At 61.9% G+C, this 54,508-nt stretch carries 63 protein-coding genes, 1 tRNA gene and 1 pseudogene (2 of these 65 only partly in view); 27 read left to right on the forward strand and 38 right to left on the reverse strand.

Going from position 1 to position 54,508, the window contains the following annotated elements:
- On the reverse strand, positions 1-149 hold the start of the coding sequence (locus JI748_RS03360; RefSeq protein WP_201635073.1) for a cation diffusion facilitator family transporter. 544 nt of this gene lie to the left of the window's left edge; 149 of the gene's 693 nt are visible here — the first part of the coding sequence; the start codon lies at positions 147-149; the stop codon falls past the left edge of the window.
- Between the two features lie 175 nt (positions 150-324).
- On the opposite strand from JI748_RS03360, the gene JI748_RS03365 reads away from it, so the two are divergent.
- Positions 325-759 (forward strand): copper chaperone PCu(A)C, encoded by a 435-nt coding sequence (locus tag JI748_RS03365; protein ID WP_201635075.1) that lies wholly within the window; start codon positions 325-327, stop codon positions 757-759.
- Positions 760-1,194: 435 nt separating this feature from the next.
- Here the strand turns inward: JI748_RS03365 and JI748_RS17370 are convergent, their stop codons facing one another.
- From JI748_RS17370 to JI748_RS03380, 3 genes are read right to left on the reverse strand one after another with little or no spacing between them, the layout of a single operon-like run.
- Positions 1,195-1,812 carry an NAD(P)-binding domain-containing protein gene (locus JI748_RS17370; protein WP_233280602.1) on the reverse strand — a complete coding sequence of 206 codons (618 nt, stop codon included), beginning with the start codon at positions 1,810-1,812 and terminating at the stop codon, positions 1,195-1,197.
- Positions 1,809-2,468, reverse strand: a complete 660-nt coding sequence (locus JI748_RS03375) for a DsbA family protein (RefSeq protein WP_201635077.1) — start codon at positions 2,466-2,468, stop codon at positions 1,809-1,811. Before JI748_RS03375 ends, JI748_RS17370 begins: the two co-directional genes overlap by 4 nt.
- The gene (locus JI748_RS03380; protein ID WP_233280603.1) at positions 2,465-2,887 is read right to left on the reverse strand and encodes a disulfide bond formation protein B; all 423 of its coding nucleotides are present in this window, start codon (positions 2,885-2,887) and stop codon (positions 2,465-2,467) included. The genes JI748_RS03375 and JI748_RS03380 overlap by 4 nt, the downstream gene beginning before the upstream one ends.
- 126 nt (positions 2,888-3,013) lie before the next feature.
- Here JI748_RS03380 and JI748_RS03385 point away from each other — a divergent pair, with 126 nt between their 5' ends.
- Positions 3,014-3,340, forward strand: a complete 327-nt coding sequence (locus JI748_RS03385) for a hypothetical protein (protein ID WP_201635078.1) — start codon at positions 3,014-3,016, stop codon at positions 3,338-3,340.
- A gap of 95 nt (positions 3,341-3,435) precedes the next feature.
- Positions 3,436-3,624: pseudogene (locus tag JI748_RS17585) on the forward strand (heavy-metal-associated domain-containing protein); the annotation flags it as partial.
- Between the two features lie 107 nt (positions 3,625-3,731).
- Here the strand turns inward: JI748_RS17585 and JI748_RS03390 are convergent.
- The 4 genes from JI748_RS03390 to motA (JI748_RS03405) all read right to left on the reverse strand — a co-directional run bounded on the left by JI748_RS03390 (position 3,732) and on the right by motA (JI748_RS03405) (position 8,297).
- Complete coding sequence (locus JI748_RS03390; RefSeq protein ID WP_201635080.1) at positions 3,732-5,429, reverse strand: peptidoglycan D,D-transpeptidase FtsI family protein; 1,698 nt, start codon at positions 5,427-5,429, stop codon at positions 3,732-3,734.
- 72 nt (positions 5,430-5,501) lie between these two features.
- Positions 5,502-5,786 carry a hypothetical protein gene (locus JI748_RS03395; protein ID WP_201635082.1) on the reverse strand — a complete coding sequence of 95 codons (285 nt, stop codon included), beginning with the start codon at positions 5,784-5,786 and terminating at the stop codon, positions 5,502-5,504.
- Between the two features lie 154 nt (positions 5,787-5,940).
- Positions 5,941-7,272, reverse strand: coding sequence for an Nramp family divalent metal transporter (locus JI748_RS03400; RefSeq protein WP_201635084.1), 1,332 nt, complete (start codon positions 7,270-7,272; stop codon positions 5,941-5,943).
- A 161-nt stretch (positions 7,273-7,433) separates the two neighbouring features.
- Complete coding sequence (motA, locus tag JI748_RS03405) at positions 7,434-8,297, reverse strand: flagellar motor stator protein MotA (protein WP_201635086.1); 864 nt, start codon at positions 8,295-8,297, stop codon at positions 7,434-7,436.
- A 138-nt stretch (positions 8,298-8,435) separates the two neighbouring features.
- Between motA (JI748_RS03405) and JI748_RS03410 the strand changes: the two genes are divergently transcribed.
- The 7 genes from JI748_RS03410 (at position 8,436) to JI748_RS03440 (ending at position 12,213) form a co-directional block, all read left to right on the forward strand.
- Positions 8,436-8,720 (forward strand): hypothetical protein, encoded by a 285-nt coding sequence (locus JI748_RS03410; RefSeq protein ID WP_201635088.1) that lies wholly within the window; start codon positions 8,436-8,438, stop codon positions 8,718-8,720.
- Positions 8,721-8,975: 255 nt separating this feature from the next.
- Positions 8,976-9,296, forward strand: a complete 321-nt coding sequence (locus tag JI748_RS03415) for a hypothetical protein (protein ID WP_201635090.1) — start codon at positions 8,976-8,978, stop codon at positions 9,294-9,296.
- Between the two features lie 57 nt (positions 9,297-9,353).
- Entirely contained in the window at positions 9,354-9,989 is a 636-nt protein-coding gene (locus JI748_RS03420; protein ID WP_201635092.1) for a c-type cytochrome, read from the forward strand.
- A gap of 3 nt (positions 9,990-9,992) precedes the next feature.
- Positions 9,993-10,880 (forward strand): c-type cytochrome, encoded by an 888-nt coding sequence (locus tag JI748_RS03425; RefSeq protein ID WP_201635094.1) that lies wholly within the window; start codon positions 9,993-9,995, stop codon positions 10,878-10,880.
- A gap of 56 nt (positions 10,881-10,936) precedes the next feature.
- The gene (locus JI748_RS03430) at positions 10,937-11,311 is read left to right on the forward strand and encodes a hypothetical protein (protein ID WP_201635096.1); all 375 of its coding nucleotides are present in this window, start codon (positions 10,937-10,939) and stop codon (positions 11,309-11,311) included.
- Between the two features lie 29 nt (positions 11,312-11,340).
- Positions 11,341-11,802, forward strand: coding sequence for a DUF305 domain-containing protein (locus tag JI748_RS03435; protein WP_233280604.1), 462 nt, complete (start codon positions 11,341-11,343; stop codon positions 11,800-11,802).
- An 84-nt stretch (positions 11,803-11,886) separates the two neighbouring features.
- On the forward strand, positions 11,887-12,213 hold the full coding sequence (locus JI748_RS03440; protein WP_201635098.1) for a hypothetical protein: 327 nt from the start codon (positions 11,887-11,889) through the stop codon (positions 12,211-12,213).
- Positions 12,214-12,266: 53 nt separating this feature from the next.
- Here JI748_RS03440 and JI748_RS03445 read toward each other — a convergent pair whose 3' ends face one another.
- From JI748_RS03445 to motA (JI748_RS03485), 9 genes are all read right to left on the reverse strand, one after another.
- Positions 12,267-13,685: a multicopper oxidase family protein gene (locus JI748_RS03445; RefSeq protein WP_325166891.1), complete on the reverse strand. Its 1,419-nt coding sequence runs from the start codon at positions 13,683-13,685 to the stop codon at positions 12,267-12,269.
- Positions 13,686-13,773: 88 nt separating this feature from the next.
- Positions 13,774-14,154 (reverse strand): c-type cytochrome, encoded by a 381-nt coding sequence (locus tag JI748_RS03450; RefSeq protein WP_201635100.1) that lies wholly within the window; start codon positions 14,152-14,154, stop codon positions 13,774-13,776.
- A 5-nt stretch (positions 14,155-14,159) separates the two neighbouring features.
- Entirely contained in the window at positions 14,160-14,999 is an 840-nt protein-coding gene (locus JI748_RS03455) for a WD40/YVTN/BNR-like repeat-containing protein (RefSeq protein WP_201635102.1), read from the reverse strand.
- A 46-nt stretch (positions 15,000-15,045) separates the two neighbouring features.
- A complete protein-coding gene (locus tag JI748_RS03460) occupies positions 15,046-15,246 on the reverse strand; it encodes a heavy-metal-associated domain-containing protein (protein ID WP_201635104.1) in 201 nt (66 codons plus the stop codon).
- A 151-nt stretch (positions 15,247-15,397) separates the two neighbouring features.
- Positions 15,398-15,862: a Panacea domain-containing protein gene (locus JI748_RS03465; RefSeq protein WP_201635106.1), complete on the reverse strand. Its 465-nt coding sequence runs from the start codon at positions 15,860-15,862 to the stop codon at positions 15,398-15,400.
- Positions 15,862-16,692 (reverse strand): hypothetical protein, encoded by an 831-nt coding sequence (locus JI748_RS03470; protein WP_201635108.1) that lies wholly within the window; start codon positions 16,690-16,692, stop codon positions 15,862-15,864. Before JI748_RS03470 ends, JI748_RS03465 begins: the two co-directional genes overlap by 1 nt.
- A 117-nt stretch (positions 16,693-16,809) precedes the next feature.
- Positions 16,810-17,271: a Cu(I)-responsive transcriptional regulator gene (gene cueR / locus JI748_RS03475; RefSeq protein ID WP_201635110.1), complete on the reverse strand. Its 462-nt coding sequence runs from the start codon at positions 17,269-17,271 to the stop codon at positions 16,810-16,812.
- On the reverse strand, positions 17,268-19,826 hold the full coding sequence (locus JI748_RS03480) for a heavy metal translocating P-type ATPase (protein ID WP_201635112.1): 2,559 nt from the start codon (positions 19,824-19,826) through the stop codon (positions 17,268-17,270). Before JI748_RS03480 ends, cueR begins: the two co-directional genes overlap by 4 nt.
- A 143-nt stretch (positions 19,827-19,969) precedes the next feature.
- Complete coding sequence (gene motA / locus JI748_RS03485) at positions 19,970-20,833, reverse strand: flagellar motor stator protein MotA (protein WP_201635114.1); 864 nt, start codon at positions 20,831-20,833, stop codon at positions 19,970-19,972.
- Between the two features lie 135 nt (positions 20,834-20,968).
- On the opposite strand from motA (JI748_RS03485), the gene JI748_RS03490 reads away from it, so the two are divergent.
- Positions 20,969-21,253, forward strand: coding sequence for a hypothetical protein (locus JI748_RS03490; protein ID WP_201635116.1), 285 nt, complete (start codon positions 20,969-20,971; stop codon positions 21,251-21,253).
- A 30-nt stretch (positions 21,254-21,283) separates the two neighbouring features.
- Here JI748_RS03490 and JI748_RS17590 read toward each other — a convergent pair whose 3' ends face one another.
- Complete coding sequence (locus JI748_RS17590; protein ID WP_407644944.1) at positions 21,284-21,715, reverse strand: class I SAM-dependent methyltransferase; 432 nt, start codon at positions 21,713-21,715, stop codon at positions 21,284-21,286.
- A gap of 294 nt (positions 21,716-22,009) precedes the next feature.
- On the opposite strand from JI748_RS17590, the gene JI748_RS03500 reads away from it, so the two are divergent.
- The 3 genes from JI748_RS03500 (at position 22,010) to JI748_RS03510 (ending at position 24,257) form a co-directional block, all read left to right on the forward strand.
- Positions 22,010-22,519: a DUF305 domain-containing protein gene (locus JI748_RS03500; protein ID WP_201635120.1), complete on the forward strand. Its 510-nt coding sequence runs from the start codon at positions 22,010-22,012 to the stop codon at positions 22,517-22,519.
- Between the two features lie 108 nt (positions 22,520-22,627).
- Positions 22,628-22,951, forward strand: coding sequence for a hypothetical protein (locus tag JI748_RS03505; RefSeq protein ID WP_201635121.1), 324 nt, complete (start codon positions 22,628-22,630; stop codon positions 22,949-22,951).
- A gap of 58 nt (positions 22,952-23,009) precedes the next feature.
- Complete coding sequence (locus JI748_RS03510; protein WP_201635124.1) at positions 23,010-24,257, forward strand: L,D-transpeptidase family protein; 1,248 nt, start codon at positions 23,010-23,012, stop codon at positions 24,255-24,257.
- Between the two features lie 81 nt (positions 24,258-24,338).
- Here the strand turns inward: JI748_RS03510 and JI748_RS03515 are convergent, their stop codons facing one another.
- From JI748_RS03515 to JI748_RS03560, 10 genes are all read right to left on the reverse strand, one after another.
- Positions 24,339-24,539, reverse strand: coding sequence for a hypothetical protein (locus JI748_RS03515; RefSeq protein ID WP_201635126.1), 201 nt, complete (start codon positions 24,537-24,539; stop codon positions 24,339-24,341).
- A 128-nt stretch (positions 24,540-24,667) separates the two neighbouring features.
- Positions 24,668-25,486, reverse strand: coding sequence for a glutaredoxin family protein (locus tag JI748_RS03520; protein ID WP_233280605.1), 819 nt, complete (start codon positions 25,484-25,486; stop codon positions 24,668-24,670).
- A gap of 349 nt (positions 25,487-25,835) precedes the next feature.
- On the reverse strand, positions 25,836-27,068 hold the full coding sequence (locus JI748_RS03525; protein ID WP_201635128.1) for an MFS transporter: 1,233 nt from the start codon (positions 27,066-27,068) through the stop codon (positions 25,836-25,838).
- A 6-nt stretch (positions 27,069-27,074) separates the two neighbouring features.
- A complete protein-coding gene (gene arsH, locus JI748_RS03530; RefSeq protein WP_201635130.1) occupies positions 27,075-27,800 on the reverse strand; it encodes an arsenical resistance protein ArsH in 726 nt (241 codons plus the stop codon).
- Positions 27,775-28,197 carry an arsenate reductase (glutaredoxin) gene (gene arsC / locus JI748_RS03535; protein ID WP_201635132.1) on the reverse strand — a complete coding sequence of 141 codons (423 nt, stop codon included), beginning with the start codon at positions 28,195-28,197 and terminating at the stop codon, positions 27,775-27,777. Before arsC ends, arsH begins: the two co-directional genes overlap by 26 nt.
- The gene (arsB, locus tag JI748_RS03540) at positions 28,194-29,255 is read right to left on the reverse strand and encodes an ACR3 family arsenite efflux transporter (protein WP_201635134.1); all 1,062 of its coding nucleotides are present in this window, start codon (positions 29,253-29,255) and stop codon (positions 28,194-28,196) included. Before arsB ends, arsC begins: the two co-directional genes overlap by 4 nt.
- A 7-nt stretch (positions 29,256-29,262) precedes the next feature.
- A complete protein-coding gene (gene arsN2 / locus JI748_RS03545) occupies positions 29,263-29,688 on the reverse strand; it encodes an arsenic resistance N-acetyltransferase ArsN2 (protein ID WP_201635136.1) in 426 nt (141 codons plus the stop codon).
- Positions 29,685-30,212: an arsenate reductase ArsC gene (locus tag JI748_RS03550; RefSeq protein ID WP_201635138.1), complete on the reverse strand. Its 528-nt coding sequence runs from the start codon at positions 30,210-30,212 to the stop codon at positions 29,685-29,687. The genes arsN2 and JI748_RS03550 overlap by 4 nt, the downstream gene beginning before the upstream one ends.
- Positions 30,205-30,561 (reverse strand): ArsR/SmtB family transcription factor, encoded by a 357-nt coding sequence (locus JI748_RS03555; protein WP_191772199.1) that lies wholly within the window; start codon positions 30,559-30,561, stop codon positions 30,205-30,207. The genes JI748_RS03550 and JI748_RS03555 overlap by 8 nt, the downstream gene beginning before the upstream one ends.
- A gap of 929 nt (positions 30,562-31,490) precedes the next feature.
- Positions 31,491-31,916 carry a hypothetical protein gene (locus JI748_RS03560; protein WP_201635140.1) on the reverse strand — a complete coding sequence of 142 codons (426 nt, stop codon included), beginning with the start codon at positions 31,914-31,916 and terminating at the stop codon, positions 31,491-31,493.
- Between the two features lie 171 nt (positions 31,917-32,087).
- On the opposite strand from JI748_RS03560, the gene JI748_RS03565 reads away from it, so the two are divergent.
- The 4 genes from JI748_RS03565 (at position 32,088) to JI748_RS03580 (ending at position 36,797) form a co-directional block, all read left to right on the forward strand.
- Positions 32,088-32,660 (forward strand): hypothetical protein, encoded by a 573-nt coding sequence (locus JI748_RS03565; RefSeq protein WP_191772196.1) that lies wholly within the window; start codon positions 32,088-32,090, stop codon positions 32,658-32,660.
- Positions 32,657-33,151, forward strand: a complete 495-nt coding sequence (locus JI748_RS03570; RefSeq protein WP_191772195.1) for a hypothetical protein — start codon at positions 32,657-32,659, stop codon at positions 33,149-33,151. Before JI748_RS03565 ends, JI748_RS03570 begins: the two co-directional genes overlap by 4 nt.
- Before the next feature lie 188 nt (positions 33,152-33,339).
- Positions 33,340-35,307: an AAA family ATPase gene (locus tag JI748_RS03575; protein ID WP_191772194.1), complete on the forward strand. Its 1,968-nt coding sequence runs from the start codon at positions 33,340-33,342 to the stop codon at positions 35,305-35,307.
- 116 nt (positions 35,308-35,423) lie between these two features.
- Positions 35,424-36,797 carry a phospholipase effector Tle1 domain-containing protein gene (locus JI748_RS03580; protein WP_191772193.1) on the forward strand — a complete coding sequence of 458 codons (1,374 nt, stop codon included), beginning with the start codon at positions 35,424-35,426 and terminating at the stop codon, positions 36,795-36,797.
- Between the two features lie 301 nt (positions 36,798-37,098).
- Here the strand turns inward: JI748_RS03580 and JI748_RS03585 are convergent.
- From JI748_RS03585 to JI748_RS17340, 3 genes are all read right to left on the reverse strand, one after another.
- Positions 37,099-37,174: transfer RNA gene (locus JI748_RS03585), tRNA-Ile, on the reverse strand.
- Positions 37,175-37,251: 77 nt separating this feature from the next.
- Positions 37,252-37,707: an SH3 domain-containing protein gene (locus tag JI748_RS03590; protein WP_201635142.1), complete on the reverse strand. Its 456-nt coding sequence runs from the start codon at positions 37,705-37,707 to the stop codon at positions 37,252-37,254.
- A gap of 110 nt (positions 37,708-37,817) precedes the next feature.
- Positions 37,818-37,955, reverse strand: a complete 138-nt coding sequence (locus JI748_RS17340; protein WP_210338814.1) for a hypothetical protein — start codon at positions 37,953-37,955, stop codon at positions 37,818-37,820.
- A gap of 22 nt (positions 37,956-37,977) precedes the next feature.
- On the opposite strand from JI748_RS17340, the gene JI748_RS03595 reads away from it, so the two are divergent.
- From JI748_RS03595 to JI748_RS03615, 5 genes are all read left to right on the forward strand, one after another.
- The gene (locus JI748_RS03595) at positions 37,978-39,006 is read left to right on the forward strand and encodes a sulfate ABC transporter substrate-binding protein (RefSeq protein ID WP_201635144.1); all 1,029 of its coding nucleotides are present in this window, start codon (positions 37,978-37,980) and stop codon (positions 39,004-39,006) included.
- A 71-nt stretch (positions 39,007-39,077) separates the two neighbouring features.
- Positions 39,078-39,293, forward strand: coding sequence for a hypothetical protein (locus tag JI748_RS03600; protein ID WP_201635146.1), 216 nt, complete (start codon positions 39,078-39,080; stop codon positions 39,291-39,293).
- A gap of 165 nt (positions 39,294-39,458) precedes the next feature.
- Positions 39,459-40,304 (forward strand): sulfate ABC transporter permease subunit CysT, encoded by an 846-nt coding sequence (gene cysT, locus JI748_RS03605; RefSeq protein WP_201635148.1) that lies wholly within the window; start codon positions 39,459-39,461, stop codon positions 40,302-40,304.
- Positions 40,294-41,154 (forward strand): sulfate ABC transporter permease subunit CysW, encoded by an 861-nt coding sequence (cysW, locus tag JI748_RS03610; RefSeq protein ID WP_201637016.1) that lies wholly within the window; start codon positions 40,294-40,296, stop codon positions 41,152-41,154. Before cysT ends, cysW begins: the two co-directional genes overlap by 11 nt.
- A gap of 11 nt (positions 41,155-41,165) precedes the next feature.
- Positions 41,166-42,200 carry a sulfate/molybdate ABC transporter ATP-binding protein gene (locus JI748_RS03615; RefSeq protein WP_201635150.1) on the forward strand — a complete coding sequence of 345 codons (1,035 nt, stop codon included), beginning with the start codon at positions 41,166-41,168 and terminating at the stop codon, positions 42,198-42,200.
- Here JI748_RS03615 and JI748_RS03620 read toward each other — a convergent pair.
- The 6 genes from JI748_RS03620 to JI748_RS03645 form a co-directional block, all read right to left on the reverse strand.
- The gene (locus JI748_RS03620) at positions 42,197-42,943 is read right to left on the reverse strand and encodes a glycerophosphoryl diester phosphodiesterase (RefSeq protein WP_201635152.1); all 747 of its coding nucleotides are present in this window, start codon (positions 42,941-42,943) and stop codon (positions 42,197-42,199) included. The genes JI748_RS03615 and JI748_RS03620 overlap by 4 nt on opposite strands.
- 11 nt (positions 42,944-42,954) lie before the next feature.
- Complete coding sequence (locus tag JI748_RS03625; RefSeq protein ID WP_201635154.1) at positions 42,955-43,989, reverse strand: sn-glycerol-3-phosphate import ATP-binding protein UgpC; 1,035 nt, start codon at positions 43,987-43,989, stop codon at positions 42,955-42,957.
- 2 nt (positions 43,990-43,991) lie between these two features.
- Positions 43,992-44,840, reverse strand: coding sequence for a sn-glycerol-3-phosphate ABC transporter permease UgpE (ugpE, locus tag JI748_RS03630; protein ID WP_201635156.1), 849 nt, complete (start codon positions 44,838-44,840; stop codon positions 43,992-43,994).
- 11 nt (positions 44,841-44,851) lie between these two features.
- Positions 44,852-45,736 carry a sn-glycerol-3-phosphate ABC transporter permease UgpA gene (gene ugpA / locus JI748_RS03635; protein WP_201635158.1) on the reverse strand — a complete coding sequence of 295 codons (885 nt, stop codon included), beginning with the start codon at positions 45,734-45,736 and terminating at the stop codon, positions 44,852-44,854.
- Positions 45,737-45,881: 145 nt separating this feature from the next.
- Positions 45,882-47,207, reverse strand: coding sequence for a sn-glycerol-3-phosphate ABC transporter substrate-binding protein UgpB (ugpB, locus tag JI748_RS03640; RefSeq protein WP_201635160.1), 1,326 nt, complete (start codon positions 47,205-47,207; stop codon positions 45,882-45,884).
- Positions 47,208-47,409: 202 nt separating this feature from the next.
- Positions 47,410-48,021 carry a LysE family translocator gene (locus JI748_RS03645; RefSeq protein WP_201635162.1) on the reverse strand — a complete coding sequence of 204 codons (612 nt, stop codon included), beginning with the start codon at positions 48,019-48,021 and terminating at the stop codon, positions 47,410-47,412.
- Between the two features lie 172 nt (positions 48,022-48,193).
- Here JI748_RS03645 and JI748_RS03650 point away from each other — a divergent pair, with 172 nt between their 5' ends.
- On the forward strand, positions 48,194-49,774 hold the full coding sequence (locus JI748_RS03650; protein ID WP_201635164.1) for an ABC-F family ATP-binding cassette domain-containing protein: 1,581 nt from the start codon (positions 48,194-48,196) through the stop codon (positions 49,772-49,774).
- On the opposite strand, the gene JI748_RS03655 is transcribed toward JI748_RS03650, so the two are convergent.
- Positions 49,771-50,712, reverse strand: coding sequence for a nucleoside hydrolase (locus tag JI748_RS03655; protein WP_201635166.1), 942 nt, complete (start codon positions 50,710-50,712; stop codon positions 49,771-49,773). The genes JI748_RS03650 and JI748_RS03655 overlap by 4 nt on opposite strands.
- Positions 50,713-50,843: 131 nt before the next feature.
- Between JI748_RS03655 and JI748_RS03660 the strand changes: the two genes are divergently transcribed.
- From JI748_RS03660 to JI748_RS03670, 3 genes are all read left to right on the forward strand, one after another.
- Positions 50,844-52,109, forward strand: a complete 1,266-nt coding sequence (locus JI748_RS03660) for an AI-2E family transporter (RefSeq protein WP_201635168.1) — start codon at positions 50,844-50,846, stop codon at positions 52,107-52,109.
- A gap of 82 nt (positions 52,110-52,191) precedes the next feature.
- On the forward strand, positions 52,192-54,036 hold the full coding sequence (locus tag JI748_RS03665; RefSeq protein ID WP_201635170.1) for a monovalent cation:proton antiporter-2 (CPA2) family protein: 1,845 nt from the start codon (positions 52,192-52,194) through the stop codon (positions 54,034-54,036).
- 84 nt (positions 54,037-54,120) lie between these two features.
- Positions 54,121-54,508 carry the start of a glycogen/starch/alpha-glucan phosphorylase gene (locus JI748_RS03670; protein WP_201635172.1) on the forward strand. It continues 2,084 nt past the right edge of the window, so only the first 388 of its 2,472 coding nucleotides appear in the window; the start codon lies at positions 54,121-54,123; its stop codon lies off the right edge, out of view.

Below are 54,508 nucleotides of genomic sequence, written 5' to 3' on the forward strand. Positions count from 1 at the left end.
TGGGCGATGCGCCAGGCAATATAGGATACCAGAACCGAGCCGGCGTCCGACAGGTTGTGCGCTGCGTCCGCGATCAGGGCGAGCGAGCCGGAGATGGTCCCGCCCATCACCTCTGCGACAGCAATGCCGAGGTTGAGCGCCAAGGCCACGAGCAGCCTCCTTCCTTGCCCTTTGTCCCGGTCCGTCGTTGCTCCGTGCGAATGTGGCATTCAAACCTCACTGACTGATACAGCGTAGATGCTCTAGCCGCTGGAGGAGCAAGCGACTTGTCGCACCATGTCCTTCGCCGTTGCCGTCCTGCTGCAACGGTGCCAGTGTGTGGTCATGAAGAAAGAAATCTTGGCACTGCTGCTGAACGGATGGGTGGTGACCTCGACCGGGTCAGAACTGCCGGTTGCAGTCGTAGATGGTCTGGTGATCGAGGAGGCCTGGGTGCGCGCGCAGCCCGGTGGTGCCGAGATCTACCTCGTCATCAACAACCGCAACATCACCGCCATAGGCCCCGTGCAGATCGACGTTCCCGGGGCAGCTACGACCCGGGTTACGAGGCCGGACGGTAAGGAGTTCGAGCCGACCCTGCCGCCACATGCCGAGCTCTACATGCAGCCGGATGGCGTTCGCGTCGAAGCCTTGGGTCTTTCGGTCGCCGAGAGCGTGCCGGTAAGAGTCTCGTTGGGCGAAGCCGAGATCGTCGTCAACGCAACCGTTCTCGGTATCGAGGATCCGCTGCCGGACCACCACGACTACGTTCACTCCTGACTTAGCTGTCGCACGATAGTATCGACGACCACCTTCGAGTCGCTGCTCGCGCCCAGGATCAATGCGATGCCCTGTTCCGCTGCCACGGCCTGCCGAGATAGTGTAGTCCTTCCGTTCCGGCAGGGACTTCGATCCGATCGTCCGCATGCCGGTATCCGACTGCCCAGATGACTGTCCTGACATCGGCTCGGCTTCCGTTCGAGAAGAGTGCTGTCTTCCCGGCGGCTTCGACGAGTCTGGGGCGGATACTCACGCCATGACTGCGAAGAGAGGCAAGGCTTCTGCCGCGATCCGGAAAGGGATCTGTTCGACGCATCAGGCGTCCCACCGGAGACGACGCTGACGCAGAAAGCAGACCCAAACGGTCCAACAGGGTCCATGTGCCGATGCCGAACAGGCGCTCCGGAAAAAGCCGCCGGGTTTTGCCAGTAGCTATCAGCACTTCATGAGTTGCCCCAGTTCCATCGCGATGTCCCGCCCGGAGGCGCCGTCTCCCACAACCAGCACTGGTCCCTTGCCGACGCTCAGGGGCGAGCGATAGCTGGCCGCCGTCAGTTGCTTGACCCCTTGGGTGAAGCCTGACGAGATCGACGGGACAGCAGCCTGCTGGAATGCGCCAGTGCTTACGAGGACGGCCCGACTGTTAATTACGGTGCCGTCGTCCATATGGGCAGCGGACTCGACGGATTCAGACTTTCCAAGGCGAACCACCCGAGAGCCGCTCCGGATCGGCAGCCGGTTGACCGTGGCATAGCGATCTAGGTAGTCGGCAAACTCGAGGCGTCCCGCGTATCCTTCCGGATCGCCTCCGGGATCAAGCCCAGGAAGAGCACTCAATCGTCTTGGCGTGAACAGGGTCAAGCAGTGATACCGGCGTCTCCAGCTGTTGCCGATGCGTTCCGAAGCGTCGACAACCAGATGGGATACACCGGCCTTCGCGAGGCGGTACGATGTGGCCAGGCGGCCTGCCCGCCACCTATGACCAGTACGTCGGGGTTGCTCACCATCCCATGATGAATATGAGACCGAGGATTCGGTGACAAGGACGGTCATCGAGCGCCTGAAGCGGCCACCTCGCTGGCGACGAGTTCCGCCAAGGCTTGTGGGTCCGGCTGCGCAATCGGCTTCCCATTCACGAAGAACGTCGGCGTCTGCTGCACGTTCAGAGCTTGGACATCCGCCATGTCGGCATTGATGACGCCTGTCATGCCTGGCCGCATGGTGTCCTGCCTCGCCTGCTCGACGTCAAGTCCTGCTTCACCCGCGATGCTCCAGGCAAGCTCGAGATCCGGTGCGCCGTGGGCGGCCCATTCCGGCTGGCGGGCCAACATTGCCTCGAGGACAGGAATGAACTTGTCCTGCAGCCGTGCCGCCTCGAGGATCTTGACTGCGGTGTCGGAGCCATCGTGGAACGGAGCGTAGCGGAGCACCAGCTTCACTTGGCCGGGGTGACGGTCCATGACCTGCTTGACTATAGGATAAAACGCCCGACAGGCCTCGCAGCTCGGATCGAAGAACTCGCTGATCGTCACCGGCGCGTCCTCGGGACCGATGGCCGGTGAATGCGGGCGGACATACGGGACCCCTTGGAACGTTGCTACCACGGGCGATGTGGGTTGAGCCGGTGCCGGACGGTAGAACCAGGCAGCAGTCCCGAAGACGGCGATTGCGATGAGCGCGACCGCAACAACGGCCAGGCGTTTGTTCATGGACTTTTCCTCACGAAGGGCAAGAGCAGGAGCGAGATGCCGGCAAAGGCGACGGCGGACAGGTACGGGATCGGAAATCCCATGATCAACATGCCGGCTCCGGAACAGGATGGACCACTGACTGAGCAGGGCACGATGGGCGAGGGGATGAGACCCGACAATTGAAGGGAATGGTATCCTGCGATGATCAGACCGATCGTCGACAGGGGCAGCGCATATCGCCAGGCGCCGCGATCGCCCCGAAAGGCAGCGACTCCGAGTATCAGCACCAGGGGGAACATGGCGATGCGCTGGTACCAGCACAGGGTGCATGGCATCTGACCCATCACCTCGCCGATGAACAACGCCCCCATCGTCGCGCTCAGCGCCAGGAGCCATGCTGCGAGCATACGCGTCCAATATTGAGATCGGTCCGACATGAGTTCTCCTTCGACGGAAAGGCGTACGATCTACAGTGGCTAGAGGAGCAAGGGAATTTTCGTCGCAACCCTCTTGCTTCCCTAGCCACTGTAGAGTGCAGCCTCCATCCTCAAGGAGGAACAACGGTGAAAATAGGAGATATCCCCCGCACCCCTACGGTGCTGCTTGCCACGACGTTCACGGCCTTGCTCCTAGGAGTACGCTATTGGTCTCTCGAACTCGCGACGATGCTGGTCTTCACCACCGGGTCTGTCACCGGCCTGGTGTTTTTCGTGCTTCGTCCGGCCACGATCGAGTTCGTTGAGAACAAGTGGCCGTATATTGTCTGCCTTGTTCTGTTTGTCGTTCATCGGGTCGAGGAATACCTATCTGGCTTCTTCGATGCGCTCGCCCGGCTCACTGGGGTCGACAAACCCCGGATCGAGCCCGAGGGAGCCCGGACGGCTCTGTAAAACCCCTGGATGTCCTTCTGGGCAGGCAATGGCAAGCCAAGCTCCATGAGAATGGACCGATATGGCTGGCAAGGTCACCTTCGAGGCATAGGGCCATGGGTACCGGCGAGAAGCTGACGGTGCCTATCGCCGGGTTGGGCTGCGACGGCTGCGTCGCGGCCGTGGAGAATGTGGTGAACCGCCTACCCGGCGTGGCCTGTGCCGGGGTGTCGTTGTCGGGGGCCAGCCTTACCTTGAGGATCGGAGAAGGTTTCGACCACGAGCAGCTGGTTCGCTGCCTGGATGCTCTCGGGTATTCGGTATCCTCCGCGCCAGCCATCCGTCGATGGACTATTCTACATGCCCGTGCAGCTGCAACAGCTGGTGAATTCATTTTCCATCTACTGGCGATTCAGCCCCCTAGATCTGCGAGGATGGCGTCATCGTTGCTCTTGCTGTCCGCGGGTGCAATGCCAAGCATTGGCGCTGCCCGGGCGATGATGCGACCGGAAACCTCGCCGGCGTTCCAGCCGGCGGTGTTACCCGACTGCGGAGTTTCCGGCTCCGCCTCGTCGATCAGGATCAACATCACGTATCGAGGCGCTTCCATCGGAAAGGCCGCCACGAAGACATTGAGGTTTTTGCCCTGTCCGTAGCGTCCGTCGACGACTTTCTCGGCGGTGCCCGTCTTGCCTCCGACCCGGTAGCCGACAGCGATCTTGTTCATTCGCGACCCGGAGCCGACGATGGCGTTGAAGCGGAGAAGCTCCCTCATCTGGGCGCTGGTTTCTGGTTTTATCACTTGCGTTGCAAGCGCCAGCGCTTCCTCTTCGGTCCTGGGGTAGAACGTTGGCTGCAGCAGTCTGCCGCCGTTCACGAATGCGCCCAGCGCCCGAGCCATGTGCAACGGCGAAATGCCGAAGCCATGACCGAAGGACGCAGTGGCCGCGACAACTTCCGAGAATTGGTCTGGCACATTCGGCGGTGCCTTCTCGGGCAATTCGGTGACCAGTGGCGCATCGAACCCGATGCGGGTGAAGAAATCGCGGTACCGATCCTCTCCCATCGCTTGCATCAGCCGAATCGTGCCCACGTTGGACGAGTAGCGGAAAATTTCGGGCACGCTCAGGATGCGGTTCTGGCCCTTGAAGTCGTTGATGGCTTGGCGCCCGAACCGGACCGGGAAACGAGCGTCGAAGGAGTCTTCGAGCGTGACCGCGCCGCTGTCGAGCGAGGCGGCGAACGAGACGGTCTTCACGACCGATCCCAATTCGAAGTTGCCCGCCGTCATTCGATTGAAGCTGCCTTCCTCAAGAGCCGATGCCGGAGAGTTGGGATCGAAATCGGGAAGTGATACCATCGCCATGATCTCCCCCGTGACCGCGTCCATCATGACCCCGCCGGCGGCGATCGATTTGTAGCGGCTGATCGCGTCGACCAGTTCAGTACGCATGGCATGCTGCACCCTCATGTCGATCGAGAGCCGGATGGGGCTTAACTCTTGGCCGCGGGCAAGGCCGAATGCCTGAAGCGCCGCGACCCCTGCATCGTCGATCCCTCGCTCGATCCCTGCTATGCCTTGGCTATCGATGTTGACCGCGCCCAAAACATGGGCCGCATCCGATCCGCCGGGGTAGAAACGCTTGCTCTCCGTCAGGAAGTCGATGCCCGGTAGCCCCAGGCGCATGATGCTGTCGCGGACGGACGGGGTAAGCTCCCGCTTGATCCATACGAACCCACGGTCGCCGGTGAGGCGGGATCTGAGCCAGGTGGCATCGATCTCGGGCAGCACGCCTCGTATCTTGATTACCGCTTCTTCGACGTCCACGATCCGCCGCGGTTCCGCGTAGAGGGATGGGACGCGTATATCCACTGCCATGGCGATGCCGTTGCGGTCCAGGATCGGCGGCCTCGAAGCTTCTATTTCGCTCACCGTCCTTCCTTCTATCGTCATCTCAGTGCGGTGCGTCCCCAGTTGGACCAGTCGCGCACCGATCACGACGAAGCCTACGAAGACCAAGAGCATGGTGATCGCGAGCCGTCGTCGCGTGACGGATTCGCGCAGGGTGTTCGTCCCCCGAATGACGAGGGCATCGTCGGCAGTATACAAGGTATTCATCCGAGCTGAGGGGCGCGTCAGCGCCGCCGTTGAGACAAGGCCGCCATGCGCTGCGTTGCCGACTCAGATGTATGAAGGAGGTCTATCGGGAGAGTAGTCGCGACGGTCGCCCCGGTCCGGCACCGCATGGGATGGCCAGCGGATGACGATGCCGATCGAGGCGGAATGCGTCGTTGACCGACCGGCCTCATCCACCGTCAACTTGTGCGGGCAATGGGCATGGGAGTGCTCTACGGCTTCGTTCAGGTCCACCCCAAGGTCGGTCCCAATCGTGGCATGCTCGGTGACGCAGCGGTCGTGGCTCGACGGGGATGCACCGATGGGAACGGCGAAAGCGGCAGGTGCCATCGCGAGCAACGCGAACGCCACGCACAGCCTGACCATCCATGTGGTGCACCACCGACCCATGGCTCTATCTCGCAATCGAAACGTTAACTCCTGGTTACCGAAAGGCGTCCCTGGACGCGCGACCAAGCCTCGTGACTATCCTCCTCCCGTTTCATTAGAGGATGAAGTCGAGGAGAAGCTTCACGTTGAGGCCGGCGATGACGAGGGCGATCAGAACCGCCAAGGCCACGAGCCACTTCGGTGCGACGAGTTCTCCCATCTTCCTCTTGTCCGCGGTGAACATGACCAGCGGGAAGACCGCGAAGGATAGCTGCAGGCTGAGGACCACCTGCGTCAGAATAAGGAGCTGAGCGGTACCCGATTGTCCGAACCAGATGGTGACGCCAGCGGCGGGCACGATCGCGATGATACGCGTGATGAGCCGCCGCAGCCATGGTGCCAACCTGATATGCAGGAACCCCTCCATCACGATCTGCCCGGCCAAGGTTGCCGTCACCGTGGAGTTGATGCCACAACAGAGCAGGGCGATACCGAACAGTGTCGGTGCTATGGCCAGCCCCAGCATGGGCGCGAGCAGGTTATGGGCCTCGCCCAACTCCGCCACCTCCGTGTTGCCGGCGACGTTGAAGGTCGCGGCGGCAAGGATAAGGATAGAGGCATTGACCAGGAGGGCGAACATCAGAGCCACGGTGGAGTCGATGGTCGCGAACTTCAGTGCCTCCCGTTTCTCCGGCAAGGTATCGCCGTAGTCGCGCGTCTGGACGATGCCGGAGTGAAGATAGAGGTTGTGCGGCATCACCGTGGCCCCCAGGATTCCAAGGGCCAGATAGAGCATCTCGGGATTGGTCACTATCTCGGTGGTCGGGGCGAAGCCGCGGATGACGTTACCCCAATCCGGGTCCGCCAGGGCGATCTGGACGATGAAGCAGCCCGCGATCACGGCAAGCAGAGCGATAATCAATGCCTCCACCCAGCGAAACCCCAGTTTCTGCAGATAGAGGATCAGGAACACGTCTAGTGCGGTGATGACGACGCCGATCTCGAGCGGGATGCCGAAGATCAAATTCAGACCGATCGCCGTGCCGATCACCTCGGCGATGTCGGTAGCGATGATGGCGATCTCGGCGAGAAACCAGAGAACGTAGCCCACCGGCTTTGGGAAGGCGTCGCGACAGGCCTGGGCGAGGTCGCGTCCGGACGCGATAGCAAGGCGGGCGCACAGGGATTGCAGCACGATGGCCATGATGTTGGATACCAGCGCCACGATCAGCAGGGTGTAGCCGAACCGCGAACCGCCAGCGATGGACGTTGCCCAGTTGCCCGGGTCCATGTAGCCAACGGCAACGAGGTATCCAGGCCCGAGAAACGCCGCCGCCCTGCGCCAGGTCGAAGCGCTTTGCTTGACCGCGATCGATCTGTGCACGTCCGCTAGCGATGCATTGCCACGTGACGCGCGCCACCCGCCGAACCCCCAACCAGCGTCCATTTAAGTCCTAACGCTTCTGCAAGCCATTTGCATATGCTTGTTGCGAATGGTTCGCAAGAGATATCGGATGTGTGCGGCAGATCCGGGTCTATGACCTACCGTCACTGCCACAAACAACGAAGCCCGCCGAAGCGGGCTTGATGATTGCGGTGGTTGTCGGGTCAGGCGGTGGCTGGCAGGTTCTGCGTCGCCGAGTCCACTTCTTCAAAGGAAGGGCGGACATCGGTCATCAGCGCCTTGCGGGCGAACTCGATCGCCATCACCGGCGGCTGTCCCGAGATATGGGCGAGGAGGCCGGTCTTGAGCGACAGGAAATACTTGGACTCGGCCTCGTAGGTGCCTCGAAGCGACTGAGCCATGGGCCCGAACAGGCCATAGGCGATGAACACGCCGAAAAAGGTGCCGACGAGAGCGCCGCCGATCATGTGGCCCAGCACTTCGGGCGGTTCGTTGATCGCGCCCATGGTCTTGATCACGCCGAGAACGGCGGCGACGATGCCGAGGGCCGGGGTGCCGTCCGCCAGGGATTGAAGCGCACCTACCATTCGCTCCTGCTCCTGATGATGCGTCTCGAGCTCCTCGTCCATCAGGGCTTCCATCTCGTGGACGTTGTTGGTGCCCATGGTCACCATGCGCATGTAGTCGCAGACGAACTCGACGGCATGGTGGTTCTTGGCGAACGTCGGGAAGGCGTTGAAGAGGCTGGAATTCTTCGGATCCTCGACATGGGGCTCAATGCCGAGGATGCCTTTCTGCTGGATCAGCTTGTACATCGCGAACTGCATGCCAAGCAGTTCAAGGTACGCCTTCTTGTTGTAGGCCGGACCCTTGAAGATCTTGCCCAGCATCGAGAAGCTGCCCTTGAGGACGGCGCCTTGGTTGCCGATGATGAAGGCACCGATCGCGGCGCCGAGAATGATCACGTACTCCCACGGCTGCACCAGCACCTCGAGATGTCCACCCATGGCGGCATAGCCGCCGAACACGCAAAGGAGGATGACGACAAGTCCGGCAAGGAGACGCATGGATCACTAGTGAGGTTGGCCTGAAGCCTGTGGGGACCGGGAATGCAGGCGTACTTCGCAGTCTCCGCGAGTAACCTTAATCTACCGTAAAGGGCCGTTGCCGCATGGTGTCCCGATAGTCAGCGTCGCAGGCCCTCCATGAATATCACCTTCGATCCGTTTCATATGCACGCAGGGCTTGCGGTGTTCTTCGTAACCCTTGCCGTGATGCGTAAGACAGGCTCGACGCTGATCCCCTTGCTCTCCGTAATAGTCGTGGAGGTCATACTGCTTTGGCCTGGGCTCACCGGTCCGGAGTCGGAGGGCAGGATAGCACTGAATGCGTTTCTGTCGGCGATCATCTGGCCTTTTGTCATTTCCGTGCTGGGGCAGATTGGCTTCCTCGAGGCGTTGATGACACCACGCGAAAGCCCGCGTCGATAGCGAAGCCCTCGCCTCGTTTTCGCTAAGGGGTTCGCTGCTAGGTTATGAAGGCCGCTTTGGTGAACGCGGAGTGCGTTTCAGTAGCAAGGGCCAACCAGAAGGCGTTCACCTAGGTTCGGAACAAGCTCACTCGTCCTTCGCGGAAGACCTACTTCCGTGGAATATCAAGCTGCAGATGCAGTCGGAATTGCGAGAATGCCACGGGAAGGTCATATTGCTCGTGTCGAAGCGAAGAGTGTCACGAGAGATTCGCGCTTGAAGCTGCTCTGCTCCATCGTCAACACCACGGCCCTGATCATCGTCCTCCTTATGGGCGCGATCTCGGTGCATGCCGACGAAGGCGCACGTTCAGGCCATACTCATTTCGAGGTGGCGGATATGAGCTCACATGGCGCATCCGAAGATGACCACCCCGGTTCGGGTGAGACCGCCATCCATTGCGGTGCTCCCATCCTTGCCGCTGAGCCGGTGAGCGTTCATTGCGCCTTGCGGGCCGACAATGTGGTCTACTTCGGCGACGACCCGGTCACCGAGCTTTCGCTGTCGGTGGACGCGTCGCGGCCCCCACGTACCTGAGCCGCTTTTTCGGACGGCAGCCGCGCCAGCGGCGATCAGGCAACGTGGAAATCCAGAATGAAAACGAAACTATCCCTCCTAGGGCCGCTGGCCTTCGGACTCCTGCTGACGGGCGCCATCGCGGCGTTGGGGCACGGCGGCGCCACCGGCATCGTCGGCGAGAGAATGATGGGCATGATGATGCTCGGCGAGCAGATCAAGCTGATGGGGCCAGTCGTCGAGCAGCCGTCAGCCGGCGATGTTCAAACGCTGAAGACGGCATCCGAGATGATATCCATGCATGCCGGGCGGGCGATGACCGACCTGTTCCCGGAAGGCAGCCTCGACGCGCCGAGCGAAGCCCGCCCCGAGATATGGGAGCGATGGCAGGAATTCTCGGCCTATGCGACCGAGCTCGGCACGCTCGGTGAGGAATTGGGTGCCTCCGCGGCGGCGCTGGGAATGCCCGCTCTACCCGACCCCGTTCCAAACCAGACGTTGGCTGCGGTTCCCGAGCCGGTTCTATCGGAATGGGAGCGGATGGACTTCGAGTGGTTGATGGGCATCGCGCCTCAGCAGGAGGCCATCATCGACGCCGTCGCCACCGGTTCGATCGCGACCCCGGAGCCGGAGCCGGCGGCCCGACCGGTGAGCCAGGTCTACGCCGACATCGCCGCCACCTGCGCGGCATGCCACGCCGCGTTCCGGCGGTGACCCATGAATCGTCTTGCCCTTCTTCTGGTCGCGGCCCTGGTGGCCGCCACCGGTACGGTCCTGGCGCTCGAGAATTGGCCCATGCCGGCTGCACCAGCCCTTGCGGACATGGTCGGCGACCCGAAGCGCGGTGCCTATCTTGCCCGGCTCAGCGGCTGCATCACGTGCCACACGACCCCTGGTGCAGCGCCGCTCTCGGGAGGACAGGGGCTCGTCTCCAAGTTCGGGACGTTCTTTGCCCCAAACATTACCGTCGATCGCGCAAATGGCATTGGCGAATGGACCTTCGCGCAGTTCGTGCGGGCGGTTCGGCAGGGTATATCGCCCGATGGGGAGCCCTACTATCCTGCGTTTCCCTACGAATTCTACGCCACCCTGACGGACCAGGACATGGCGGACCTGTGGGCCGCGGTGCAGCAGACGCCTCCCTCGGACAAGCCGTCCCGAGAGCATGAAGTCGGTTTCCCGTTCAACATCCGCGCCGGGGTAAAGCCCTGGCGCACGTTCTTCGAACGACCGGTGCAATATGCCGTGGATCCCGAAAGAACGAGCGAGTGGAACAGAGGCCGGTACCTGGTCTGGGGGCCCGCGCATTGCGCAGCCTGCCATGCACCCAGAAACATGATCGGTGGGCTGCCTGACAATATGGAACTGGGAGGTGATCCCCAGATGCAGGACGGAGGAAGATCACCATCGCTCACGGCAAAGGACCTGACAGCACGTGGCTACACCAAGGGTCGCCTATTGGAAGCCCTGCGGACCGGCATCACGCCGGATGGCGACGTGTTCGGCGGATCGATGGCGGAAGTCGTGCATGGAAGCACCAAATTCCTGCTGGACCAGCATCTGGAGGACATCTCGACCTATCTTCTCGATCTGGGTAGGCAATAGGTGCTTGGAACATGTTGATCGCAGGAACCGTTCGCATTCGGGGGAGTTGGTCCTCGATGCTCCGACATGAATACGTTTCGGCTTCCAAGGCAGGTATGCGCGCGATGATGGCGATAATGTTCGCCGTCGTCCTGAGCATGACCCTGCACCATGGCACCATGGCCGTCGCAGCCGAACAGCCCACCGGTCATGCCTACTCCATGGCGGGACACCACGGCGCCGAGGAATGCGTCGGGGTATGCGGCGACGCCCACGAGCTCCTTGTCTGCTGCGGCATGGGTCTTTGCCTGTCGGGGCTTCCCGCCGCTCCCCACACCACGGTTCCGATCGAGCTGCAGGCGAATTACGCCTCCGAACCTCGAACCATCGAACCCCGCCGGTCGACCGACCGCATAGACCGACCGCCGAAGTCCCTTGATCGAGCTGCCTGAAAACCCTCAACTCGTTTAGGAACAAACAAATGAACATCAAGACCACTCTCCTCGCCGGCGTCGTTCTGGTCGCCACCTCCGCCTCCGCCTTCGCCCAGGATGCGATGGCCGGCCACAACATGGCAGCGATGGGCGGAGACGCCGCGATGGGCGCCGAGCTGCCCGACATCTGCAAGTCTGCCGAAGGGATGGCGGGCGACATGTCCATGGAAATGAACCATGACATGGACCAGGCCCACATGGACCTCATGGCCGGCATGGACGCCACTAACAAGCAGATGATGGACGCCATGATGGTCGAGGACATCGACGTGGCGTTCGTCTGCGGCATGATCCCGCATCATACCGCGGCCATCAACATGGCCAAGGCCGAGCTCGAGCACGGCGACAATGCCTGGGCCAAGGAGATGGCAACCAAGATCATCGAGGCTCAGGAGCAGGAGATCGCCGAAATGGTCGCCTGGCTCGAAGGCGAAGGCGCCAACGAGTAGTCGGAACCCGGAAGTGCGCCTATGGCGCACTTCCATCCCTAAGGTCGGTAACGCCTGCATAAGACGCCGGTGCTAGAAGCAGGCATGCTCAACACTCTGAAGACCGCGCTGACGCAGCTCCTGCACCTTAGCCGCGACGCGCTTCATATCCATCTCGGCCTGGGGATATACCTCGTCGCCATGCTACTGCTGCGTCGCGGCCCCACAAGTTGGTTGCCGTGGCTCGTGCTGTTGGCATTCGAGCTGTTCAACGAGTTGCTCGATACCTGGCACCATGGACAGATCCAGGTCGATGTGCTCGGAAGCACCAAGGACATCCTGAACACCATGCTGTGGCCGACCTTGCTGCTGATCGCGGCGCGTCTCTGGTGGGTCAAGCGCGGAAGGCCGTCTACCGACACCGGCCTGTAAGCGAGCCTTTCGCGAGCTTACGGTGATTTCTCCCTCTCGGTCGCAGCGATCGCTCAGATGTAGACCAGTTCTGACATCATGCCGGCTGCCATATGGTAGAGGTTGTGGCAGTGGTAGAGCCACCGTCCCGGATTGTCGGCATCGAAGGCCACGGTGACCGTGCCCATGGATGGCACCAGTACGGTATCCCGAACCGCGCCTGCCAGAGGACGCCCGTCGATCCCGACCACCTGGAAGTGGTGGCCATGCAGGTGCATTGGATGGGCCATCATGGTGTGGTTCATCAATTTCAGCTCCACCCTTTCTCCGGCCTTCACCTCGAGCGGCTTTCGTCGGGTCCAGTCGCGATCGTCGATCGTCCACGAATACGGCGCCATGGATCCGGTCAGCATCACGGAAAGGGTACGGTCTGCCACACGTGCCGAAATAGGCTCGCGGGAACGGAGCGCATGTTCGAGTGAGAGATCGACGGCGGCCTCGAGGTCGTCGACCTCACCGGCCAGTCGCGCTGTCGACGTGCCTGGCGCGGCAAGTATCATACCCGTGCGAGCTCTACCGCCTTCGCGGCGCGCAAGCACCGGGACGGTGGCGCCGGCAGGCACTTGCAAGACAATGTCGAGGCGCTGCGCCTGCGCGATCGGGAAACGCGAACCGCTGACCGGTAGGACCTCGTTGCCGTCGACCGCGACGACTTTGCCGGTATGCGGGCTCAGATCGATCCAGAATGCCGTGGACGCAGCACCGTTGATGATGCGCAGGCGCACTTTGCCATTCCTTTCGGTCTTTACGATCTGCGGATCGTCGAGCGTTCGGTCGTTGGCGAGAAAGGCGTCGTACTCGACATCGTTGAGGTCCATGGTGCCCGTAGCCATCATCGCATCCATGTCCATGGAGCCGCCATGGTCCATGCCCGACATCGCGCCATGATCCATTTCGCGGGCTCGAAGGCCCGCGAGAATTTCTTCGGCGTTTTTGAAGGAGAAATCGTTCAGCATCACGACGACATCCTGGACGTCGTCCCGCAGCTCCGACGCTGATTTGACGATGAGCGGCGCAGTCAGGAGCGCCTGCTCCTGGAGCTCATGGTGCGAGTGCATCCAGTGGGTCCCGGGACGGGCGGCGAAGTCGAAGGCGCGCCCTTCACCTGGCGCCAATGGTGTTACGTAACCGGTCTCGGCGATGCCGTCCGCTTCCGGGGCAGGCACCTGTCCGTGCCAATGAACCGTGGTCGCCTCGGCTAGGTCGTTGACCAGGTCCACGTGGAAGCGGTCGCCTTCGACCAGGATGCCGGAATTACCTGCCGTGTCGGTCACACCGAATACTTGGGCGCCGCGACCGGCGACCTCGATGCTCCGGCGACCTACCGTCAGTCTGGTCGCCGGAACCGCCGCGAAGGGCTTGCTGCCACCAAGGAGAGCAAGGGCAGCGCCTGCTGCCGTCGTTGCAAGGAATGAGCGGCGGTTCATGGTCATGGTGGTCTCCTTGGAAGAATGACCATCGTGCGCCTTGCCACGGTGGCAGGGTCAAGCCCTCGCTTGCTTCCGTATAGACCGACGAAGGCTAGGGGGAAGCGGCGGAGCGAGCGGCCTGGCTGGTGCGCTCACGCTCGGGCCAAGTGCTTTTGATGTAGTCGAGGATGGCGATGATCTCGGGCTCGCTCAACGTCGCCCCGAAGGCAGGCATATCCGTCTCGTAACCGGGAGCGATCGCCGACAGTCCATCCCTGACGATTCGCAACAACTGCTCGTCGGAATGATGCCAGGTGTGGCCGGTGGCGTCATGCGGCGGCGCCGGAAGCCTGCCGTTCGGCAGCCGCACCATCCAATCCGGTTGGCCCTGCAGCTCTACGCCGTGGCAAGAGGAGCAGTTGTCCACGTAGAGCGCCTGACCATCCATCTGCTGCGACAAAGTAGGGGTGGCCAGGAAAGCCGCAAGAGCCATCCATCTCACTTCAGGAAGTCTGACCACGATCGGCCACCATCGACGCTGGAGAGCAAGCGACTCTCGGCAGTCACGGCGACCAGCAGCTCTGGTTCTGCCGGATCGAACGCCACGTGCAGCAGCACTTGGTCGGGCAGGGCGGCGACGGGCTCGAGCATCGAGTCCCGGAGAGCGAAGAGGCCTTCGCCCGCGACGAACGCGTAAAGTCGACCTTCGGGGGAGACCTCGACCATGGTCACCGGACCGCTCTTCGCGGCGATCGGAGACCACGTGACCCCGGCATCGAGGCTCTCGTGGAGGCCGAGCATCGTCCCCGCATAGAGATGGCCGGGGTCGCCGTCGGCCGCAGCCAGATCGATCAGGTCGTCGGGGCCCGGGCCGGATAACCTCCAGGTCCGTCCGCCGTCGCTGCTCACCTGGATGCCTCCGTAGGAGCCGTAGATCACCTCGGCGTCCGCAGGGCTGACAGTCATGGCATGGAAGTCGACGGGTTCGTCGTTGGCGCCATGCGAGAGGTGCGACCACGTAGCTCCTGCCCCATCGGCACCGATGATGCCGATGTTCCCGCCGACAATCGGATGGCCGCTGGCGAATAGCCTCCCGTCGCGGGAAGCGGTGAAACCCATGAAGTCGTCTGCCTGCGCGGAAATCATGCGAGCCATGCCGGTGGGATCGACAGCGAAAAGGCCGTCGTGGGTGGCGAGCAGCACGTCTTGGCTTCCGGGGGGCAGCACCACACCATGGATATGTTTGAGCTCGCGGCCAGGAACGGGCGGGACATGCTGGGACGCCGCCACCGCAGCCGTCATCGCCAGGGCAGAGATCGTCGCGGTTGCAGCTCTCAATTAGATCTCCTGTGCAAACGGGCGGGCGTAAGCCCGCCCAGCCGAGTCAAGCCTGAAGCTGACCGGTGTAGCCTGCCTCGTCTATGGCGGCGGCGAAATCGACCGCTGGCTTGTCGCTGCTAATCTGCACCAGGCGCGTACCGAGATCGATCTTGACCTGCGCAGAGGCGTCGACGCCCTTCACGGCTTTTTCGACCGTTGCCGCGCAGTGTCCGCAGGTCATGTCATTCACTTGAAAATCGGGCATCACGGAAACTCCTTCGTTGTTCCTTCCCCAAATGTGGGGTCTCCAACGGTAGGAAGGTCAAGGGCAACAAGCGATTCTGCTCAAAACGTGTGGCCTCAACCTTCAGCGACGCATGGAGAGCTGCGTCGACGATCGACAAGGGTCTCTGCGGTCAGCCCAGAGATCTATAAGTCTCGGCAGCGCCGATCAGATCCAGATCCTTGCCCTTGGTGCCCGAGATCACCGGAAAAGTTGAATAGACGAGCTTGATGAATCCGTCGAAGCCCAGCTTCCTCGTTTCCGCGATCACGTGGTCTAGGATTTCCCGTTCGCTGCTCGACAGAGTCACCGAGAGGTCCTCGTCGACAAGCTCTATCCTTTCGCGGCGGTTGCCGAACATGGTGTGTTCCTTCCGGACCTCGAACGCTGGGTCCTCGAGAGCCATGTTGTGGATGTCGTCGACATACGGACCGTAGTGGTTGAACCTCCACCTGATGTCGGTGATCGGCGCGCCGTGATCCAGGGCTGCCTTCCAATCTGCAAGATAGACCATCTTCGTCAGCCTGGCCTTGGAAAGCTCGTCCTTGTGCGGATAGTTCTTGGCATAGTATGCCATGACGCTTCGAAGGTCGGCCATCAGAACCCCCTCGTCTTCGCGAACCTGAGTTCGGGTTCGCGGATACGCATGCTCTCGAGGAACCGCGAGGTCTCCTGACCCCAGGCCCCGGTGCAGCGCTCCCTCAGATCCAAGTCATCGAATCGGTGCGGCGTCTCGCTCTCGAAGACGATAATGGCATTCCTCTCCGAAGTCGCGGGATGTTTCAGGACGTGGGCCGCTATGGAACGCGATTGCATCCGCAAGGCGTTGGTCACTCCGATCGGCAGCCGCCACGTCTTATTGTTCTGCTCCCGATATCCTGCCAAGTCGGCCTTCGGGTCGGGCAGGTCCGCCACGCTCGCGAACCCTTCGGCAGAATTCCAGGCGGCCCCGATCACGCCTTGGTTCGCCGGATATACGGTCCGTCCGGGTGCCGCATATTCGGGGCGTTCGGCGTACCGCCCCACCATGGTGAACTGGCCTTCCTCGAACCGGTAGACGCTGATGCGGTCGGCGCCGCCGAACTCCAGCTGATCTGCGATCATTCGCAGCTTGGTCGTCCAGAGCTCGAAATAGTCCTTGCCGAAAGCCGCGACGACACCCTCAAGCCGAGACACCTCATCCTGCAGCCTCTCGCTTCGGGTTTCGAGATCGGGCGCTCCCTTGAGTCCCATCCAAGTGACCCAGCCGATAAAGATCGTCGCTGCAACTGCAAGGAAACGGAGCCAGGGGTCCTGCTTGCCGTCCGCAACCACGCGGATCAAGTCGACCGCGAAAAGCAAGCCGATGGCGGACATGAAAAGTAGGATCGGCAGTCGCCGCCTGTCGAGGAACGCGCCGAAGCGCTGGAATATTCCGCCCGTTTCCAATCAGAGTCCCTCGACTTATCTCGTCTATCTAAACGAGATTTTCTGGAAATCCGAAATTCTTCGACGTTGTTGGGATCGACTGCCAACAGGATTCAGTCGATCCCGGCTGTATGGTGGTCAGGCATGGGTCCGGTCGGGCGGGATGTCGGTCACGCCGAACCTCGGCTTGCGCTTCGTGGGCGGCGCGGGGGCTGCCTCGGCGAAGCCCTCTATGATCGGGCAGTCCGGTCTGCCATCTCCATGGCAGTTGTCCGCGAGGTGGCGCAGCGTCTCGCTCATTGCCTGAAGGGCCTGCGCCTTCTCGTCGAGGACGCGGATGTGCTCCAGCGCTATGGCCTTGACGTCGGCGCTGGCGCGGGAGCGGTCTCGCCATAATGCAAGTAGGTCGCCCATCTGCTCCGCGGAGAACCCCAGGTCGCGCGCCCGGCTGATGAAGCGCAGCGCATGGACCTCGTTGTCGGAATAGACCCGGTAACCCGAACCGGTCCGAAGGGGTGCCGAGATCAGGCCGATCGATTCGTAGTAGCGGATCATCTTGGTCGAGACGCCGCTGGCCTTGGAGGCTTCGCCGATGTTCATGATACGGGTTCCACTGGGTTGAAGGTGATGGTTTCCGCCGCGGGGTGGGACGCGGCAGCGGATGATTGCAAGGGCGGAGCGAACCCCCTGAGGCGCAGGGCATTCCCGAGCACGAAGACGCTGCTCAACGCCATGGCGCCCGCGGCGAGGACCGGAGAGAGCAAGGTCCCGTTGACTGGATAGAGCAGGCCGGCGGCTACAGGGATCAGGATCACGTTGTATCCGAATGCCCAGAACAGGTTCTGCTTGATGTTGCCTATCGTCGCCTGGGAAAGGGCGATCGCGTTGGGAACACCACGCATGTCGCCGGACATCAGCACCACGTCGGCGCTCTCGATGGCGATGTCCGTGCCTGTCCCGACCGCCAGGCCCACGTCGGCTTCCGCCAGGGCAGGTGCGTCGTTGATGCCGTCGCCAACGAAGGCCACGGTGCGACCGCCAGACTTGAGCCTTCGGATGGCCGCGACCTTGCCGTCGGGCAGCACCTCGGCCACGACCTCGTCGATGCCGAGACCGGAGGCCACGGCGTGGGCGGTCCGGGCATTGTCGCCGGTGATCATCGCGACCTTGAGGCCCAAGTCATGCAGTGCCCGGATGGCTTGGCGCGACGTTCCCTTAACAGGATCCGAAACCGCGATGACGGCAGCCAGTTGCCCACTGATCGCCGCGTAAAGCGGGGTCTTGCCCTCATAGCCCAACCGGGACGCTGTCGTGTTGAAGGCGGCAACATCGATGCCAGCCTTGGTCATGGCACGGTCTGCGCCGATGAGGACCGATCGTCCATCCACATTTCCGATGACGCCGAAACCGGGTTCCGCAGAGAAGCCGTCGACGGGACCACGCACAAGCCCCTCCGCTTCGGCAGCGGCAACGATGGCATCGGCGATAGGGTGCTCTGACTTCGCCTCGACGCTGGCGACGAGACGCAGCACTTCCAGCCGCTCGAACCCGGTGGAGACTTCGATGTCGGTGAGTTCGGGCCGGCCCTCGGTCAGCGTGCCCGTTTTGTCGAGTGCCACCAACTGAGCCGAACGCAAGGTCTGGAGCGCTTCCCCCTTGCGGAAGAGGATGCCCAGTTCGGCGGCACGACCGGTACCGACCATGATTGAGGTCGGCGTCGCGAGCCCCATGGCGCAAGGGCAGGCGATGATCAGGACGGCGACCGCATTGACCAAGGCGAAGGTGAGGGCCGGCGACGGGCCGAAAACGAACCATGCGGCGAAGGTGAGGAGCGCCGCACCGATCACAGCCGGTACGAACCACGCCGTCACCTTGTCCACCATGGCCTGGATCGGCAGCTTCGAGCCCTGTGCGGCTTCCACCAGCCGTATGATCTGGGCAAGAACCGTATCGGCCCCGACCTTGGTGGCCGTAAAGCTGAACGCCCCTGTCTTGTTGATAGTGCCGCCGACAACCTCCGAGCCCGCCGACTTGCGGACAGGCACCGGTTCGCCGGTGATCATCGATTCATCGACATAGGAGTCGCCGTCGATTACCGTGCCATCCACCGGCACGCGGTCGCCCGGGCGGATCTCGAGGAGATCGCCGGCAACGACTGTCTCCAGAGGCACCTCCGAGGCGACGCCGTTCCTGACCAAACGAGCTGTCTTGGGCTGAAGAGTGACGAGTCGCTTGATCGCCTGACTGGTGCGCCCCTTCGCCCTCGCCTCCAGGAAGCGCCCGAGCAGGATCAGGGTCACGATCACCGCGGCGGCCTCGAAATAGACGTTGCGGGTACCTTCAGGCAGCCAGCCGGGAAGGAACGTGGCCACCACCGAGTAAAGCCAGGCGGCGCTGGTGCCCAGGACGACGAGCGAGTTCATGTCCGGCGCGAGACGGAAAAGGTTGGGAATGCCCTTGCGGAAGAACCGCAGGCCGGGACCGAACAGCGCGGCGGTGGCCAGAGCGAACTGAAAATAGAGGCTGTTGGCGTGCCCGACATCCATCATGATCCAATCATGAATGGCCGGGATGAAGTGCGACCCCATCTCCATGGCGAAGAGAGGTATGGTCAGCACCGCGGAAACCGCGAGCGAGTTCCGGAGGCCAACGAGTTCAAGGGCCCGACGGTCCTCCTGCTCCGCGCCGGGTGAAACCGTTGCGCGCTTCACGACATCGTAGCCGCGAGCGCGTACCGCCTTCTCGAGCTGATTGCGGCTGACGGTGCCCGCTGGATGCGTCACGACGGCCTTTTCGGTGGCGAGATTGACAGACGCCGATGTCACCCCGGGCACGGCGGCCAAGGCCTTCTCCACCCTGGACACGCACGAGGCGCAGGTCATGCCCTCGATCTGCAGCTCGGTCGTCTCCGAACGAACAGCGTAGCCTGCCTTCTCGATGGCCGAGACCACACCCTCCAGATCCGGCGGGCCCGCGAAGTCGACCGTGGCCTTTTCCGTGGCGAGGTTGATTCTGGCCAAGGCAACGCCCGGCACCGCACGGACGGCCTTCTGCACGCGGGAGACGCACGAGGCGCAGGTCATCCCTTCCACCTGGAAGTCGAGCTTGGCGGCGGCGGTACCGACCGGGGTCTGAAGATCGGATGCGAGCGACATTTCAACAGTCCTTCTGATCGACTGTCGACATAGGTAACCCTTCCAACGATTGGAAGGTCAAGAGGCCTTAGGATTAGATACGGCAGGCAGAAGAAGTGAAGGCCCGCCTGAGCGAGCCTTGCTTGAATGATATCGAACCTGGCTCATGCGGTGGCGGGGAGGTTCTGCGTGGCGGAGTCGACTTCCTCGAACGACGGGCGGACATCGGTCATCAGTGCCTTGCGGGCGAACTCGATTGCCATCACAGGCGGCTGCCCCGAGATATGTGCCAGGAGACCGGTCTTGAGCGACAGGAAATACTTGGATTCCGCCTCGTATGTGCCCCGGAGCGATTGGGCCATGGGGCCGAAGAGGCCGTAGGCGATGAACACGCCGAAGAAGGTACCGACCAGGGCGCCGCCGATCATGTGGCCCAGGATCTCCGGCGGCTCGTTGATCGCGCCCATGGTCTTGATCACGCCGAGAACGGCGGCGACGATTCCCAGGGCAGGGGTGCCGTCCGCCAGGGACTGCAGGGCGCCCACCATGCGCTCCTGCTCCTGATGGTGGGTCTCGAGCTCCTCGTCCATCAGGGCTTCCATCTCGTGGACGTTGTTGGTGCCCATGGTCACCATGCGCATGTAGTCGCACACGAACTCCACGGCGTGGTGGTTCTTGGCGAAGGTCGGGAAGGCGTTAAAGAGGCTCGAATTCTTCGGGTCCTCGACGTGAGGTTCTATGCCGAGGATACCCTTCTGCTGGATCAGCTTGTACATCGCGAACTGCATGCCGAGCAGTTCGAGATAGGCCTTCTTGTTGTAGGCAGGACCCTTGAAGATCTTGCCCAGCATCGAGAGACTGCCCTTGAGGACCGCGCCCTGGTTGCCGATGATGAAGGCGCCGATCGCCGCCCCGAGGATGATCACGTATTCCCAGGGCTGCACCAGCACCTCGAGGTGCCCGCCCATAGCGGCGTAGCCGCCGAACACGCAGACGAGGATGACGACAAGACCGGCCAGGAGACGCATGGATTACTCGTGAGGTTGGCCCGAAGCCCTGTGTAACCGGGATGCAGGCGTCCTCCGTACTCTCCGTCAGTAAGCTTAATCTAGCGTAAAGGGCATCCGTCGCATGGTGCGTGGGCATCAACGACGGGGGCCGCCATGAACGTCACCTTCGATCCTTTCCACATGCATGCGGGTCTGGCGGTGTTCTTCGTCACCCTTGCTGTGCTGCGCAAGACCGGATCGACCTTGATCCCCCTGCTTGCGGTCATCGTCATGGAGGTGGTTCTGCTCTGGCCCGGATTGACCGGTCCGGAGGCGGAGGGGCGGGTGGCACTGAACGGCTTCCTGTCGGCCATCATCTGGCCCTTCGTGATCACCGTGCTGGGCCAGCTCGGACTCCTGGAGGCACTGGTCACGCCGCGAGAGCGTCCCCGTCGATAGCGCCGGCGCGTATTCGACCTCGATACCTATTCAAGAACGCTGGGAGCGACGCCAACGCAGGCAACCCGCCCAGCGCTCCAGCACGACGTTCAGCGGCGTTTCCGATATCGCCCAGAGAATGTGCCGCCCCAGGATCACGTCCACGCCTACGTTCGGTAATGTTGGCCTTGCCGCGTCGCCTACGAGGAAGTCGACTTGGAGCTCGGCGTCCCGCGCCTTTTCGATGGCTCGCTGGATCATGGCGGGCGAGAAGTCTATTCCCGTAACCTGATGTCCTGCTTCCGCGAGCAGTAGGCTCAGGCTTCCCGTTCCGCACCCCACGTCCAGCACACTGCGCCTCTCGGGCAGCAGCCGATCGAGCAGTCTTCGCCAGCCGTCGCGAACCAGTGGATCTTTCAGCCCGTGGTCGACCGCCTGGTCAAAATTCGCTGCTTCGTTGTCCCAGAACGCCTTGGCCTCGATCTCCGCCTCCTATGGCTGCGCCTGCCTGCCACTATTGGCCAGCAGATGAACGTAGGATCGTAATGATATTTGTCCGGGAAAATCGCGCCAGATCGGGCGCACGGTTTTGTCGAAACGCCCTGCCCGGGCTGCTCGTCGTGGCACACTGCCGGTTGGCCATGACCTATTGACCTTGCCACCGTGGAAACCTTTACGGTGGCAAGGTAAACCGTCGCCGGCGTCCGCAGGCGGTGATGGTCCGACATCACCCGGCAGAGCCGACAAAACCCTGACCAAGGCATCGAGGAGACGACCATGACAGACCATGCTCAACATTCGGGACCAGGTCATGCCACCCATGGGGCAGGCGGTCACAAGGGGCACGGGCGTCCGTACCTCATGTTCTGGATCAACATGATCCTCGGCTTGATCGTCATGTACGTCGTCATGTTCTCGATGATCGACGGGTGGCCAGATTTCCGGAACAACGTAAACATGTTCTACATGGCCGTGACCATGTGGGCGCCGATGGGCATATTCATGCTGGCGACGATGCCGGGCATGTTCCCGAACCGCAGGATGAACATCGTTCTCTATGTCGCCCTCGCTCTGCTCACTGTGCTGTCCTTCTGGGGAACGAGGAGCCAGGCCTTCATAGACGACCGCCAGTTCGTCGACAGCATGATCCCGCATCATTCCGGAGCCATCCTCATGTGTCGCGAAGCCGACCTCGAGGATCAGGAACTCGTCTCCTTGTGCGCGGAGATCATCGAGGCGCAGCGCCGCGAGATCGAGCAGATGGAAGCCATCGGCGCGAGGCTGTGATCGCGAGGTCCTCAGCGCTCGGCCATTGCGTCAGGCTTTCGCATTGTCGCCCGATTTCTCCATGATAAGCGGATGCCTCAACCGGCCATGCCCCGTTCGTGGAAACCAATGTCGATCGCTCAACTCGCCCGTGCGCTTCTGCCTGCATTGTGCGCTGCCATGATCATGGTCCTGTCGATGCCGGTGAACGCGACAGTAGCGCTCGACGGTTCAGTGGTGGTGGACGCCTATGGTCACCAGCATCACGACGACTGCGGCAACGAGCCTCTTCACGCCATAGGGTGCTGCACGGTGGCACTATGCGTGCCTGAAGGAACGGCAGGGGCAGACGAACCCTATGCTGCAAGGCTCGACCACGGCCTCCATCTCGATTCGATTGCTGCCGTCGCAACTGTGTTCAGCGATCTTTTCCGTCCTCCTCGCATCGTTTGAAGCTGTGGCCCGGGCTCCGGGCCGGCAACTCCAACGATGCAGATCACGGAAGACCGAAATGAAGAGAAGAGATTTCCTGCGGCTGCTGCCATTGGGCGCGGCTGCCACGTTGCCCATGACGCAGCCCGCCCGGGCGCAGTCGCTCTGGGACATGATGAACCAAAACCGCACCCTGAGCGACGCCGAACGGGAGGCCAATAGCGCCGCCGCGATCCAGGCGATCGACACCGTCGAGCCGATCCTGAGCTACGACACCGCCAACAACCTCCAGATGGCCATCGCCCAGTACGAGCCGTTCGTGGCGCGGGGTGGATGGGAGCAAGTGCCCCAGGAGACCTATGGGGTGACCATGGGCATCGACCGGGACGGGGTGGTGCAGCTCAAACGACGTTTGCTCGCCTCCGGCGACATGCCGATGGTCGAGAACGTCGACGGCAGCTTCGACGCAGCTACCGACGCTGCCCTGCGCCGGTTCCAAGCCCGTCACGGCCTCGGTGTCACCGGCCAGGTCGACGAGGCCACCTGGTATGCCTTGAACGTTCCGGCGGAGACCCGGCTGCACCAACTTCGCCTGAACCTGCTGCGGGTGCAGAACATGGCGTCTTCGCTTGCTGACCGCTACGTGGTGGTCAACATTCCTGCCGCCTTTATCGAGGTGGTGGAGGGAGGGATGGTCGCGAGGCGACACACCGCCGTCGTGGGCCGGATCGACCGGCAGACGCCGATCCTCAAGAGTCGCATCCACCAGATCAACTTCAACCCGTATTGGAACGTGCCAGTCTCGATCATCCGTCGCGATCTCATCAAGTACATGAACGAGAACCCGAACTACCTGACCGAGCAGAAGATCAGGATTTTCGACGGCAGCGGCAACGAGCTGCAACCGAGCCAGATCGACTGGCGGACCGAGGAAGCGGTCAACTACAGTTTCCGGCAGGATCCCGGTCCGCAGAACTCGATGGGCAACGTGAAGATCAACTTCCACAACCCGCATGCGGTATATCTGCACGACACGCCGACCAAGGGTCTGTTCGGCGAGAACGCCCGCTTCTATTCCTCGGGCTGCGTCCGAGTGGACCAGGTGCAGGACTTCGTCGGCTGGGTGTTGCGCGACAACGGCGACTGGGGCACCGCCGAGATCGGCAACGTCTTCGCCACGGGTGAACGCAAGGACGTCGAGGTGCGAAATCCCCCGGAGCTGCACACGACCTATATCTCCGCCTGGGCGAACCGAAGCGGCGTCGTTAGCTTCCGCGACGACGTCTACGAGTTCGACATGGCAGGGAAGGTTGATTTCCAGGTCTGAGCGTTGGTTCGAGCCAAGTCGAAGTGATGCCGTTCGAGCGGTCCGGGTGGCACTGACGCCAGCCGGGCCGCTGCAGATGGATTAACAATCCTGAAGACGTTGGAAAGCTTCACGGATGAGGTCTATCTCGGGCAGAAAGTCCGGAAACCTAGCCTCCACTTGGTCAAGGCGGGCGACAGCTTCCTGCACGTGCTTCCAGGCCTGGTATCCGGCACCCGCGAACCAGGACCGCATCAGCAGACGGGCATCGAAGATCGATTGGTGCGCTTCTTCCGCCGTCATTCCACGCCTCGTCCCTTTGTTCACCATGGCACAATGCAGGATACGGCAATTTCGCAGATCGGATCACCCCGATTGCTCTGTCCATGGACAACGACACACGATCGGCTTGCGACCGTGCGCCCTTCCGTTCACATCATGTGGGGCGAGGGGACCGCACCGATCGCTCCCAATCCCATCCAGACGGCCATGGCGATCATCATCAGGTTCTCGGTCAGCGAAACGAACCCGAGCGGCACGTTGCTGGACCCGCCGACGCAGGCGCACTTCAGCTCCCGCTTGTCGATGTAGACCGCCTTGAACACGGAAGCCGCTCCCACCGTGCCGACGAATAGAGCGATGGGCACGGACAACCAGGTCAGGGCACCCGCCACCATCAACACGCCGGCCATGCCCTCCGCATAGGGGTATATGTAGCTGTACGGCACCCACCGCTTGGCCAGGAGGTCATAGTTGAGGAACATGGTGGCGAAGCTCTCCACGTTCTGCAGTTTGAGCAGGGCCAGCACCACCATGGAGAAGCTGATGAACCATTCGGCAGCGCGCAGGGTGAAGGGGTTGCCGCTCACCGCGTAGCTGGCAGCCATGGCCATCAGCGCGGTCACCGCGAACAGCACGACCACTGGGCGATAGGTGGTGGCCCTCGGATCGACAACCGTCTTGCCGAGAAAACGACGCGTGTCGTCGTAGCCGCCGATTCGCCGGCCATCGATGAAGACCTGCGGCGTCGTCTTGACGTCGTGTTCGGCCTTGAAGGCGTCGGTCTCTTCGCGGGTCGTCAGATGGTGGTCCTCCACCTCGTAGCCGGACCGCCTCAACAGGTCCATCGCTTTCAACCCATAAGGGCAGGTGTGGCTCGGCATGACCATACGGTGTATCACGGCCTTCTTGGCGGGGTTGGTGAGTTCGATGGTCGACATCTCGTGCTCCTTCCGATCGATGTTTTCCATGTTGTGCACCCTCCAACGATTGGAAGGTCAACACCCATATTCAACTTCGCCGAGGAGCAAGAACAAAATGCCTGAACTGGTGCGGGCGGCGCTATGGCTGGGGAATGGCTGCGTTCCGGTCATCGAGATCGCGGTCGTGACGATGCTGGGGTGCTGCATATGTCGGAGTGTCGCTTGCGAGCGGCACGATGACCCTCCGACCAGTCCCGAGATGGACGTCGATGAGGTCCGGTCCATGGTGGAAGCCCAGGGGTATCTGGTCGGTGTTCCGACGGTACCGCTCCGAACTACCGGAACGTCGTGCCCTGGTCGCTCATTCTAGCCGGTCAAGTTTCCTGCGGGTCGAACGTTACCGGTCTTTCGCCGGACCTGACCGCCCCGAGGAAGCAGCGGCCAGCCAGAAGGCGGCGACCATCAGCAGCGAGAGTGCCAGCACGGCGATCATGGTTCCGGAGTAATCGCCGGTAGCCGTCCAGAGGGCGGCAGCCATCAGCGGTGCAACGGCCCTGCTGACGTTCATCGGGACCACCAGCGCGCCGTTGATGCTCCCGTAAGCCTCCTTCGATACCATCTCGGGTATAGCGATGCCTCGTAGGATCGTCATTATCCCGTTCGCCGCTCCATAGATCACCGCCGTCGCCGCGACGACCACGAACTCGGCCGGTGCCCAGGCGAACAGCGCCATGGCGATAGGGAAGAAGATGACGACGAACGATCCGATACGCTTTCCCGATGCCTGTCGCCCGAGAGCCATGATGGCGATGCGCCCGGCCACCTGGGCCGGTCCTATCAGCGACATCGCCGCCACCACCGCGTGTTCGCTGAAGCCACGTTCGATCATCATGGGGTAGAAGTGCAGCAGCAGGGTCGAAAAAGTCGCGGCATATGCGGTGAAAGAAACAGCAAGCCACCAGAAGGTTGGATTGACAAGCGCTTCCCTCAGGTACGACCGAGATGCGTTTGACCCTGCGGCTTCCGTCACGGTCGCATCCCGCGCGGGATCGATGACCAGCCAATAGATCGAGGCGCATAGGACGAGGTTAACAGCTGCCAGGACCTCAAGGGCCCCGCGCCACCCGAACTGATCCATAAGCCATTGCACCAGGGGCACGAAGACCGTCGAGGCGAAACCACCCCATAGGGTCAGTGCGGTTATGCCGTCGCGCGCACCCGAAGGGCCGGCCCGTCGTGCAACCACGGCGAAAGCAGGCTCGTAGAGCGTCGCTGCCTGAAGGGCACCGACCCCGCCGGCTGCTGCATAGAAGAGAACGACGTTGTCGGTAAGCGCCCACAGGATGAGTAAGGCACTCGCGATCACCGAGGACACGGTCATTACTATGCGACCATGCCCGCGATCTATCGCCTGGCCCACCGGTATGGCGAGTAGGGCCGACAGGAGCGCGCCGGCGGTCGCCGCCCCGTAGATTAGGGCCTTGTTCCAGCCCAGATCCGCTTCCATGGCCTTCGCTACAAGTGGAAAGCTGTAGTAGAGCGACCCCCAGCTGGCGATCTGGGCCACACCCAGGCCGGTGATGAACCAGCTCTTCCCGGACAGCGGAACCGACGAGGCAATGTCGGCCATGCTGCACTAGATCGACTTGAGGCCAACCCGCTCCCCGAGTTTGGCGGCGGCTTCTTTGCGCTCGCTGTAGCGGGAGGTCAGGTAGCCGGCGACGCCGCGGTTGATGAGCGTGAACTTCACCAGCTCTTCACAAACGTCGACGACTCTATCGTAGTAGGATGACGGTTTCATGCGACCGTCCTCATCGAATTCTTGGAAGGCCTTTGCCACCGAGGACTGGTTGGGGATGGTCACCATCCGCATCCAGCGTCCGAGAATGCGCATTTGGTTGACGGCGTTGAAGGACTGGGAGCCACCCGACACCTGCATGACCGCCAGAGTTCGACCCTGCGTGGGCCGAATGGCGCCGCCAGGGAGCGGTATCCAGTCGATCTGCGACTTCAACACCGCGCTCATCGCGCCATGACGTTCCGGCGATGTCCAAACCTGGCCTTCAGACCACAGCATGGCCTCGCGCAGTTCCTGCACCTTGGGGTGGGTATCTGGAGCATCATTTGGCAGCGGTAGGCCATTTGCGTGGAAGATCCGGACTTCGGCACCGAATGCCTCAAGGAGGCGTGCGGCTTCCAGGGTCAGGAATCGGCTGTAGGAGCGTTCCCGCAGCGACCCGTAGAGCATCAGAATGCGTGGTTTGTGGTCGAGGGCAGGAGCGACGAGCTGGCCGAAGTCGGGAACCTGGAAGGCTGCAGGCAGGACGTTTAGCAAGTCAGACAAGCCGCTTCCCTTCGGCATCGATGATGACCTCGCCGTCCTCCTTGGTGAACGGCCCGATATCGGGGTTCTCGAGGATATCGAGCACGACTTCGGATGGCCGGCAGAGGCGGGTGCCCACCGGGGTCTCCACGAACGGACGGTTGAGCAGGATCGGCTGCGCTTCTATGGCTTCGAGCAGGTCCTCGTCGGTCTTGGCCGGGTCACCCAAGCCCAGTTCCTCGTACGGGGTATCCTTCTTGCGGAGGGCATCACGCAGGCTGATGCCGGCGGCGGAGACCAGTTCCAAGATGCGTTCGCGGCTTGGCGGCGTCTTGAGGTATTCGATCACCGTCGGTTCGACGCCGCTTTGACGGATCATGGCCAAGGTGTTGCGGGACGTGCCGCAATCGGGGTTGTGGTAGATGGTGACGCTCATTCGGCGGCCCTCGTTTCTGTGTTGTGTCGAACGGCTGCGCCGCGCTCGTACCAGCCCTTGCTGCGGTTCACGATCCATACCACCGAGAGCATCACCGGCACTTCGACCAGCACGCCAACCACGGTGGCCAACGCGGCCCCGGAGTTGAAGCCGAAGAGGGCAATGGCAGCCGCAACCGCGAGTTCGAAGAAGTTGGAAGCGCCAATCAGTGCCGAGGGCCCGGCGACGCAGTGCTGCTCCCCGGAGACCCTGTTCAGGAAGTAAGCCAAGCCCGAGTTGAGGTAGACCTGGATCAGGATGGGCACGGCCAACAGCAGGATAACCGTGGGCTGGGCGATGATCTGCTCGCCCTGGAAGCCGAAGAGCATGACAAGTGTCAGCAGCAGCGCCGCGATCGAAATCGGCTGCAGGACGGCCAGCACCCGGTTCATGGCGTCGATGCCGCCATTGGCAAGCAGCCAACGACGATAGAGCTGGGCGGCGATGACGGGCACGACGATATAGAGGCCGACCGACAGCAGCAGCGTGTCCCAGGGAACGGTTATCGCCGATAGCCCTAGCAGCAGGCCGACGATTGGGGCAAAGGCGACGACCATGATGGCGTCGTTCAGGGCGACTTGAGACAGGGTGAAGTGCGGTTCGCCCCGGACCAGGTTGGACCAGACAAACACCATGGCGGTGCACGGTGCCGCGGCCAGGATGATCAGGCCGGCGATGTAGCTGTCGATCTGCATCTCCGGTAGCATCGGGCGAAACAGCCAACTGATGAAGAGCCACCCCAGCAGCGCCATCGAGAAGGGCTTGATCGCCCAGTTGATGAAGACGGTGACGCCGATGCCGCGCCAGTAGGAACCGACCTGCCGCAGGCTCAGGAAGTCGATGCGGACCAGCATGGGCACGACCATCAGCCAGATGAGCACTGCCATAGGGATGTTGACCTGAGCGTACTCAAAGGATCCCAGACCCTGGAAGACGGCGGGGAAGAAGTGGCCGGCGGCGATGCCAACGACGATGCAGATGGCGACCCAAATGGTCAGGTAGCGTTCGAAGATGGACATGGGAAACCTAGATGGCGCGGAACAGCATTAACGCGGATGAGCAGATGGAAGAGGCCTGGCGCGTCCTGAGGATTGCGGAAGGTGCGTCCTCACGGTCGATGACCTCGAAGCCAAGATGCTTGAAGAAGTCGGCTGCCGTGGTGGTCAGCAGGTACGCTCGCGTGCCGCCGGCATTGGAGATCTCACGAAGCATGCCCTCGGCTACTGTACGCCCGGCGCCAGAGCCCCGGCTTTCCTGCGGCACGACAACGGATCGAAGAAGTGCGTCCTCGCCGTAGAGCTCGAAGCCGCCGAAACCAAGGAGTCGACCCTCCTGCTCGAAGCGGAAGAACGACCGATCGGGATCACCAACATCGTCGGTGGGAAGCCTTGCTTCGGTGAGAGCGGCGAGGAACTTCGGATCGTTCCCCGGTATGGGGGTCGAGCTGATCATGCGACCTTGGACGACTTGGTGGTCGTTCCGTCCAGGGCGCCAATGCCTTCAAGCTTCGAGTTCAGCGCCATGCGGTCGATGCTGGCGAGCGGCAGGTTGATGAAAGCGCCGATCCGGTTGCGCAGATAGCGCATGGCATCATCGAAGGCGGCACGTTGCTTGAACTCCGGTCCGTCAACCGCGGCGGGGTCTTCGATGCCCCAGTGGGCGGTCATCGGCTGACCGGGCCAGATTGGGCAGACTTCGCCGGCAGCGTTGTCGCAGACCGTGAAGATGAAATCCATCTTGGGTGCATCCGCAGCGGCGAACTCATCCCTAGCCTTCGAGCGAAGGCCATGGGTGGGAATGCCGACCTTGGTCAACGTCTCCAGCGTCATTGGATGAACCGACCCCTTGGGCATCGAGCCCGCGGAGTATGCTTGGAAGCGGCCTTGCCCGACATAGTTGAGGATCGCCTCGCCCAAGATCGAACGGGCGGAATTGCCGGTGCAGAGGAACAGGACGTTGTAGACGCGGTCAGGCATGGCTCGACTCCTTCGGTGGGCAACAAGGGGTGAACTCGGCGACGAGCGGCTCGCACAGCTCCGGTCGACCACCGCAGCAGTCTTGCACCAGAAAGCTCGCAATCTCTCGAACACGATCAACGACGGCACGATAAACGATCGAACGACTGTGACGCTCGGACTCGATCAGGCCGGCACGGGTTAGTACGCCCAGGTGCGACGACATCGTGTTCTGTGGCACCTCTAGGCGGCGCGCGATTTCCCCTGCCGGTAGACCTTCAGGCTCGTGTTCCATGAGCAAGCGGAAGGTATCCAGACGGGTCGACTGCGACAGTGCAGCGAAGACTTCGATTGCATGTGTTGATTCCATATATCCAAAATTATGGATTTATCATTCGCTGTCAAGATGAGGTTTTTGCCGCGTCTTATGCAGGGCGTGGAAGCGGGCCCTGTCCAATCCTCACCTCTTTCGAAGTGTGACCAGTTCTCTGCCCAAGGCTTCTAGGGCAACTTTCAGGAGCTTCTCACATCGCTCGCCGTGATTGAAATGGGGTCGGTTACCTGCTCCTGCTGCTCGACGTGCGGCCCAATGCCGGGACGACATTCGGCTACGGATGTTACGCCCTCGTCATCGCCGCGGCGGCGGTGCTTTGCGTGAGCCTGACGGGTTATCTGGTCGGTTTGACCGCGAGGTTGTTTACCAACGACCCGGACGAGCAGATCGCCTTCTTTCACCGTTAGCAAGAAGGAACTCAACATTGCGGCAGCACTCGTTGTCGCCTCGAGACTGCCGAGCGGGCTGGCTGTGCCGGCGGTTTTTTTTGCGGTGATACAGACGATCACGTCTCCCGTTGCGGCAAAGCTATTGGCTCAGGGTGCCAACCAGGCATTGGTACGGCCCGGCGAATCCTCGGCTTAGGGTGCCCAGGTAAGTTCCCAGCCCTTCCAAGGCTTGATGCACTTGCCGGAAGTGCTTTGAGGCCTGTCGGATCTGGCCAAAGCACAGGTGCTGCAGGCCGGCGATACTTGCCGTGACACCACAACCGGGTGCGGGGTTGCCGCCATCATCGGCCAGTCACTGCTGGCAAAAAGTCACTCCCAATGGCTCGATGATGGCATGTCGACGTCAATATAACACGTCACTGCAGTCACAGGTGTTTGGACTAACTAAACTTTCAGTCGCCGCCAAATTGGTGACAAAGATGGTGCTCTGAGGATATCCGGACGGCAAAAACGGCAAGTCGACGTCATTTCATGGCGACTCGCCATCTCTTACGGTCGAGTGTTGGTGGCCTGAGGCTAACAGTTTCGCAATATGGGCAAGGCTAAAGTGCGTTTCAGCCTTGGAGTTCTGCCATGCCCCGTCGACCAGCGTTCGAGCCCGATGTCACCTTGGGAGATCTTCTGGTGCTGGCGCGCCTCGGGGCACTGGCCCACGGCGACGAGAGGATCTTCGCGACGGCTGAGCTCAAGCAGCAGACCGGAGCCAGTAACACCCGGATCAGAAACGCCATGCTTCGCATCGCCGAAGCGCTCGGTCCGGTTGAGGTCGAAGGCAAGAAGCGCCGGACCCAACGCCCCAACGCCAGGGGGCGGAACATCGGCGGTGCAGCCGTTCTTGCGAACCTTTTGATTGAGATCGCCCGTGATGATGCCACTGATCAGGATCGCCTTCATCATGAGATCCGGCAGCTCCTCGACCACGTCGATTACCAGTACAAGCACGGCACATTCAGGAAGTCCTCGTCCCCACCGCGATTTTGAGGAGGATTCCCGCTGTCCGCCCAGGAGGTCGTTTCGTCTTGGGGATACAGTTCGTCAGTGTTTGCGTGCAGCGGGGTCGACGCGTAGCCTCGATCCATGAGCCAGAGTCGACATGAGCCGCTGGGACGAAGAATGGACCGCGTACTGTTTACAAGGCCGCTGTTCGAAACGCTGCTGTTCGAGAACGATTATGGCCGTGAGGACCGCAGGGTAGTTATCGCCTTAACCTTCAAGGCGGTCGTGCGGTACCGTTGGAGGCAACTGTCCTCCGCTCTTGGAGAGGCGTGCGACATACTTCTATTCCGCATCGCGGCGAGAGGTCGCGTACCTCGCAGCGGTATGACTCCGGTCCTGCCAGTCGGCGATCTCCTCTGGCACCAGGTTACCGATTGGGGAGTGGCCCAGCGCGTGCGCCGGACGTTCGGTCGCGTCGGGAGACGGAGCGACTGCACCACACTGTACTGCGGGTGGCGCAACGAATTGACGCCGGGTGAGCCGCTGCCCGTTTTCGTTCTCCTGGATGGGTCCTCCAGGGTGAAGGAGGTGGTTTATGCCGATATGGGCGAGGACGATATTGTTGAGGCGTTGACGCTCGGCACCGGCTCCCACCTGCGTCCCTGCGAATCGGATGTCATACCGGCGATCGGGGCGCTGGCCCTTCACCTAGAGGTAGAGAATGTAGACGTCGACCGGGATTGGTCGTGACCGAACAGTTTACCGCCACCACACCCATCGGTTTCTTGAACAAGGCGGAAGCCTACCGTGCAGGGGCACAGCTTCTTGCTCGAGAACTGAAGGGCGTAGGCGGGTGGTCGGGTGATCCCACGCGCTACCTGTACTACCACGGCATCGAGCTCTACATGAAGGCTGCGCTGATATCGGCAGGCAAAACCGAGGACCAGCTACGGCGCCTAGGCCACGGCTTCATCAAACTGGCCTGTGCGTGCAACCTTGTAGGGTTCGGCCTCAACGAGCCCCAAGACCTGAACGTCCTCGAGATGATCGACACCGACAGCAACTACATCAAGGCTCGGTATCATCAGGTCGGCCCCTTTCGGGTGCCCACCGTGCAGGCCCTTGATGGGACGGCGCACGAGATCGCCTTCCTTGCGGTTGCGATGGTGCGCAGGTCTGGTCAACCGGTGCATGCGCCGAGGCCCGCCTTGCCCATGGAATACCGATTCCAGGCAAGCTGAAGCCACCTCCGTATCGTCATGTACCGACCCAGGATATCGAGACCTGGAGGTTTAAGGTAGCAACGGCGGTTGTGGATTGGGGCTCCCTGCGATTGCGTGGATAGCTGTGTGTGCTTAAGTCTGATGTATTCGGCTGGATCGATGAAGATGAAGCCGTTCCGAGCTGTCTGCTTTGGAGGACGACTACTATGCTTCTGGTCGGTGCCCATGTGACCAACTTTCGGTCCGTCGACGATAGCGAAGAGTTCGACTTGGCTCCGGTGACGTGCCTGGTCGGCAAGAATGAGGCGGGGAAGAGCGCTGTCCTCTTGGCTTTGGCCGCCTTGAACCCCCATGCATCCACCCCGGCGCGCCTGGACAAGGAGCGCGATTACCCCCGCCGTCTCCTCACACAGTATGCAGAACGCCACACCGACGAGGACGCGGTCGCTATTTCGACCACATGGCAGTTGAGCGCTGGGGAACTCGCCCGTGTCGCAGCTCAAGTCGGCAAGGGGGTGGTCACCGACGAGAAGGTCCGCATCTTCCGGCGTTACGGATCCAAGCAGCCCGAAGTCGAAGCCGATATCGACTACAGCACCGCAATCAAATGGCTGTACGGCAGCTTTCAGCTCGACGAAGCCGAAGTCTCGGTCATCGGCCCGGTGGGCACCACCTCGCAGCTCATCGAGAAGTTGAATGCATTGACGTCGCTGTCGGAACGCCAGCAGCTTCTGAAAGCGCATCTGGCCAAGCACGGTTCCGTCAAGACGCAGGTCGACAACCTGATCAGGAGCATGTTGCCGAAGTTCATGTACTTCTCCTCATATGACCGGATGGACGGGGCGATCCAGCTGGAACAGACCCGGAAGTTGATCGCCAACGAGACCATCGACCAGGAGCAGCACAAGGGAAAAAAGCTCTTCGCCGAGTTCTTGAGTTATGCCGGCGTGTCGATCGAGGACATCACCAACGAGACCACCTACGAGACCTTCAACGCCCGTCTCCAGGCCGCTTCCAACAATATCACCGACCAGATCCTGGAGTACTGGACGCAGAATCCGGATCTCAGCGTCAACGTGCGCGTGGAGCAGGCCCGGTCCGGCGACCCCGAACCGCTCAATGCCGGCACCATCGCGTGGGCCCGCATAAACAACGCGCTGCATCGCGTCGATACGCCGTTCTCGGAGCGCAGTGCCGGCTTCGTCTGGTTCTTCTCTTTCCTGGTCAAGTTCGCGCAGGTCAAGGACGAGGATACGCCTGTCGTCCTTCTTCTCGACGAACCCGGCCTGACCCTACACGGCAAGGCGCAAGCGGACCTGCTTCGCTTCTTCGACGAGAAGCTGGCGCCGCACCACCAGATCGTCTTCTCCACCCACTCGCCCTTCATGGTCCCCGCTGACGATCTTGCGTCGGTGCGCATCGTCGAGGACCAGATCGAGATGAAGGGTCCGCGGCGCTTACCCTTGGGAACGAAGGTCCGCAGCGACGTGCTGTCCCGCGATCCGGACACCATCTTCCCACTCCAGGGAGCTCTAGGGTATGAGATCTCCCAGTCGCTCTTCGTCGGTAAGCACACGCTGCTGGTGGAGGGGCCCGGGGACATTCTCTATATCCAAGCGCTTTCGGACGCGCTGAAGCGACGGGGTCGCGTCGGTCTCGACCAGAAGTGGACCATGTGCCCGGCTGGCGGTATCGACAAGATCCGCCCGTTCATCTCGTTGTTCTCGGGCAACGAGCTGCAGGTCGCGGTGCTCTCGGACGAGGCGAACGGCGACAAGCGCAAGATCGATGACATGAAGCGCTCCGCCGTGCTTAGGGCCGGACATCTCTATACCATGGCCGATTTTCTCGAACGTCCTGAAGCCGATATCGAAGATATGTTCGAGCCGGAGGTCTTCGCCTCGATCCTGAACGGTGCCTACGGCCTGGAAGATGCTAATAAGATCACCAAGGACCGCCTCGCTTCCACGACCCCGCCGACCGCGCGCCTCGTGAAGCAGGCTGATGCGCTGTTCGCGTTGATGCCGGCGACGGTGGCGGAGTTCGACCACTACACCCCGGCATCCTGGTTGATCCGCAACCCGAAGCTTCTCGACGGCAAGGGGCAGCCCGTGACGGCCACCCTAGATCGCGCCCAGAAGGTCTTCGACGTCTACAACAACCTGCTGACCTAGACTGGTGAACTATCTCGGCTGAGGCTTAGGGGACGAGATCATCAGGATGGCCGACAGGGCGGGACGTAAACAGTGCGGTGAGCGGTACTTAGAGAATTTACAGGGAGGAACTGAACTTGAAACGACTGGTATTTTGCTTCGACGGGAGCTGGAATCGTCTGGATGCTCCGAATCCGACGAACGTCCTTTTCACTGCGGAGAGCGTTCTGCCTTATGCCGGAGACACTGCTCAGGTCATCTTCTATGACGAGGGTGTCGGCACCGAAGAGGGCGAGACGTTCCAGGGCGGCATGTTCGGGCAGGGTCTGGTGAAGAACCTGAGCGACGGGTATCGCTTCCTGATCTTCAACCACACGCCCGGCGACGAGATTTACGTCTTCGGCTTCTCGCGTGGAGCCTATACGGCTCGTTCTTTCGTCGGCCTGCTCGGAACGTGCGGCATCCTCAGCCGGCATAGTGCCGGCAGGGCGAACGACGCGGTCGAACTCTACAAGCGACGTTCCGACGATCCTGCATTCAAGCAGGAGGTGATGGCGTTCAGGCGGGACTGCTCGCCGGACATCTGTGTCTCGGACGACGAGGACGAATGGCGTGCAGCCAACGTGCCGGGCTACAGCGCCGGCACGCTTCCCAAGCTGAAGGTGAAGTACCTCGGCGTCTGGGATACCGTAGGTGCCCTCGGTATTCCGGGCTATATCCTGGGAGCTGGTCGCTTCAATCGCGAGCATGAGTTCCACGACGTCAGCCTATCGTCGCTGGTGGAAAGCGCCCGACACGCCGTTGCGATCGACGAGCGCAAGAAGGATTTCGCTCCTACCCTGTGGGACAACATCGATCAACTCAACCAGTCGGTCGGTGCCGATCCGACATCCGCGGACGCCCCTTACCAGCAGGTTTGGTTCCCCGGCGTTCACGGGTCGGTCGGGGGCGGAGGGTCGCGTAGGGGCCTGTCCGATCAGGCGCTGGACTGGATCTGGGACGGTGCACGGAGGGCCGGCCTCGATCTGGACAGTTCCCCGTCTTCCAGGATCTATGAGTTGATGCCGAACCACCTCGAGCACCTTGCGAATACCGAGGACAAGCCTGGATTCAACCCGATCGGCATCATCCTTGATCGGTTGCCCGAAGCCGATCGCATGCCGGGACCCGCCGCGTTGCACGAGGTTAGCGTCACGGCTCAGCGTCGTTGGAAGGAACAGGCGGAACGGCTGCCAGAAAAGGAAGCATATCGCCCCGCTACCCTGAAGCAGGTGGCCGCACAACTGGATGCGCTTGACCCTGACGTCCTCGGTGTCGGCGAAGAAAAGGACATCGGACCCTTCGATCTCTACCAAGTGCAGAAGGGTGATGGCCTCAGAAAGATCGCGCAACAGGTCTATGGCAAGGCGGATATGTCCGATCTCATCCTTCAGGCCAACCGCAGCAAGATCGTCGATCCCAACCGTATCTACGCAGGCCAGATGCTTCGCGTACCAAAAGTAACCGGATAGCGCTGGTGCCGGAACGGAGGGAGACGAACAGCAAGACCGGAGTCGCGAAAATAGCGCGACTCAGGTCTGGGCGGTGCGGCGACCCAGAAATTTTCGACCCTCGTTGTTTTTGCAAAAATCGACTCAGGTTTCTGGTCACGTCACGACAACAAGCTGCTCGCGCAAAAAATTTGAGAGCCGCCCCATTGAAGGAGCGACTCTCAAATCAGTGGCGCATCGACTCACGACTTTTGGTCGATGCCCGGTTTTCCGGGGTCAAATCGACTCAACATTTTTTGGTCGCATTAACGCCCGCGATTTGTGGTGGGCCCAGAGGGACTTGAACCCCCAACCAGACCGTTATGAGCGGTCGGCTCTAACCATTGAGCTATAGGCCCTTTAGGCGTCTTTAGCAGGGTGGGGGGCGGTGTCAAAGGGGAAAAGGAAAGGCCCGCCGAAGCGGGCCTTGGTCAGTTTAGTTGCCGAACTGGAAGCTGAAACCGGAAGAATTGTTGTTCCAGTTGTTGCCGCGGTGGTGTCCGCCGCGATCGTCCCACCGGTCACGATCCCGATCACGGCGCCAGTCATTGTCATGATGACGCGGCGGGCGAACGGTGGGCGTGGTCCCGAAGTTGATCGACAAGCTCACCGATGGCTTCGTTGCGCGAGCACGCACTTCCTGCAGGTAGCGGGCAGAAACCCAACCGTCCGGACCGCGCTTTTCAATATAGCACCAGCCGTCGCGGCAGCCGGTGACTTCAACCAGCTGGTTGCGCTGGAGGGTGTCAACACGGGCATAGCCGGTCGACGGACCGCTACGAACGTTGACGCTGCCCGTGGCAACAGCCGGGGCGGCAAAGGCAGTGGCGGCGGTGGCGAAGAGAACCCCGGCGCCGATTGCCAGGTTCGTCAGAGAGCGACGAAATTTCATGATCATCTCCTGATGGTGGAAGACCTTCTGGTCTGATGACCGCGTTATGGGCCTTCCGACCTGAACCGGGGGTGAATTGGGCGTTCATGCCTTGGCGCAATGAAAATGGGTCATTCGGACGCTTTTCGGAACAGCATGCCGAGCTTCGCGCAAATCGTTGGTGGCCACGAAAATATTTTCTCCCAGGCAGGGTCGGCACGAAAGACCACGCCTTTCAAAACACTACTTACTTGATAGTCTTTGATCATCAAATCCTCTGGGAGGCTCCACATGAAACGGACAGCCAAGCTACTCGCCTACACTGCCCTTGCCGCATCGCTTGCCGTCGGCTTTACGGTCACTGCCCGTGCGCAGGACAAGACGCTGATCAACGTTTCCTACGATCCGACGCGCGAACTTTATCGCGAGTTCAACGAGGCCTTCGTTGCCCATTGGCAGGAAACCAAGGGCGAAAGCGTCGCCATCCAGGTCACCCACGGCGGTTCGGGTTCGCAGGCGCGTACCGTGATCGACGGGCTCGAGGCCGATGTCGTGACGCTGGCGCTTGAAAGCGACATCAACGCCATTTCCGATGCCAACCCGAACCTGATCCCGGCCGATTGGCGCGGCACGCTTGAAAACAACAATGCCCCCTATACCTCGACCATCGTGTTCCTGGTGCGCAAGGGCAACCCGAAGGGTATCGCCGACTGGGGTGACCTGATCGATGACGGCGTCGAAGTGATCACGCCCAATCCCAAGACCTCCGGCGGCGCGCGCTGGAACTTCCTCGCCGCCTGGGCCTGGGCCCGCGATGCGAATGCTGGCGACGAAGCCAAGGCGCAGGAATATGTCGCCGAGCTTTATCGCCATGTGCCGGTGCTCGATACTGGTGCGCGCGGCGCGACCACGACCTTCGTGCAGCGTGGCATCGGCGACGTCCTGCTCGCCTGGGAAAACGAAGCCTATCTGGCGCTAGAAGAACTCGGGCCGGATGCGTTCGACATCGTGACGCCGTCGATCTCGATCCTCGCCGAACCCCCCGTCGCGCTGGTGCCCGGCAATGCCGAGCGCAAGGGCAATACGGAAGTCGCGCAGGCCTATCTCGAATATCTCTATTCGGATGAGGGCCAGGCCATCGCTGCCGCAAACTACTACCGCCCATTCCGCCCGGAAGCGGCAGCCGAAGAGGACAATGCCCGCTTCGGCGAGGTGAACCTCGTCACCATCGAGGACTTCGGCGGCTGGCGCGAGGCGCAGCCGAAGTATTTCGGTGACGGCGGCGTGTTCGACCAGATCTACTCTGGTCCGACCCAGTAATCTCGATGCGGCCGGTTCTGAGAAAGAGCCGGCCGCAAACGTCTTTGCCACCCCGCAACAAGGAGCATGAGATGGTTTTCTTTTTCGGAATTCTCGATCCCGGTAAGCAGCACGGCCAGCGCGCCGAGGAAGCGCCTGCCAAGGTTCCGTTTTTCGGCGGCTTGCCCGATCTGGCGCAGGGTGCCGTGCCGATGACACGGCTCGAACAGGAAGCCTGCTACCTCAACGGCAAGGCCCCGGAGCCGGAAGGGCGGCAGGACGTGCTGTTTGGGTCGAACCGGAACTAACCTGCAGCAATGAACGCCGATTGCGTTTGCGTCTGCCTCGGCAAAAGGATTTTCTATTTCCACACCAAAGGTTGCCGATTGCACCCTTGAGAAAGTCGACTGTCTGGCTAGTGTTGCGTCGTTGAACGGGCGCCGGTGCGGCCGGGGTTTTTTGGGGAGCAATGCATGGCAGTTCGGTGGCGGTTTCGCCAACCCAGTGTCATTCCCGGTTTCGGGCTCACCCTTGGTTTTACGCTTACCTATTTTTGCCTGATCATCCTAATCCCGCTGATCGCGCTAGTGGTGCGCGCATCTGGTCTGGGCTGGGGCGGTTTCTGGGCGGCGGCGACCGACCCGCGTGTGCTGGCGGCGCTGCGCACCAGTTTCGTCACTGCTTTGATCGCCGCCGGTATCAATGTCGTTTTCGGCACGCTGATCGCCTGGGTCCTGGTGCGCTACCGGTTTCCGGGCCGCCGCTTGTTCGATGCGGTAGTGGATCTGCCGTTCGCCCTACCGACCGCGGTAGCGGGTATTGCGCTCACCGCCATCTATGCTCCGAACGGCTTTATAGGCCAACTGGTGGCGCCGCTTGGCTGGCGCATCGCCTATACGCCGATCGGCATCACCATCGCGATGATCTTTATCGGCCTGCCTTTCGTGGTGCGGACCATCCAGCCAATTCTTGAGGAAACCAGCCGCGAAGTCGAGGAAGCGTCGGCGACGCTCGGCGCCAATCGCTTCCAGACGATTTCGAAAGTGCTGTTGCCCAGCCTTGCGCCAGCGATCCTTACGGGGTTTGCCCTGGCCTTCGCCCGTGCGGTGGGGGAGTATGGCTCGGTGATCTTTATCGCCGGCAATATTCCCTTCGTCTCGGAAATCGCGCCGCTGCTGATCGTCATCAGGCTCGAGGAATTCAATTATGTCGGCGCGGCGGTGATCGCCACGGTGATGCTGTCGATTTCCTTTGTCATGCTCTTCATCATCAACCTGATCCAGGCCTGGAGCCGCAAGAGGTATGGCTATGGCAGCTAGCGTGCGCCGGTCTTCGCCCACCTCCGAGCCGATCGCCGTTCGTTGGGCGCTGATCTTGGTCGGGCTTGCCTTCATGGCGCTCTTCATCGTTCTGCCGATGGTCGCCGTGTTTTCGGAAGCTTTTCGGCAGGGGTTCGGCCCTTTTTGGCAGTCGCTGCAACAGCCCGACGCGCAATCTGCCATACGGCTGACTTTGCTGGTGGCGGCCATTGCCGTGCCGCTCAATGTCATCTTCGGCATTGCCGCGAGCTGGGCGATTGCCAAGTTCGAGTTCAAGGGTAAGGCCTTTCTGATCACGCTGATCGACTTGCCGTTCTCGGTGTCGCCGGTAATTTCGGGCCTCGTTTACGTTCTGCTGTTCGGCTCGGGCAGCATTTTGGGGCCGTGGCTCAAGAGCTATGGCATCGAAATCCTGTTCGCCGTGCCGGGCATCGTGCTGGCGACGATCTTCGTCACTTTCCCCTTTGTCGCGCGCGAATTGATCCCGCTGATGCAGGACCAGGGGACGGGCGACGAGGAGGCTGCCTTGTCGCTGGGCGCGTCCGGCTGGCAGACCTTTTGGCGCGTGACGCTGCCCAATATCAAATGGGGCCTGCTCTATGGTGTGCTGCTCTGCAATGCGCGCGCCATGGGTGAATTTGGCGCCGTCGCCGTGGTGTCCGGCAAGATTCGCGGGCAGACCACGACCATGCCGCTCCAGGTGGAAATGTTCTATAATGAATATCAGAGCACGGCGGCCTTTGCCTTGGCCTCGCTGCTCGCCTTGCTTGCCTTGGTGACACTGATACTGAAGACCGCGCTCGAATGGCGCTACGGCGATGAACTCGCCGCAACCGGCCGCGGCCACTGACAGGACTGATTATGGACGTACGCGTTTCCCATGTTCGCAAGGAATTCGACCGGTTTCCGGCGCTGCATGAGGTGTCCCTCGATATCAAGTCGGGCGAGCTGATCGCGTTGCTGGGGCCGTCCGGTTCTGGCAAGACGACGCTGTTGCGGCTGATCGCTGGCCTCGAGCGTCCAACCTCCGGCAAGATTTTCTTTGGCGACACCGACGCTTCGGAAAAGAGCGTGCAGGAGCGCAATATCGGCTTCGTGTTCCAGCACTATGCGCTGTTCCGGCACATGACGATCCTGGAAAATGTGTCGTTCGGGTTAAAGGTCCGGCCGCGCTCCACACGTCCCCCGGCCGGCGAAATCCGGCGCCGGGCGATGGAGCTTCTGGACCTGGTGCAGCTTTCGGGTCTTGAGAAGCGCTATCCGAGCCAGCTTTCGGGCGGGCAGCGGCAGCGTGTCGCCCTGGCGCGTGCGCTCGCGATCGAACCTGCGGTTTTGCTACTCGACGAGCCGTTCGGAGCACTCGACGCGCAGGTCCGCCGCGAGCTGCGCAAGTGGCTGCGGGAGATCCATGAGCGCACCGGGCATACGACGGTTTTCGTGACCCATGACCAGGAAGAAGCGCTGGAGCTGGCGGATCGGCTTTGCGTCATGAGCCAGGGCAAGATCGAACAGGTGGGAACGCCCGACACTGTATACGACACGCCGTCGTCGCCTTTCGTTTTCGGTTTTATCGGCGAATCGAGCGAACTGCCGGTCACGGTGGAGCGCGGCGACGTCTGGCTGGGCGACCGGCCGCTAGGGATTTCGGCGGCGGACGGGCAGGGGCCGGCCAAGCTCTTTTTCCGGCCGCACGATATCGAGCTGGTCGAGGGCGATGCGGCGCTGCGCGGCGTCGTCGCCACGAGCCGCCGGGTTGGCGGCACGCGGCGCGTGGAGCTTGAGCTGGGCGGCGCGTCGCACCGGGTCGAGATCGACCTGCCGTTCGATCATCCGGCCGGCGAGCGCAGCCAGATCAGCTTCCGGCCCAAGCGCTGGACGCTGTTTCCGGCGACCTAGCGGAGATAGATCGCCGGATTATCGCTGATGACGCCGGTGAGGCCGGCGTCCCAGAAGGAATAAAGTTCGGCTGGATCGTTCGATGTCCAGGCGCGGACTTTGATGCCCTTGGCGCGAGTTTGTTCCAGAAAGCCGATGCTTAGGGCCTTGTAGTAGAGGTGGATGGTGCGGGCCGGGATGGCGGCGAGCTGATCTTCCCAGTCGGCAGGCGGCTGCACCCAGAGCATTGCCATCTCAAGATCCGGCTCCAGCGCGGCCATGGCCTTGAGGCATTCGGAGTCGAAGCTCGAGATCATGATCTCGGTGCCCGTTTTGCGCGTCGCGATGGCGCTGCGGACGGCATTCACGAGTTGATCGAGCGACTTGTGATGGGCGTGCTGCTTGATCTCGACATTGGCGGAGAGGCCGAGGTCACCGAGCACGGCGATGACCTGTTCGAGGGTAGGCAGGCGCTCTTCGGCAAATTTAGGGTCGAACCAGCTGCCGGCATCCATCTCGGCGAGATCGGTATAGCTGAGATCCCCAAGCGAGCCCTTGCCCGAGGTGGTGCGGTCGACGGTGTCGTCGTGGATGACGACGAGGGTGCCGTCGGCCAAGAGGGCGACGTCGAGCTCGACCCATTTTGCGCCCTGTTCGGCGGCGGCGCGAAAGGCGGCGATGGTGTTTTCAGGGGCGACGGCAGAGGCGCCGCGGTGGGCCTGGACCTCAGAATGAACGGGTCCGCGTGGGGGAAGCGTGGTCATGGAAGAAGCTTTCAGGCGTCGGTGCGCCGGCCGGTTTTGCTATCGAACGGGTGGAGCGCTGCGGGCTCGATGTAGACGCTGACGGCGGTGCCCTCAATAATCGACGGGCGACCGGGAACGCTGAGGACTACAGAGTGGCCGCTATCGAGACGGAGGTGAAGGTGGCTTTCGCCGCCGATCGGTTCAAGCAGTTCGGCGGTCGCGGGAAGGGCGGTTGCGCCGGGGCGTGGCTCAAGGTGCATCTGGTCGGGACGGATGCCGACCGTGTCGGTTTTGGCAGGCAGGTTGAGGCCCTGCGCGTCGCCGAGCGCGGAGACCGGCAAGAGGTTCATGGGCGGGGAGCCGATGAAGCTCGCGACAAAAAGCGTCGCCGGACGGTCATAGACTTCGGTCGGGGTGCCGATCTGTTCTACGAGGCCACCATTCATGACCACCAAGCGATCGGCCAGGGTCATGGCTTCGAGCTGGTCGTGGGTGACATAAAGGCTCGTGGTCTTGAGGCGGCGTTGCAGTTTCCTGATCTCGACGCGCATCTGCACGCGCAGCTTGGCATCGAGATTCGAGAGCGGTTCGTCGAAGAGGAAGGCCGCCGGTTCGCGGACGATGGCGCGGCCCATGGCAACACGCTGGCGCTGGCCGCCCGAGAGCTGGCGCGGCTTGCGATCGAGCATTGGACCGATCTCGAGGATTTCGGCGGCTTCGTTGACGCGGCGGTCGATCTCGGCGCGCGGGGTGCCGCGGTTCTTGAGCCCGTATTCCAGGTTCCCGCGCACGGTCATGTGTGGGTAGAGCGCGTAGTTCTGGAACACCATGGCGATGTCGCGCTCGGCTGGCTCGGCTTTGACCACATCGCGGCCGCCGATCTCGATGCGGCCTGAGCTCACGGTTTCAAGGCCGGCTACCATGCGGAGCAGGGTGGACTTGCCGCAGCCGGAGGGGCCGACAAGGACGATGAGTTCGCCATCGGCCACCGAAAGGTTGATGCCGCGCACGGCGTGGGAATTGCCGTAGTCTTTGTGCAGGTCGACGAGATTGATCGTGGCCATGATTATTTCTCCGTTTCGACCAGGCCTTTGACGAACAGGCGCTGCATAAAGATGACGACTAGGACGGGGGGCAGCATCGCGAGCACGACGGCGGCCATGACAAGATGCCATTGCGGCTCGGCGTCTGCCGTGGCGGCGAGGCGCTTGATGCCCATGACGACGGTATAATAGCGGCTGTCGGTGGTGACGAGCAGCGGCCAGAGATACTGCACCCAGCCATAGATGAAGAGGATGACGAAAAGCGCGGCGATATTGGTGCGGCTCAGCGGCAGCAGAATATCGCGGAAGAACTTCATTGGCCCGGCGCCATCGACGCGGGCCGCTTCCATCAGTTCGTCGGGAACGGTCAGAAAGAACTGGCGGAAGAGGAAGGTCGCGGTGGCCGAGGCGATGAGGGGCAGGGTGAGCCCGAGATAGGAGTTGAGGAGGCCAAGGTTTGCCACGACCGCAAAGGTCGGGATGATGCGCACTTCAACCGGAAGCATCAGGGTGATGAAGATGATCCAGAAGGCGAGGAGCCTGAAGGGGAACTTGAAGAAGACGATGGCGTAGGCCGACAGCAGCGAGATGATGATCTTGCCGATGGCGATGATGATGGCGATCAGCGTCGAATTGGCCAGCATGATCCAGAGCGGCGGGGCGCCGGCGGTGGAAATGCCTTCGAACAGCATCTTGGAGTAGTTTTCGACCGCATTGGGACCTGGCAGCAGCGGCACGAGGCCGCGCAAGAAATCGCCGCCTGAATGGGTCGAGGCGATGAAGGCGAGGTAGACCGGGAAAACCACGATCACGACGCCGATGATCAGGACCAGATGGGTGAAGAAGGTGAGCCAGGGGCGATTTTCGACCATTTATCGGCTCCTCAATACTGAACACGCCGCTCGATAAAGCGGAACTGGATGGCGGTGAGGGCGATGACGATCAGCATGAGGATGACCGATTGCGCGGCGGAAGAGCCGATATTGAGACCGAGGAAGCCGTCGGCATAGACTTTGTAGACCAGCGTGTTGGTGGCCTGGTTGGGGCCACCCGACGTCGTCGCATCGATGATGCCGAAGGTGTCGAACATGGCATAGTTGATGTTGACGATGAGGAGGAAGAAGGTCGTCGGCGACAGCAGCGGCAGGACGATGGTGAAGAAGCGCTTGAAGGGACCGGCGCCATCGATGGCGGCTGCTTCGGTCAGCGACTGCGGCACGGATTGAAGGCCGGCGACGAAGAACAGGAAGTTGTAGGAAATCTGCTTCCAACTGGCCGCGATGATGACGAGGATCATAGCCTGATCGCCGTTCACACGGGGGTTCCAGGCGATGCCGAGGCCGCGCATCATATAGGGCAGGATGCCGATTGTGGGATTGAAGATGAACCACCAGAGGATGCCGACAACCACCGGCGCCACGGCGTAGGGCCAGACAAGAAGGGTCGTATAGACCCGGTTGGTGCGGAGCACACGATTGACCGCAACGGCGAGCAGCAGCGACACGCACATGGACAGAATGGTCACCGAAACGGCGAAGACGGCGGTGCGGCTCAGCGAATTGACGTAGTTCGGATCGGCGAACAGGCGGGTGTAGTTTTCGAACCAGATGAAGGTGGTCCTGAAGCCGAAGGGGTCTTCGCGCTCGAAGGAGGATTTGACCGCCTGAAGGGCCGGCCAAATGAAGAAGATCAGCGTCACGGCAAGCTGCGGGAGAAGGAGGAAGTAGGGCAGCAGCTTGTTTGGAAAGATCGTGCGCTTTGTCTGCATGTGTGCGTCCGGCTCGGGAAGAGGACCCCCACCCGGCCTCCCCCTTAAGGAGGGGGAGGAGTAGGCCGGCGGGTGATCTGAAGGAATGGCCGCACTCAATGCGGCTCCTCCCCCGCTTGCGGGGGAGGATGGGTGGGGGCTTGGCTTAGCTATTGGCGGCTTCGAAGTCACGCAGGATCTGGTTGCCGCGTTCCACGGCGGAGTCCAGGGCTTCCTGGGCGGTCTTGGAGCCGGCGAGCAGGGCTTCGAACTCTTCGTCGACGATGGCGCGAACCTGGGTCAGGTTGCCGAAGCGGATGCCCTTGGAATTGGCCGAGGGGGTGCCGCGGGTGATCTGGTTGATCGCGATGTCTGAGCCTGGGTTTTCGGCGTAGTAGCCTTGTTCCTGGCCCAGTTCATAGGCGGCATTGGTGATCGGCAGGTAGCCGGTCTCCTGGTGCCACTTGGCCTGGACTTCGGGGCTCGAGAGGTAGGTGAAGAACTTGGCGACGCCGGTATAGACTTCCGGAGCCTTGCCGTTGAGCGCCCAGAGAGTTGCACCACCGATGATCGAGTTCTTCGGCTCGTCAATGACGTCGTCATAGTAGGGGAGAGGCGCGAAGCCGACTTCGAAGTCGGTTGCATTGGTGATGACTCCAGCGCGGCCAGCCGAGGAGTTCATGAAGATCGCGCATTCCTGCGAATAGAACTTAGGCGCAGCGTCGGCGGCGCCAGCCGGGCCACCATACTGGAAGAGGCCTTCATCGGACCACCTCTTGAGGTTGTCCCAGTGGCGAACCTGCAGCTCGCCGTTGAAGACGAATTCGGTGCCGAGACCGCCAAAGCCGTTCTCGAGCGTGCCGAAGGGCTTGTCGTGCAGGGCCGAAAGGTTTTCGGTCTGGATCCAGGTGATCCAGGCGCTCGACAGGGCGCAGGGAGCGGCGCCGGATTCGACGATCTGGCGGCCCATGGTTTCGAGCTCGGCCCAAGTCTTGGGGGCGACTTCGGGATCAAGGCCGGCTTTTTCGAAGACGTCCTTGTTGTAGTACATGATCGGGGTCGAGGAATTGAACGGCATCGAAAGGATGTTGCCGTTGGTGTCCGAGTAGTAGCCGGTGACTGGGGCGAGGAAGCCTGACGGATCCCAGGCTTCCCCGGCATCAGCCATCAGCTGGTAGACCGGATTCACGGCGCCGGTGGCTGCCATCATGGTGCCGGTGCCGACTTCGAAGACCTGAACGATTGCCGGCTGTTCGTTGGCGCGGAACGCGGCAATGGCGGCGGTCAGCGTCTCGGCATAGCTGCCCTTGTAGGTGGGGACGACGGTGTATTCGTCCTGGCTGTCATTAAAGCCCTGGGCGATCGCCTCGAGCCGCTGACCCAGTTCGGCGTCCATGGCGTGCCACCAGGAAATTTCGGTCTGTGCGAAAGCCGGCGTCGCGGCGAGCATGGCGGCGAGGCCGACGGACAAGCTCAAAGCGGTCTTGGACATGCTTACTCCCTGAAATCTTGCATAGGACGTATTCGTCCGGCGCATATCTGTTGCTGAAATTCGAAATTGTTCAAGAGAACATTTCGGGCAAGCCGCGGCATCCGCCCCGGCTGTGGCGGCCTTCTATGGCGGTTGCTTTTCAGTTTTGTGACAGTGGATCAGCTTGAAAAAGGCTGTGGAAATCCGCGGCCAGACGCCCGGCCTAGTGCTGGAAGACGACGAGACCCGCTGCCGTGGCCATCATGGCGCCGGCGGTTTTGTTGAGGCGGCTGATGGCGCGATCGCTCTTGAACATTTCGCGGGCGGCCGAAGCGAGCCAGGCATAGGTCGAGCAGATGATCAGCAGCATGACGATGACGATGGCCGTCAGTTCGGCAAAAGCGATCGGGCTCATCTGGTTGAGCGGCACGACGGTGGGCAGGATGGCGAGAAAGAAGACGATGGTCTTGGGATTGCCCAGCGTCAGCGAAAAGCCGGCGAGGAAGGTGCGCCAAGCGCCTTCCTTTTTCGGCTTCATCTGCTCCGAGCCCGGGCGTGCGGTCCAGAATTTGTAGGCGACGTAGAGGAGGTAAGCGGCGCCTGCGAAGCGGACGATGATGAAAACAGGTCCAAAGACGGCCGCAACTGCGGCGAGGCCGAAGATGGCGAACATGAAGTAGACGAGGTCACCGGCAAGGATGCCCAGGATCATCGGCACAGCCCCGCGAAAGCCGCCACCCAGCGCCCGTGCCACTACGGCTGCGACGCCCGGACCTGGCACGATCACCGCGATGGAATAGGCGACGGTAAAGGTAACGAGGGTGAAAAGGTCCATTTGGCGGCTCCAGCGGCAGCGGACACTAGCCAAGCGTCGCGTGATTTTCCAGCACGAGGTTGACGCGGGCGCTCAGCCCATTATCTTCAGTCCCATCGCAACTCGACCGGACGGTCCTCGATGGAAATGACCCCTAACGCAATGCCGACCTGCTTTGCCAATGGGGATCTCCATGCCTGCTTCCGTCACGATTTCGCGTCTTTCCTACGTCGGCCCTGACGGCCAGACGCTTTTTTCCAATCTCGATCTTAGTTTTGGTCCCGGCCGAACCGGGCTCGTCGGGCGCAATGGCGTCGGCAAGACCACGCTGTTCCGCCTGATCGCCGGTGAACTTGCGCCCGCGGCGGGAACGGTAAGCGTTACCGGCCGCATGGGTGTGTTGCGCCAGGAAGTCCGGCCGGGCGAGGGCGAGACGGTCGCCGACCGGTTTGGGGTGCGCGAGGGGCTGGCGTTGCAGGAACGCGCGACGAATGGCACTGCGACTGCCGAGGAACTGGCCGATGCGGACTGGACGCTCCAAGCGCGGTTCGAAGCGGCGCTGGCGGAACTCGGTTGGCCGGTCGGCGGCGACACGCTGCTGTCGAACCTTTCCGGCGGGCAGCGGACGCGGGTGGCGCTGGCGGCCCTGGTGTTCGATGCGCCGGACCTGATCCTTCTCGATGAGCCGACCAACAATCTCGACGATGATGGACGGGCAGCCGTCACTGAGTTGCTCGCCGGCTGGCGCGGGGCAGCGATCGTTATCAGCCATGATCGGGCCCTGCTCGAAACCATGGATGCCATTGTTGAACTGACCGGGCTTGGCGCGACGAGCTATGGCGGCAACTGGAGCTTTTATCGCGAGCGCAAGGCGCTGGAGCTTTCGGCTGCGCAGCACGACCTCGATATTGCCCAGCGCCAGCAGCGCGATGCTGCACGGGCGGCGCAGGAGGCGCGCGAGCGGCAGGACAAGCGCGATGCGGGCGGCCGGCGCAAGGCGGCAAAAGGCGACATGCCCAAAATCTTGCTGGGCGGCATGAAGCGGCGCGCGGAAGAGACGTCTGCGGGCCTTCATCGGCTCTCCGAAAAGCAGGCGGATGCGGCCGAGGTGCAGGCGCGGGAAGCACGGGCGAGGATCGAAGTGCTGACGCCGTTTGCGGTCAAGCTGGCATCGAGCGGCGTTCATGCCGGAAAGGTCGTGTTGCGGGCGCAGGGAGTTAGTGGCGGTCATCATCCGGAGCGTCCGGTGATCCGCGACTTCTCGCTCGACCTTGTCGGGCCCAAGCGGGTGGCCATCACTGGGCCGAACGGGTCGGGGAAGACCACCCTGTTGCGGTTGCTGACGGGGTCGCTGGTGCCGAGTTCCGGCTCGGTGCAGATCGGCGGGACGATGGCTTTGCTCGATCAGCAGGTGGCGCTGCTCGATCGCCGCCAGTCGATTGTCGACAACTTTCGCCGGCTCAATCCCGAAAGCTCGGTCAACGACTGCCGGGCGGTGCTGGCGGCCTTCATGTTTCGCAACGATGCGGCGCTGCAGGTGGTGGGCACGCTGAGCGGCGGGGAGATGTTGCGGGCGGGACTGGCTTGTGTGCTGGGTGGCGTGCGGCCACCCATGCTCCTGGTGCTGGACGAACCCACCAACCACCTCGATATCGGAGCGATCGAGGTGGTCGAGGCGGGTTTACGGGCATTCGACGGCGCGCTCCTGGTGGTCAGTCACGACCGGGCGTTCCTCGGGGCCATAGGGATGGAGCGGGAGGTGCGGTTGACCTAGGGCAGACGCGCCAGCCGTTCGGTCAGCAGCTTGTAGAAGCCGTCCGCGTCGCCGCTGCGCATGTAGGTGGCGTTGCGGGGGCGCTCGGTGACGTGCCAGTAATCGACCACGGTCATGCCGACCGTGAGCTCGCTTGCCGTTTCGATTTCGACATTGCAGTGGCGGCCTTCGAAGAGCTCAGGCTGGAGCAGGTAGGCGATGACGGTGGGGTCGTGCAGCGGGGCGCCGGTCCAACCGTATTTCTTGAGGTCGAAGCCTTCCGAGAAGGTCAGCATGTCGTAGACCGCCTGGCCGCTGCGGTTGCCGAGGGCCTTGATAGCGTCGAGGCGGGCAGGGGTCGACTGGATCATGTGGGTGACGTCGAGTGGCTGGATGGTGATCGGCCCACCGCAGCGCATGACCACATTTGCGGCCTCGGGATCGACATAGATGTTGAATTCGGCGGCCGGCGTGATGTTGCCGACCTCGAAATACGCCCCGCCCATCATGACGATTTCCTGGATGCGGTCGGCAATCTCGGGCTGTTTGATTAGTGCCATGGCGATGTTGGTCAGCGGTCCGAGCGTGCAGAGGGTCACGGTCTTCGGCTCGGCATTCATCAGTGTGTCGATGATGTAATCGACGCCGTGCTGGGCTTGCAGCGGGACCTGCGGATCGGGGAGGTCGGGGCCGTTGAGACCAGTGTCGCCGTGGACGTGTTCGGCGGTCACCAGGGTGCGGCGCATGGGGCGGGCGCAGCCGGCATAGACGGGGATGTCGGTGCGGCCGGATAGCTCGACTACCTTGCGCGCATTGATGGCATTTTGGGCAAGGCCGACATTGCCGGCGACTGCCACGATGCCGAGCACTTCGATCTCTTCAGGCGAGGCAAGGGCGAGAAGAATGGCGACGGCATCGTCCTGACCAGGATCAGTGTCGATGATGATTTTGCGCGACATGGAGCTTTCCGAAAGCTTGAGGATTCGGGCCAAGCTTACCCAAGCCTGACGGCTGGGTCGACAGGTTGTAAGGGAGGAACACTTGGGGGTGGGAGACGTTTTCGGCGCAAGTAACTGCGTCGGTGACCACTATGCCCATGCCTGTACCAAAGGCCGTTTCTGCCGACATGTCGCAAAGCCAATTTGAGCGAATTCTCGGCAATGCCGCACGGCTTGCCCTGATCGGTATCGGCTTTGTGGTCCTTCTGGTTTCGCTGCAGGCCGGTCAGGTGTTTCTGGCGCCGGTCATGCTGGCCGTCGTTGTCGGGTTGATGTTCGGCCCGGTTGCCGATCGGCTTGAGGGCTGGGGGGTGCCGCCGGCGCTTTCGGCAGGCGTAGTCGTGCTGCTGCTGTTGAGCGTCATCGCCGGCTTCGCCGTGATTTTCGCCGTGCCGCTCAGCGATTGGATCGCTCGGGCTCCGGTGATCTGGGAGAAGCTGCAGCAGCAGATCGCCAACCTCAAGGAGCCGCTCGAATCCCTGTCGAGCTTCCAGGAACAGTTCAGCTCGGTGCTGGGCTCGGATTCGGCAGTGTCGGTGACGGTCGAGGATGGGAGCGCCATGACTGGCATGGCGATGCTGGCGCCGGCGATCCTCGCGCAGGTTGCGATCTTTCTCGCCAGCCTCTACTTCTTCGTGGCCACGCGCGACCACATCCGGGTGTCGATCCTTTCCATGTGCGTGACGCGCCGGATGCGCTGGCGTACCGCTCATATTTTTCGCGAGGTCGAGCACAAGGTCAGCCGCTTCCTGCTTTCGGTGACCATGATCAATCTGTGCGTCGGCACGGCGGTGACGCTGGCCATGTGGGCGATCGGCATGCCGTCGCCGCTTCTGTGGGGCGCGATGGCGGCGGTGCTGAACTACATCCCTTATGTGGGGCAGGCGGTGATGATCACCGTGCTGCTGATGGTGGGACTCGGCACCGAAACGGAGCTGTTTCGTATTCTCCTGCCGGTCATCTGCTACGCCAGCATCAACTTCGTCGAAGGGCAGATTTTTACGCCGCAGTTCATCGGCAAGACGCTGACCCTCAATCCGTTCGTCATTTTCCTCTCGATTACATTCTGGATCTGGGCGTGGGGACCGGTGGGCGGCCTTGTAGCCGTGCCGATGCTGCTGATCGCGCAGTCGGTGATTGCCCATGTGCTGCCCGGCAAGCCGGTAAAGCCGAAACGTCCCGTCTACCGGACGCGGCAGATGAGCGACCGGGACGAGCTTCTGGCCAATGCTGCGCAGGCCGTCCGCGAGCAGCGACTGGAAGAAGAGGCTGAGCCGGACAAGGGCCAGAAGCGAAAGGAGGAGCGCTTGAGCCCGCCCGCCGGGACGGCACCGGATGGCGTCGACCCGGCTGGCTGACACATAGAAGCCAGTCGAGCCCCTTGCTTGACGCCAGCGCCTTGCCGCACCAGTGTCGCGCCAAAGCGTATTTGGGGTTTCGATGGCGGGCGAAGTAGTTTCCCATGCGGCAGAAGCCGCGCATCATGGCGTGGATCTCGTGCCGATCGTGGCGCTTCTGGCGGCCGGCGTCATTGCCGTGCCGCTGTTCAAGCGATTCGGACTTGGGTCGGTCCTAGGCTATCTGGCGGCGGGCTTGATCCTCGGGCCATCAGGCATCGGGCTGATCCGCGATCCGGCGGCGATCCTTGCTGCGGCAGAACTCGGTGTCGTGCTGTTCCTGTTTATCATCGGGCTCGAAATGGAGCCCAGCAAGCTCTGGGCATTGCGGAAACAAATCTTCGGGCTGGGGGTGATCCAGGTCGCGGTCTGCGGCGCGCTCCTGACTGGGGTTGGTATCCTGCTGGGGTTCGCACCCGCCGTAGCCTTCGTCTTCGGCATGGGCTTCGTGCTGACCTCTACCGCCATCGTCATGCAGATACTGGGCGAGCGCGGTGAGCTGACAACCCCGGGCGGGCAGCGCATGGTGTCGATCCTCTTGCTCGAAGACCTCGCCATCGTGCCGCTCTTGGCGGTAGTGGCGCTGCTCGCGCCATCGACGGGTGAGGTGGATGCATGGACGCGGATCATCGCCGTCGCAGCTGCGATCGGCGCCATCCTGGCGCTGATCTTTGTCGGGCGCCGGATCATGAATCCGTTCTTCGCGCTTCTCGCGCAGGCCAAGGTGCGGGAAGTGATGACGGCAGCGGCGTTGCTGGTCGTGCTGGGCGCGGCGCTCCTGTTCCAGGCGAGCGGGCTCTCCATGGCCATGGGGGCGTTTCTCGCAGGCGTGCTGCTCTCGACCTCGACCTTCAAGCATCAGCTCGAGGCGGACGTAGAGCCTTTCCGCGGTCTGCTGCTGGGTCTCTTCTTCCTCGCCGTGGGCATGTCGCTCGATCTTGCCGTGGTGGCTGCGAGCTGGCAGATCATCGCCCTTAGCGTCGTCTGCTACATGCTGGTCAAAGCGGGCGCGATCTACATCATCGCCCGGCTTTTGCGCTCCAGCCATGGCGAGGCGCTGGAGCGGGCGGTGTTGATGGGGCAGGGCGGCGAATTTGCTTTCGTGCTCTACACTACCGCTGCCTCGGCGGGGCTGATCGACGCGCCGACCAATGCGATCTTCACCGCCACGGTGATCATCTCCATGGTGCTGACGCCATTTGCGATCATCCCCATGCGCATGTTCATGCCCAAGGAAGTGCAGTCCTTCGAGGGCGTGGAGAAGGCCGATGGCCTTTCCGGGCGCGTCCTTATCATTGGCTTCGGCCGCTTCGGACAGATTGCCAGCCAGCCGCTTCTGGCGCTGCGCCATTCGGTGTCGATCATCGACAACGACACATCGATGATCCGCGCTGCCGCCCAGATCGGCTTCAAGGTCTATTACGGCGACGGCACGCGGCTCGATATCCTCCATGCCGCAGGGGCCGGCTCCGCGGACCTGATCCTCGTCTGCACGAATGACAAGGTGCAGACCACGCGCATCGCCGAACTGTTGCGCGACGAGTTTCCGCTCGCTCGCGTCATGGCCCGCGCCTTCGACCGTGGTCATGCCATCGAGCTGATCCGTGCCGGGGTCGAGTATCAGCATCGCGAGCTTTTCGATTCTGCCATCACCTTCGGCGGGGAAGCGATCCGCATGCTGGGTGCCGACGAGCAGCAGATCGAGGGCGTCATCGACGGCGTGCGTGACCGCGACCGGCAGCGCTTCGAGATGCAGCTCAATGGCGAAGACTGGCGCCAACTTGGACAGTTGCTGCTCAGCAATGCCCGCGAACAGGCGCGCGAAGGCGGCGTCCGGGTCACGGAAGAGCAGGACGCTGTGGTCGTGACTGCAGAGAAGGTGGACTGAGCGGGGGGCTTTTCCCTGTCACGTTTGCGTGCCACAGTGCCCCCGTTCTGAGGGGAACATCGCTTATGAATTTTGGGTTGCGACATGCCGCAAAAGCCGATCGTCTACGATGCCCCCACGCCGGAACCGCGTTCCACAACCGTTGAAGCGTTGCAGGCTGAGATCCTTGAACGGCTGATCTATTCGGTCGGTAAGGACCCCATCGTTGCCCGCCCGCATGATTGGCTCAAGGCCACGATCCTTGCCGTGCGTGACCGGGTCATGGACAGGTGGATGGAGAGCTCGCGTGAAACGTGGCGCACCTCCAACAAGCGCGTCTATTACCTCAGCCTTGAGTTCCTCATCGGCCGGCTGATGCGCGACGCCATCAGCAATGTCGGGCTGATGGAGCCGCTCAATCAGGCGCTCAAGAACCTCGATGTCGATCTGGGCGACCTGATCAATCTCGAACCTGACGCGGCGTTGGGCAATG

Source organism: Devosia rhizoryzae (genome assembly GCF_016698665.1).
Classification (GTDB): Bacteria; Pseudomonadota; Alphaproteobacteria; order Rhizobiales; family Devosiaceae; genus Devosia; species Devosia rhizoryzae.

Bases quoted from the DNA above. Each gene is read 5' to 3' on its own strand.
- JI748_RS03365 (WP_201635075.1), top strand. From the start codon at position 325: ATGAAGAAAGAAATCTTGGCACTGCTGCTGAACGGATGGGTGGTGACC.
- JI748_RS17370 (WP_233280602.1), bottom strand. From the start codon at position 1,812: ATGACCGTCCTTGTCACCGAATCCTCGGTCTCATATTCATCATGGGAT.
- JI748_RS03375 (WP_201635077.1), bottom strand. From the start codon at position 2,468: ATGAACAAACGCCTGGCCGTTGTTGCGGTCGCGCTCATCGCAATCGCC.
- JI748_RS03380 (WP_233280603.1), bottom strand. From the start codon at position 2,887: ATGTCGGACCGATCTCAATATTGGACGCGTATGCTCGCAGCATGGCTC.
- JI748_RS03395 (WP_201635082.1), bottom strand. From the start codon at position 5,786: ATGGCACCTGCCGCTTTCGCCGTTCCCATCGGTGCATCCCCGTCGAGC.
- JI748_RS03400 (WP_201635084.1), bottom strand. From the start codon at position 7,272: ATGGACGCTGGTTGGGGGTTCGGCGGGTGGCGCGCGTCACGTGGCAAT.
- motA (WP_201635086.1), bottom strand. From the start codon at position 8,297: ATGCGTCTCCTTGCCGGACTTGTCGTCATCCTCCTTTGCGTGTTCGGC.
- JI748_RS03410 (WP_201635088.1), top strand. From the start codon at position 8,436: ATGAATATCACCTTCGATCCGTTTCATATGCACGCAGGGCTTGCGGTG.
- JI748_RS03420 (WP_201635092.1), top strand. From the start codon at position 9,354: ATGAAAACGAAACTATCCCTCCTAGGGCCGCTGGCCTTCGGACTCCTG.
- JI748_RS03425 (WP_201635094.1), top strand. From the start codon at position 9,993: ATGAATCGTCTTGCCCTTCTTCTGGTCGCGGCCCTGGTGGCCGCCACC.
- JI748_RS03430 (WP_201635096.1), top strand. From the start codon at position 10,937: ATGCTCCGACATGAATACGTTTCGGCTTCCAAGGCAGGTATGCGCGCG.
- JI748_RS03435 (WP_233280604.1), top strand. From the start codon at position 11,341: ATGAACATCAAGACCACTCTCCTCGCCGGCGTCGTTCTGGTCGCCACC.
- JI748_RS03440 (WP_201635098.1), top strand. From the start codon at position 11,887: ATGCTCAACACTCTGAAGACCGCGCTGACGCAGCTCCTGCACCTTAGC.
- JI748_RS03445 (WP_325166891.1), bottom strand. From the start codon at position 13,685: ATGACCATGAACCGCCGCTCATTCCTTGCAACGACGGCAGCAGGCGCT.
- JI748_RS03450 (WP_201635100.1), bottom strand. From the start codon at position 14,154: ATGGCTCTTGCGGCTTTCCTGGCCACCCCTACTTTGTCGCAGCAGATG.
- JI748_RS03460 (WP_201635104.1), bottom strand. From the start codon at position 15,246: ATGCCCGATTTTCAAGTGAATGACATGACCTGCGGACACTGCGCGGCA.
- JI748_RS03465 (WP_201635106.1), bottom strand. From the start codon at position 15,862: ATGGCCGACCTTCGAAGCGTCATGGCATACTATGCCAAGAACTATCCG.
- cueR (WP_201635110.1), bottom strand. From the start codon at position 17,271: ATGAACATCGGCGAAGCCTCCAAGGCCAGCGGCGTCTCGACCAAGATG.
- JI748_RS03480 (WP_201635112.1), bottom strand. From the start codon at position 19,826: ATGTCGCTCGCATCCGATCTTCAGACCCCGGTCGGTACCGCCGCCGCC.
- motA (WP_201635114.1), bottom strand. From the start codon at position 20,833: ATGCGTCTCCTGGCCGGTCTTGTCGTCATCCTCGTCTGCGTGTTCGGC.
- JI748_RS03490 (WP_201635116.1), top strand. From the start codon at position 20,969: ATGAACGTCACCTTCGATCCTTTCCACATGCATGCGGGTCTGGCGGTG.
- JI748_RS03500 (WP_201635120.1), top strand. From the start codon at position 22,010: ATGACAGACCATGCTCAACATTCGGGACCAGGTCATGCCACCCATGGG.
- JI748_RS03505 (WP_201635121.1), top strand. From the start codon at position 22,628: ATGTCGATCGCTCAACTCGCCCGTGCGCTTCTGCCTGCATTGTGCGCT.
- JI748_RS03510 (WP_201635124.1), top strand. From the start codon at position 23,010: ATGAAGAGAAGAGATTTCCTGCGGCTGCTGCCATTGGGCGCGGCTGCC.
- JI748_RS03515 (WP_201635126.1), bottom strand. From the start codon at position 24,539: ATGACGGCGGAAGAAGCGCACCAATCGATCTTCGATGCCCGTCTGCTG.
- JI748_RS03520 (WP_233280605.1), bottom strand. From the start codon at position 25,486: ATGGAAAACATCGATCGGAAGGAGCACGAGATGTCGACCATCGAACTC.
- JI748_RS03525 (WP_201635128.1), bottom strand. From the start codon at position 27,068: ATGGCCGACATTGCCTCGTCGGTTCCGCTGTCCGGGAAGAGCTGGTTC.
- arsH (WP_201635130.1), bottom strand. From the start codon at position 27,800: ATGCCGAAGGGAAGCGGCTTGTCTGACTTGCTAAACGTCCTGCCTGCA.
- arsC (WP_201635132.1), bottom strand. From the start codon at position 28,197: ATGAGCGTCACCATCTACCACAACCCCGATTGCGGCACGTCCCGCAAC.
- arsB (WP_201635134.1), bottom strand. From the start codon at position 29,255: ATGTCCATCTTCGAACGCTACCTGACCATTTGGGTCGCCATCTGCATC.
- arsN2 (WP_201635136.1), bottom strand. From the start codon at position 29,688: ATGATCAGCTCGACCCCCATACCGGGGAACGATCCGAAGTTCCTCGCC.
- JI748_RS03550 (WP_201635138.1), bottom strand. From the start codon at position 30,212: ATGCCTGACCGCGTCTACAACGTCCTGTTCCTCTGCACCGGCAATTCC.
- JI748_RS03555 (WP_191772199.1), bottom strand. From the start codon at position 30,561: ATGGAATCAACACATGCAATCGAAGTCTTCGCTGCACTGTCGCAGTCG.
- JI748_RS03565 (WP_191772196.1), top strand. From the start codon at position 32,088: ATGGACCGCGTACTGTTTACAAGGCCGCTGTTCGAAACGCTGCTGTTC.
- JI748_RS03575 (WP_191772194.1), top strand. From the start codon at position 33,340: ATGCTTCTGGTCGGTGCCCATGTGACCAACTTTCGGTCCGTCGACGAT.
- JI748_RS03590 (WP_201635142.1), bottom strand. From the start codon at position 37,707: ATGAAATTTCGTCGCTCTCTGACGAACCTGGCAATCGGCGCCGGGGTT.
- JI748_RS17340 (WP_210338814.1), bottom strand. From the start codon at position 37,955: ATGATCAAAGACTATCAAGTAAGTAGTGTTTTGAAAGGCGTGGTCTTT.
- JI748_RS03595 (WP_201635144.1), top strand. From the start codon at position 37,978: ATGAAACGGACAGCCAAGCTACTCGCCTACACTGCCCTTGCCGCATCG.
- JI748_RS03600 (WP_201635146.1), top strand. From the start codon at position 39,078: ATGGTTTTCTTTTTCGGAATTCTCGATCCCGGTAAGCAGCACGGCCAG.
- cysT (WP_201635148.1), top strand. From the start codon at position 39,459: ATGGCAGTTCGGTGGCGGTTTCGCCAACCCAGTGTCATTCCCGGTTTC.
- cysW (WP_201637016.1), top strand. From the start codon at position 40,294: ATGGCAGCTAGCGTGCGCCGGTCTTCGCCCACCTCCGAGCCGATCGCC.
- JI748_RS03615 (WP_201635150.1), top strand. From the start codon at position 41,166: ATGGACGTACGCGTTTCCCATGTTCGCAAGGAATTCGACCGGTTTCCG.
- JI748_RS03620 (WP_201635152.1), bottom strand. From the start codon at position 42,943: ATGACCACGCTTCCCCCACGCGGACCCGTTCATTCTGAGGTCCAGGCC.
- JI748_RS03625 (WP_201635154.1), bottom strand. From the start codon at position 43,989: ATGGCCACGATCAATCTCGTCGACCTGCACAAAGACTACGGCAATTCC.
- ugpE (WP_201635156.1), bottom strand. From the start codon at position 44,840: ATGGTCGAAAATCGCCCCTGGCTCACCTTCTTCACCCATCTGGTCCTG.
- ugpA (WP_201635158.1), bottom strand. From the start codon at position 45,736: ATGCAGACAAAGCGCACGATCTTTCCAAACAAGCTGCTGCCCTACTTC.
- ugpB (WP_201635160.1), bottom strand. From the start codon at position 47,207: ATGTCCAAGACCGCTTTGAGCTTGTCCGTCGGCCTCGCCGCCATGCTC.
- JI748_RS03645 (WP_201635162.1), bottom strand. From the start codon at position 48,021: ATGGACCTTTTCACCCTCGTTACCTTTACCGTCGCCTATTCCATCGCG.
- JI748_RS03650 (WP_201635164.1), top strand. From the start codon at position 48,194: ATGCCTGCTTCCGTCACGATTTCGCGTCTTTCCTACGTCGGCCCTGAC.
- JI748_RS03655 (WP_201635166.1), bottom strand. From the start codon at position 50,712: ATGTCGCGCAAAATCATCATCGACACTGATCCTGGTCAGGACGATGCC.
- JI748_RS03660 (WP_201635168.1), top strand. From the start codon at position 50,844: ATGCCCATGCCTGTACCAAAGGCCGTTTCTGCCGACATGTCGCAAAGC.
- JI748_RS03665 (WP_201635170.1), top strand. From the start codon at position 52,192: ATGGCGGGCGAAGTAGTTTCCCATGCGGCAGAAGCCGCGCATCATGGC.